Below are 45,370 nucleotides of genomic sequence, written 5' to 3'. Positions count from 1 at the left end.
GGCGTCTGGTGCGTGCGATCGCAAGGCGGAGGGTCGCCCCGATACTGGATGTATCGGGGTGATCCCGACAACGCGGCGAGCGTGCGTGCCAGACGCCGCCAGGCAGGCGGGACTTTCGAAACGCGCCTTAGGTGTTCCGTCCACGGAGGTCGGGGGCCCGCCGCCCGGGACGCCGGGCGGCGGGCTCTTCCGTGTCAGCGGCTGAACAGTGGCTCGCCCGGGGCCTCGGCGCCGGCCGGGAGCAGCGCCAGGTCGATGCCGCGCACCAGCCGGGCACGCAGCACCTCGCTGGCGGACAGCGCGTCGGCGACCCGGCGGGCGGCGTCGGCGACCACCGTGTCCTGGGCGAGGACGAGGGCGAGAGTGCCGTCGGCCGGGCCCGGTCCGAGGTGGGCGCGCAGCACCGCCGGCTCCGCGGCGACCGCCTCCCGCACGGCGTCGACGACCGCGGGGTCGTCGAGCGGATCCGCGCTGGTGCGGTTCTCGGCCAGGGCCAGCAGCGCCGGGCCGGTCAGCTCGAAGGCGACGGGGCCCGCGAGGTCGAGCACCACCGTGTCCGCCTTCTCGTGCGCGGCGGCCTGCAACGCCTGGTGCAGGGGCACGGCGACGGGACGCGCCTGCGGGTCCCACAGGGCCAACGAGGCGGTGGAGGTGAAGGCGGGCAGCGCGCGCCGGTCGCCGGCCTGCAGCGTGGGCACGGCCATGTCACTGGTCTTCTCGCGGCGCAAGCCGTTCTCGTCCTCCTCGACCTCGCCGAGGACGGCGACGACCGGGACGAGCAGCCGGGCGTCGCGGAGCGCCGTGAGGACCGGGCCCACGGCCGTGCGGTCCGCGGCCCATGCCGCGAGGGCGGCCGTGAGTTCGGGCGCGGCGGTGCCGTCGTCGTCGGAGAAACCGGGGTCCGGGATGTTCTTGAGCTCCACACGACGAGCGTAGTGGACCGGTTCTCCCACCTGGGCGACAGGTCGGGCACAGGCTGCTGCCAGGTGTGCTGCCCAGCGTCCGTGCCATGCCCCGTCACAGAACGCGCAGACCTGCGCTGTCCGGCCTCGTGACCGCCGCCGTCGTACTGCTGGCCGGCTCCGCCGCGTGAGGCACGTACCTGGCCGGTCGTTTCCCGGATGCCGCGCCCGCGGCGGTGGCCGCCGTATCGTCGTCGGGCCCGTCGGCCGCGGCGGGCTGGAGCGAGGAGCCCGAGGTGGATCTCGACGCGGAGCTGGCCGATGCGCTGGCGACCCTGGCGGACGGCGCCGACGTGTCGGTGTCGGTGCTGGACACGGCAACCGGAGCGCAGGCGACGTACGGCGACGGGGCGTACGACACCGCCAGCATCGTCAAGGTCGACATCCTGGCGGCGCTGCTGCTCCGGGCGCAGGACGAGGGCCGGGAGCTGAGCGGCGCCGAGCACGCGTACGCGCAGGCCATGATCCGGCGCAGCGACAACACCTCGGCCACCGAGCTGCTCAAGGTGATCGGTGGCGAGGCGGGCCTCGACGCGGCCAACGGAAGGCTGGGGCTGACCGGGACGAAGGCCGCTCACGCGTGGGGGCTGACGCAGACCACTGCCACCGACCAGGTGCGCCTGCTGGAGGCGGTGTCCGGGACGGATTCGGAGCTGTCGGCGGCCTCGCGCGCCTACCTGACGGAGCTGATGGGCCAGGTCGAGGCGGACCAGCGGTGGGGGGTGTCCGCCGCGGGCACGGGCGCCGTGCTGAAGAACGGCTGGATGCCCCGCACGACGACGGGGCTCTGGGACGTCAACAGCATCGGGCGGGTGGAGAGCGGCGGGCACACCCTGCTGGTGGCGGTGCTGTCGCGCGGCCACGCGACGAAGGAGGCGGGCATCTCCCTGGTGGAGTCCGCCGCGAAGGCGGCGGTCGGTGTGACCGGTGCGGTGGCCGGAGCGGGCTGATCCGTCGCGTCAGCGGAGGGGGCCGGCGGGGTACGGGGTGTATCCGGGTGCGGCGGTGTTCCCCCCGCCGGGCCTGCCGCCGGGCCTCCCACCGCCCTTCCTGCCGGTGTTCCGGCCTCGCCACAGGACCACGGCCAGGGCGAGGAGTACGGCTCCGAGGCCGCCCGCCGAGGGAGCCAGCCAGCCCGCCGGGTCCTCGGCGTCCTTCTGCGGGGTGGGGCCCGAGCCGAAGTACTCGTCGCGGTGGCCGGACCGGGCGGTCCGCGCGCCCAGGTCGTCGGGGCGCCGCTCCGCCCCGGCCTCTATCGCGGCGGCGGGGTCGACCATGCCGTAGCCCCTGGCGTCGTCGCGGCCGCCCGAGGGGGCGTCGCCGGCGGTGTCCGCGAGCAGGGTCTTGATCTGTGCGGGCGAGAGGCCCGGGTGCGCGGCGCGTACGAGAGCCACGGCACCGGAGACGAACGCCGACGCGGCGGAGGTGCCCCACTCGATGTAGTAGTGCCGGTCGGGGTTGGCGACGACGATGTCGACGCCGGGCGCGCTGACGGTGGCGTACCAGCGGCGGGTGGAGAACGCGGCGTGCGTGCCGTACTTGTCGACGGCCGCGACGGCGATCACGCCGGGGTAGGCGGCGGGGTAGGAGATCCGGTCGCCCTTCTCCCCGCTGTTGCCCGCGGAGGCCACGACGGCGACGCCCTTGCTCAGGGCGTACTGCACGGCGGCGTCCTCACCGGGCTCCGGATGGGCCGACTCGCTGTCGTCACCGAGGGAGAGGTTGATGACGTCGGCGCCCTGGTCGGCCGCCCAGCGGATGCCGTCGGCGAGCGCGGTGCCGCGTGACTCACGGGCCTTGCCGCGCGACGGGTCCCCGGACTCGAGGATCACCCGCACGGGCAGGATCTTCGCTTCCGGGGCGACCCCGAGCACACCGTCGCCCCGGCCGGGGCCGCTCCCGCGGCCCGCGATGATGCCGGCCATCGCGGTGCCGTGCAGGGCCCAGGACCGGTCGCCGCTCTCGGCGCCGAAGCCGATGAGGTCCTTGCCGGGAAGCACCTGACCGGCGAGGTCGGGGTGGTCGTCGTCGACCCCGGTGTCCAGGACCGCGACCGTGATGCCCTTGCCCTTGGTGGTCTGCCAGGCCGCCTCGGTGTGGAGTGCGTCCAGGCCCCACTGCTGGTCGCGGATGGCGTCCGCGTGGGCGGGGACGGCGGGCAGCAGCGCGAAGGCGGTGGCCGTGGCCACGGCGGCGACCACCCGGGGCCGGTGGGGGCGGGTCATTCCGGCTTCTCCGTGAGGTCGGTGACGGTCCTGCGCAGGGTGCGCTCCACCCGGTCGGCGACACCCTTCGCCTCGTGGCCGAGCCCCGCCTGGGCGGGGGCCGTCGTGGCACCGGCCGCCATGGCCTCGGCCGCGGGCTGCGGCTCGGGGACCGTACGGCCGTCGGCGAAGCCGGAGACGGCGAACGTGACGACGGGCAGCTCGGTCAGGACGTGGACCGTCCAGCTGGCGCGCTGCCGGTCACCGAAGCCGGCGGCGGCGGTGCCCTCGACCGGGTAGGTGCGGGGCATCAGGTCGGAGCGGTCGGCGAGGTGCTGGGTGGTGAACCGGGTGCTCAGCGCGCTCATCGCCTCGGGCTCGGCCTCGGTGAAGACCATGCCGACGGTGGTGACGCTGCTGCGGGTGGCGTCGGTGTAGGTGGCGCGCACCAGACGTTCACAGCCGACCGGGCGGAGCGTCCTGAGCAACAGCGGGTCGAGGCCCGCCGCGCAGCCGCTGTCGTTCGCGACGGCGACCCTGGTCCAGACGCGGTCGGTGGCTCCCGGGCCCGCGCCGTCGCCCTTGAGGGTGCGCGGGAAGAGGGTGTCCACGGGCACGCTGTGCCAGGCGGAGCGGCCCACGCTGTACGCACCGGTGTCACCGGGCTCGGCAGCGGAGTCGCCGGTGAGCCAACTGCCGGTGACCGCGCCGCCGATGAGTCCGAGGCCGAGCACGGCGCAGACCGCGGCCGCCGCGGTCCTGACGGGTTGCCGGGCTCTGACGGGGCGCAGCCGCGTGGTGGTCTCGGCGGGCGTCTCGGCGTACGCGTAGGAGGCGCCGGGCGGGGCGGGGGTGGCACCGGGGCGCGGGGTGAGGTCCACGGCCCCGACCGGCCTGCGCCGGGTGGCGGCGGGCGGCGGGGGCGGGACGGGGTGGACGGGCGGCGCGGGCGGGACGGGGCGCAGCCGGGCCGTCGTCTCCACCGGCGGCGCGGCCTCGGTACGCGGGGGTGGTGGTGCGGCTTGCGTGCGCGGAGGCGGTGGCGCGGGGTCCGCGCGCGGGGCCGGAGTCGCGGGCGGCGGGTTCGTCGGGCGGGGTGGCACGGGAGCGCGCTGCGCCTCGGTACTCATCCGTCCCCCTGGTCCACGTCCCCTGCGGCCCACGGACCACCGCTGCGCACGGGCCCGTCGGTCGATCGTGTGACCGTCACTCTACGGGGTGGACGGCGCCCCGTGGGCACGGGACGGAGGCTGCTGGACGATCTGCACGGAACGTCCCCCTACCCAGTGGTACGGCCGTCTGGCAAGCTGCGGCCATGACTGTCCGCGCCGCTGACCGGACCCGTTACGACCGGGCCACCGCCCATCTCGACGCCCCGGTGGCCGTCGTCGACCTGGAGGCCTTCGACGCCAACGCCGACGACCTGGTCCGCCGGGCGGGCGGGAAGCCGATCCGGGTGGCGAGCAAATCGGTGCGCTGCCGCGCCCTGCTGGAGCGGGTGCTCGCCCGTCCGGGTTTCGCCGGGATCATGTCGTTCGCCCTCGCGGAGTCGCTGTGGCTGGCCCGCGCCGGATTCGACGACGTCCTGCTGGCCTATCCGTCGGCCGACCGTGCCGCGTACGCCGAACTGGCGGCCGATCCCAAGCTCTCCGCGGCCGTGACGGTCATGGTGGACGATCCGGCGCAGCTGGAGCTGATCGACGCGGCGCGGACCGGTGGCACCGAGGAGATCCGGGTCTGCCTGGAGCTGGACACCTCGCTGCGGCTGCTCGGCGGCCGGGTCAGGATCGGCGCGCTGCGCTCCCCGCTCCGCTCACCCGCCCAGCTGGCCGAGATGGCACGGTCGGTGGACCGCAGACCGGGTTTCCGGCTGGTGGGCCTGATGGCGTACGAGGGCCATGTCGCCGGTGTGGGCGACTCGGTGGCCGGCCGGCCACTGCGGTCGCGCGCGGTCCGGCTGATGCAGTCCGCGGCGCGCAGGGAACTCGCGGCCCGGCGCGCGGAGGTCGTGCGGGCGGTCCGCGCGGTGGCCCCCGGCCTGGAGTTCGTGAACGGGGGTGGCACCGGCAGCGTGCAGCACACGGCCGCGGAGTCAGCGGTGACCGAGATCGCTGCGGGGTCCGGGCTGTACGTGCCGCGGCTGTTCGACAACTACACCTCGTTCACGGGCCGTCCGGCGGCGCTGTTCGCCCAGCCCGTGGTGCGGCGGCCGGGCGTGGGCGTGGTGACGGTGCTCGGCGGCGGCTATCCGGCGTCCGGGGCGGCGGGCGCCGACCGGCTGCCGGTGCCGTATCTGCCCGAAGGGCTGCGCTACGACCCGCAGGAGGGCCCGGGAGAGGTCCAGACACCCCTGCTCGGAGCACCGGCGGACGATCTGCTGATCGGCGACAAGGTGTGGTTCCGGCACGCGAAGGCCGGGGAATTGTGCGAACGCTTCGACGAGCTGCGGCTGATCGAGGGCGAGCGGATCACCGCCACGGTGCCGACGTACCGCGGTGAGGGCCGTACGTTCCTGTAGCGGCCTCAGGGCGCCACCGTTCTGCCCGCACACCCGTCGTCACCCGGCACCAGGAATCCGGTGACGGCGGCGGCCAGGCCCGCCACGGTGAGCGTGACGACGCGGGTAGCCGGGTTCCCGGGCCGACGGAGCGCGGACATGAGCGTCAGTCGAGCGGGGTCACGTACGCTCCCGAGATCCCGCCGTCGACGAGGAAGTCGGTGGCGTTGACGAACGAGGAGTCGTCGCTCGCCAGGAAGGCGACGGCGGCGGCGATCTCCGTCGCCTCGGCGAACCGGCCGGGCGGGATGTGCACGAGCCTGCGGGCGGCGCGTTCCGGGTCCGTGGCGAACAGCTCCTGGAGCAGCGGTGTGTTGACCGGGCCGGGGCACAGGGCGTTGACCCTGATCCCCTCGCGGGCGAACTGCACCCCGAGTTCCCGGGACAGGGCGAGGACGCCGCCCTTGGAGGCGGTGTACGAGATCTGGGAGGTCGCCGCGCCCATTCTGGCGACGAAGGAGGCGGTGTTGATGATCGAGCCGCGGCCCTGGCGCCGCATGTAGGGCAGGACTGCCTTGCAGCAGAGGTAGACGGAGGTGAGGTTGACGTCCTGGACGCGCTTCCAGGCCTCCAGCCCGGTGGTCAGGATGGAGTCGTCGTCGGGGGGTGAGATGCCCGCGTTGTTGAAGGCGATGTCGACGGAGCCGTACGTCTCGTCCGCCGCCGCGAAGAGCGCGTCGACCTGGCCGGGGTCGGTGACGTCGACCCGTACGAAGGTGCCGCCCACCTCCTGCGCGGCGGCGCTGCCCGCGGTCTCGTCGATGTCGCCGCAGACGACGTGCGCGCCTTCGGATGCCAGTCTGCGGGCGGTGGCGAGGCCGATGCCGCTGCCCGCCCCGGTGATGACGGCGGTGCGGCCGGTGAGGCGGCGGCAGATGTTCCCGGAGTCGGTGGTCATGTGCGTTCAGGCCTCCGTGCCGATGAAGACGTTCTTGGTTTCGGTGAAGGCCGCGAGGGCGTCGGGCCCCAGTTCACGGCCGAGCCCGGACTGTTTGTACCCGCCGAACGGGGTCCAGTAGCGGACGGCGGAGTGGGAGTTGACGGACAGGTTGCCGGCCCGGACCGCCTGGGAGACGCGCAGGGCGCGGCCCACGTCGCGGGTCCAGATCGAACCGGCCAGGCCGTGGTCGGTGGCGTTGGCGAGCCGGACGGCGTCCGCCTCGTCCTCGAAGGGCAGGACCACGGCGACGGGGCCGAAGACCTCTTCGGTGGCGACGGGGGCGTCGGGAGCGACCCCGGTGAGGACGGTCGGCGGGAACCAGAAGCCCGGGCCGGTGGGGGCGCTGCCCCGGATGCCGTTCGCGTCGCGGGGGACGTAGCCACGGACGCGCTCCAGCTGGGTCCGGGAGATCAGCGGGCCCATCTGGGTCCTGGCGTCCGACGGGTCCCCCACGACTACGGACGCGACGGCCGGGACGAGGAGTTCCAGGAAACGGTCGTACACGGACCGCTGGACCAGGACGCGGGTACGGGCGCAGCAGTCCTGGCCGGCGTTGTCCAGGAAGGACATGGGCGCGGAGGCGGCGGCGGCCTCGATGTCGGCGTCGGCGAAGACGATGTTGGGGCTCTTGCCACCGAGTTCGAGGGTCAGCCGCTTCACCCGGCCCGCGCATCCGGCCATGATCCGCTTGCCGACCCGGGTCGATCCGGTGAAGACGATCTTGGCCACGCCGGGGTGTTCGACCAGGGCGTCGCCCGCCACGTCCCCCGCGCCGGGCAGCACCTGGAAGAGGTGCTCGGGGAGACCCGCGTCGAGAGCGAGCCGGGCCAGGTGGAGGGCGGTGAGCGGGGTGGTCTCGGCCGGTTTGAGGACGACGGCGTTGCCTGCGGCGAGGGCGGGGGCCGCCCCCCAGGCGGCGACGGGCATGGGGAAGTTCCACGGGGCGATCACGCCGACGACGCCCAGCGGTTCGAGGAGCGTGAGGTCGATCCCGCCCGGTACGGGGATCTGGCGCCCGGTCAGGCGTTCCACCCCCCCGGCCGCGTAGTCCAGCAGATCGCGGACGTTGGCGGCCTCCCAGCGCGCGTTGCCCAGGGTGTGCCCGGCCTCGGTGACCTCCAGCAGGGCCAGGTGTTCGGCCTGTTCGTCGACGAGGACGGCGAAGCGGCGCAGCAGCCGGGCGCGGTCGGCCGGAGCCAGGGCGGCCCAGGTCCGCTGGGCGGCCGCGGCACGGACGACGGCATCGGCGACTTCGGTGGCGGTGGTGGCGGGGACGGTGGCGACGAGCTCTTCGGTCGCCGGATTCAGGACGCGGTGTTCGTGGATCACGGGGTGCCTCACAGACGTTCGAAGGAGCGGCGGAGCTCCCAGTCGGTCACCGCTGCGTCGAAGGCATCCAGTTCGACGCGCGCCATGTTGCGGTAGTGGGCGACGACGTCGTCGCCGAAGGCATCCCGGGCCACCTCGCTGTTTCCCCAGAGGCCGGCGGCTTCGCGGAGGGTGGCGGGGACCCGGTCGTATCCGGCGGTGTAGGCGTTGCCCTCGCAGGCGTCGGGGAGTTCGAGTTCGTTCTCGATGCCATGGAGCCCGGCGGCCACGAGTCCGGCGACCGCGAGGTACGGGTTGACGTCGCCGCCGGGCAGCCGGTTCTCGAAGCGCGTCGAGCGGCCGTGCCCGACGACGCGCAGGGCGCAGGTGCGGTTGTCGTGGCCCCAGGCGACGGCCGTCGGGGCGAAGGAGCCGGGCTGGAACCGCTTGTAGGAGTTGATGTTCGGCGCGTACAGCAGGGAGAAGTCCCGCAGGGTGGCGAGTTGACCGGCGAGGAACTGTCGCATCACGCGGGACATCGTGCCGCCCTCGCCCGCCATGACGTTGTGTCCTGCGGAGTCCTGGAGCGAGAGGTGGATGTGGCAGGAGTTGCCCTCGCGCTCGTTGTACTTGGCCATGAAGGTGAGGGAGACGCCCTCCTGGGCGGCGATCTCCTTGGAACCGGTCTTGTAGACGGCGTGCTGGTCGCAGGTGACGAGGGCCTCGTCGTAGCGGAAGACGATCTCGTGCTGGCCGGGGTTGCACTCGCCCTTGGCGGACTCGACGGTGAGCCCGGCGGCCGCCATCTCGTTACGGATGCGGCGCAGCAGCGGCTCGATGCGGCCGGTGCCGAGGACGGAGTAGTCGATGTTGTACTGGTTGGCAGGGGTGAGCCCGCGGTAGTCGCGGTCCCAGGCCTGCTCGTAGGTGTCCTTGAAGACGATGAATTCGAGCTCGGTGCCCACCTGGGCGGTCAGTCCGTGGGCGGCGAGCCGCTCCAGCTGCCTGCGGAGGATCTGGCGGGGCGCGGCGACGACCGGCGCGTCGTCCTCCCAGGCGAGATCGGCCATGACGAGAGCGGTCCCCTCGTGCCAGGGGATGAGGCGCAGGGTGGTGAGGTCGGGGCGCATGGCGAAGTCGCCGTAGCCGTTGGACCAGGAGGACATCGCGAACCCGTCGACGGTGTTCATGTCGGTGTCGACGGCGAGCAGGTAGTTGCAGCCCTCCGTGCCGTGTTCCAGCACCTCGTCGAGGAAGAAGGACGCCGCGAACCGTTTGCCCTGGAGCCTGCCCTGCATGTCGGGGAAGGCGAGGACGACGGTGTCGACCTCACCGCGTTCCACGCGTACGCGCAGCTCGTCGACCGCTAGCGGGGGTGTTCGGTCTGCCACGGGGTACTCCTCGGTCGGTCAGCCGGAAGGTCGATCGGTCAGCCGAAGACTTAAGGTATGGGAGAAAACCATTGGGGGGAAGGGAATCAGGACGTGGCGGAAGAGATCGGGGGGCCCGGGTCCTCCGGCCGGCTGCTGGCCGCGCTGCGGCCGGTCCGCGCGGGCAACGGTTTCGAGGAGGCGCTGGAGCAGATCCTCCAGGTGGTCCGGCTCGGACTGGTGCCCGGCGACGGGCGACTGCCGGCCGAGCGTGAGCTGGCCGGGCTCCTCGGCATCAGTCGCGTCACCTTGCGTGAGGTGCTCAAGGTGCTCCACGACCAGGGTCTGATCGAGGCCAGACGCGGCCGGTACGGCGGTACGTTCGTACTCCCCCGCTCCGGCCCGGCCGACGAGGACGAGCTGCGCCGCCGGGTGACGGCCGTCGACCTCGAGGACGTGCTGCTCTTCCGCGAGGTCCTGGAGTCGGGGGCGGCAGGGCTCTGTGCGTCGCGCGACCTCGACGACGAGGGAACGCACCGGCTGCGTACGGCTCTGGCGGCGACACACGAGGCACCTCTGCCCGACTACCGCAGGATCGACACCCTCTTCCATCTGACACTCGCCGAACTGTCCGGCTCGCCCTCCCTCGCGGCCCGGTACGCGGCCGTTCGGGCGAGCGTCAACGACCTGCTGGACTGCATCCCCCTGTTGGTGCGCAACCTCGAACATTCGCAGCATCAGCACGTTGCCCTCGTCGAAGCGGTACTCGACGGCGACGAGGAGGGGGCGCGAGCGGTGATGCGCGAGCACTGCGCGGGGACGGCCGCTCTGCTCCGGGGCTTCCTGGCTTGATCCAGCCCTTCCGGATCACCGCTCTTGCGCGGCGGCCCGGCACGAACAAAGGTATGACGCAACACCATTGCACCGGGCCGGCCCGCAGACCGGCCGCCGGAGGGACCGCACCATGCACGAACCGCTCATCGGCGTCACGACCTATATGGAGCCGGCGGCTCGCTGGGGCGTCTGGGAACTCCCGGCGGCGGTGCTCCCCTCCGCCTACCCCCGCCTGGTCCAGCGGTCCGGCGGACTGGCCGCGCTGCTGCCGCCGGACGATCCGGCGCGGGCGGAGGCGGCCCTGGCCAGGGTGGACGGTCTCGTGATCGCGGGCGGCGCCGACGTCGATCCCGGGCTGTACGGCGCGGAGCGTGACTTCAGGACGGGCCCGCCGGCGTACGAGCGCGACACCTGGGAGGTGGCACTGCTCCGCGCCGCGAGGGAGTCCGGCACCCCGGTGCTCGGGATCTGCCGCGGCATGCAGCTGCTCAACGTGGCGCTGGGCGGCACGCTGACCCAGCACGTGGACGGCCACACGGGCCCGTTCGGCAAGGCCGGGGTCCTCGGCGAACACGTGGTGACGCCGGTCCCGGGGACGCTGTACGCCTCGCTCGTGCCCGAGGAGACGTCCGTACCCACCTACCACCACCAGGCCGTCGACCGGCTCGCGCCGGGCCTGGTGGCGTCCGCGCACGCGGCGGACGGCACGGTGGAGGCGGTCGAACTGCCGGGCGCGCAGTGGGTGCTGGGTGTGCAGTGGCACCCGGAGATGGGTGAGGACCTCCGGGTCATGCGGGCGTTGGTGGCGGCGGCCCGGGCCGGGGCGGCCGTGCCCGCGGTCTGAGGCCGCCCCACCGGAGGCCGGTCAGGTCCCGCCCGCCTCACCGGCGGTCAGCGAGAGCAGATCGCGCGCCGGCCCCGTGGGGCGGTGGCCGGCGGGCCAGACCGCGCGCAGCTGACGGCGCAGCCGGACGCCCGCCACGGGGACCTTGACCAGCCGCCGTGCGGAGAGCTCCTCGTTCAGCGCCAGCTCGCTCAGCACGCAGGGACCGGCACCGCTCTCGGCTGCCCCCTTCACCGCGGTGGTCGAGGACAGTTCGAGCAGGGGGCGCGCCAGTCCGCCGTGCACGGCGAGTGCGGCGTCCAGGACCTGGCGGGTGCCCGAGCCGTGTTCGCGCAGGATCAGGGGCGTCCCGGCGAGTTCCGCGGGGGTCAGCCGGTCCCGGCGCGCCCATGGATGGGACGGAGCGACCACGACGACGAGCCGGTCGTGGGCGATGACGGTGCCGTCGAGCCCCTCCGGTGTCGAGAGGCCCTCGACGAAGCCCAGATCCGCCTCACCGGCCAGCAGGCGCAGGGCGACCGCCGCGGAGTTGCCCGCGAGCAGGGACACGGCGGTGTCGGGGCGGCCGGCCCGCAGGGCGATGAGCCAGCCCGGCAGCAGGTACTCCGCGATGGTCATGCTCGCGGCGACACGCAGCCGGGAGTCACGCCGGTCGCGCAGCGCCTGGGCTCCGGCGTCGAACGCCTCGGCTGCCTCGACGACCCTGCGCGCCCAGTCGGTGACGAGGGCCCCGGCGTCGGTCAGGCGGGATCCACGCGGCGAGCGGTCCAGGAGTGCGACGCCGAGCTGTCGCTCCATCGACCGGATACGGCCGGAGGCGGCGGGCTGGCTGATGCCGACGTCCCGCGCCGCCCTGCCCAGGCTCCCGTGCCGCGCCACGGCGAGCAGCAGCACCATGGCGCCGAGATCGGGGACCCGGTGGGGCAGGGAGGTGGGCGCCGGCACGGGACTGGTCATAGGACCAGCCTATGACCTCATAGCCCCGCGCTCCCTGGTGGGCGGCGGACCGCCCACCGAGAATCGTGGCATGGCCGTCTTTTCGCAGAACCGGACCGGGGCTCCCGCCCCCCGCACCGTCGCTCTCCGGCTCCCGTCCCTGCGGCACCTCGGCCCCAACTGGTACGCGACGGTCATGGGCACCGCCGTCGTCGCGACCGCGGGCGCCGCGCTGCCCGTGGACGTGCCGGGTCTGCGGGCCGGCTGCGTCGCGGTGTGGGCCCTGTCGGCCGTGCTGCTGGCCGTCGTGCTGACGGCCCGGGCCGGGCACTGGCTGCTGCACCGGGACCAGGCTCGCGCCCACCTGCTGGATCCTGCCGTCGCCCCGTTCCACGGCTGTCTGTCCATGGCACTCCTCGCCGTCGGCGCCGGCACCCTGGTGGCCGGACGGGACGTCATCGGGCATCCGGCCGCCGTCGCCGTGGACACGGTGCTGTTCACCGCCGGTACGGTCGTCGGCATGGTCGCCGCCGTGGCGATCCCGTACCTCATGGTGGTACGCCATCGTCCTGCTCCGGATACCGCGTCGCCGGTCTGGCTGCTGCCGCTGGTGGCCCCGATGGTCTCGGCCGCGGTCGGACCGCTGCTGGTGCCCGAGCTGCCTCCCGGCCAGGGGCGTGAAGCGCTGCTGTTCGCCTGTTACGCGATGTTCGGGCTGTCCCTGCTGGCGACCCTGGTGGTCCTGCCGCTGGTCTTCGCGCGGCTGGTCCACCAGGGCCCGCTGCCGCTCGCGCTGACCCCGACGATGTTCCTGGTGCTCGGCCCGCTCGGCCAGTCCACGACCGCCGTCAACCAGCTGGCGGACGTGGCACCGGGCGCGATCGCCGCGCCGTACGCCTCGGCCTTCGGCGTCTTCGCCGTCCTGTACGGCGTACCGGTGATGGGCTTCGCCCTGCTGTGGCTGGCCCTGTCCGCCGCGCTGGTGGTGCGCGCGATGCGGCGCGGCATGGGCTTCACGATGACGTGGTGGGGGTTCACCTTCCCGGTCGGTACGTGTGTCACCGGTGCGGCGGGGCTGGCGCGGCACACCGGGCTGGGCGTGTTCACCTGGCTGGCGGTGGGGCTCTACGCGCTGCTGGTGACCGCCTGGGCGGTCGCCGGCGTGCGGACGCTGGGCGGGCTGTTCAGCGGGGCGCTGCTCGCGGGGCCCCGGCCGCTGCGTGTCCCGGCCGCGTGAGGCCGCACCGGGTCAGCGACGCGAGTCGTACGTCGCGTCGATGTGCTCGGCGACCGAGACGACCAGCAGCCGCGTGCCCGGTACGGTCGCCCGCCACCGGTGCCGGACCCCGCCGGAGAGGAAGAGGGTGTCGCCCCTGCCCAGCCGGTGGGCCTGTCCTTCGGCCTCCACCTCGACGGCGCCCTCCACCACGTACATCACCTCGTCGTTGCGGTGCTGGAACTCGCGCCCGAGGTCCTGCTCGCCGACGAACTCCAGCGCGCTGAGCTGGTGCCGTCCGCGCACCAGCCGGCGTACGCCGTCCTCGTCGTCGGCCCGTACGACGTCCACGGCGCGTGCCGAGTCCGCCGCGGCCCGCAGCCGCTCGGTCGTGGTCTCGAGCGCCTCCGCCACCCGGTGCAGGGAGCGGGGGCTGGGTCTGGCCCGTTCGTTCTCGATCTGGCTGAGGAACGGTACGGACAGCCCGCTGCGCCCGGCCACGGCGGCCAGGGTGAGTCCGAGGGTCCTGCGGCGTCGGCGAACCGCCGCACCCACTCGAAGGGCTTCCTTGTCGTCCATGTCCGGCTTCCTCCCCGGATCGCCATCCTCCCGGTTGCCAGCACCCTACGCATGTCGTTCGCTCCGCGGAGGGGAAGCCGACGGACGGGAACGGCCGGGGAACTCCCTCCGACCAGCCTGAAGGGGACGGCTCCGGTTCGCTACCGGGGCCGTCCCCTTCGTCATGGCGGGGTCGCGTGGATCGGCGGGTCAGCCCGCGACGGGCGCCATCTTCGCCACCACGTCCGGGTTGGCGTCCATCCAGCGGCGGGCCGACTCCTTCTCCTTGCCGGCGCCACCCTTCTGCATCTCCACCTCGAGCGAGGCCAGCTGCGCCTCGCTGAGCTCGAAGTCCTTCAGCCAGCCGGTCAGCTCCGGGAAGTCCTTGGCGAAGTCCTTCTTGGCGACCGTGTGGATCTGCTCGCCCTTGCCCCAGGCACCCTTCGGGTCCTTGAGCTTCTTCAGGTCGTGCTTCCCGTAGGCCCAGTGCGGCGACCACAGGGTCACCACGACCGGCTCCTTCTTCTTGATCGACCGGTTCAGCTCGGCCAGCATCGAGGAGGTGCTGGAGGAGACCACCTCGTACTCACCTTCGAGACCGTATTCCTTGAGCACCTTCTTGTTGAGCGTGCCCATCATCCCGGCGCTCGACTCGATGCCGATGATCTTGCCGTTGAACTTCTCGCCCTGGCCCTTGAGGTCCTCGAGCGAGTCGATGCCCTTGACGTACGAGGGAACCGACAACTCCAGCGAGGTCGGCCCGTACCAGGAGCCGAGATCGACGAGGTCGTCCTTGTACCGGTCCCAGTAGTCCTTGTGCGTGGTCGGCAGCCAGGAGTCGAACTGGACGTCCAGCTGTCCCTGCGCGAGGCCGGTGTACAGCGGGCCCGGGTCGAGCTGCTTGACCGTCGTCCTGTAGCCCCGGTCCTCCAGCACGTTCTGCCAGAGGTAGGTGCTGGCGATGGCCTCGTCCCAGGGGAAGTACCCCATGTCGACGGTCTTGCCCGCGTCCTTGCCCTGCTGCTTCGAGCCGCCGGGCAGCGGGGCCAGCTGGTCGACGAGACCCGGGTTCTTCTTGAGCCAGGTGCGGACGCCGTCCTGCTCCTCGCCCTGGCCGGCGTTCTGGATCTCGTTCTCGAGGCTGGTGAGCTGCTTCTCGGTGAGCTCGAAGTCCTTGAGCCAGTCCGCGACGGCGGGCGCCTTCTCCGCGAAGCCCTTGTGAGCGACGGTGTGCACCTCTTCGCCCTTGCCCCAGGCGCCCTTCGGGTCCTTGAGCTTCTTCAGGTCGTGCTTGCCATAGGCCCAGTGCGGCGACCACAGGGTCACCACGACCGGCTCCTTCTTCTTGATGGAGGCGTTCAGCTCGGCGAGCATCGAGGAGGTGCTGGAGGAGACGACTTCGTACTCGCCCTCCAGGCCGTACTCCTTGAGGACCTTCTTGTTGAGCGTGCCCATCATCCCGGCGCTGGCCTCGATGCCGATGATCTTGCCGTCGAACTTCTTGCCCTGGCCCTTGAGGTCCTCGAGGGAGTCGATGCCCTTGACGTACGAAGGAACCGTCAGCTCCAGCGACGTGGGACCGTACCAGGCACCCATGTCCTCCAGGTCGTCGCTGTACTTGTCCCAGTAGTCCTTGTGCGTGGTCGGCAGCCAGGAGTCCGTCTGGAAGTCGATGTCGCCGCGGGCGACGCCGGAGTAGAGCGGCCCGGCGTCGAGCTGGGTGATCCCGGTCTCGTAACCGCGCTGCTCCAGGATCTCCTTCCACAGGTACGTGGAGGCGATGCCCTCGTCCCAGGGGATGTATCCCATGTTGATCTTCTGGCCCTTGCCGACGTCCGTACTGCCGGCCTGCGCGGCCTTCGAGTCGCCGGAGCCGGCGATGTTGAGGCCGCCCGCGACGAGCGCGAGGACGACGACACCGGTCATGGCGACGGCGGTACCCGGCTTGTAGTGCGCGAACTTGAGCCGCCGGGCACCGGCGGCGGCCTTGGCCGCGGCACGGCGGCCGAGCGGGGAGACCCGCTCGTTGAGCGCGCCGGTCATCCGGTCCAGGTACATCGCGAGGATGACGACGGCGATCCCGCTCTCGGCGGCGAGGCCGACCTGGAGCTGGGTGATCGCCGCGTAGACCTTCTCGCCGAGGCCACCGGCGCCGGCCATACCGCCGATGACGACCATCGACAGTGCCAGCATGATGACCTGGTTGATCCCGGCCATGATCGTCGGCAGTGCGAGCGGCAGCTGCACCCGGGTGAGGGTGTGCTTGGGCGTGGTACCGAAGGCCTGGGCCGCCTCGACCAGCTCGCCGTCGACCTGGCGGATGCCCAGCTCGGTCATCCGGACACCGGGCGGCATGGCGAACACGATGGTGGCGATGACGCCGGGAGTGACGCCGACGCCGAAGAACATGACGCCCGGGATCAGGTAGACGAAGGCAGGCATCGTCTGCATGACGTCGAGCACCGGCCGCAGCGCGGCGCTGACCCTGTTGTTGCGTGCCGCCCAGATACCGGTGGGCACCGCGATCACGATCGTGATGACCGCTGCCACGACGACCAGCGACAGGGTGGCCATCGCCTCGCCCCAGAGGGCGAGGGAGTCGATGAGCGCGAAGCCGGCGAAGGTGAGCACGGCGGGGAACACACCGCGCAGCCAGAAGGCGATGACGGCGAAGATCCCGGCCATCAGCAGGGGCTCACCGCCGCCCAGTACGGCGTTCACACCGTCGTACATGCCGCCGAGCACGGTCTTGATGGCGTCGAAGATCCAGGTGAGGTTCGACTGGAGCCAGTCGACCGCGTCCTCGACCCACGCGCCGAAGGAGAGCCTAGGCACCGGCAGTCACCTTCTTGGTGTCGCGCTGGGCCGGGACCGCGGCCTCGACCTGCGGTTCCTCGCCGAGTGCGGCGAGCAGCCGGTTGCGCGGCACGACGCCGATCACGCCGCCGTCCGCGTCGGTGACGGCCACGGCGACCCCACTGGTGGAGCAGGGGGTGAACAGCTCGGCTACGGGGGTGTCGGCGGACACCGTGGCGGGAGCGTCGGCCTTCAGGTCCTTGTCGGAGCGACCCGCTTCGGGCGCCTCCATGATCGAACCCGCGGTCAGCACCCGGGAACGGTCGACGTCCTGGATGAAGGACGCGACGTAGTCGTTGGACGGCCTGACGAGGATGTCCTCGGCGGTGCCCTGCTGGACGATCTCGCCGTCCCGCATCACGGCGATACGGTCGCCGAGACGCATGGCCTCGTTGAGGTCGTGGGTGATGAAGACGATGGTCTTCTTCAGCCGCTTCTGCAGTTCGAGGAGCTGGTCCTGCATGTCCCTGCGGATCAACGGGTCGAGCGCGCTGAAGGACTCGTCCATCAGCAGGAGGTCGGCGTCGGTGGCGAGCGCGCGGGCCAGGCCCACGCGCTGCTGCATGCCGCCGGACAGCTCGTCGGGCCAGGACTTCTCCCAGCCGGCGAGTCCGGTCATCTGCAGCGCCTCGGCGGCGCGCGCCTCCCGCGCGGCACGCGCGACACCCTGCACCTCGAGACCGTACGCGGCGTTCTCGAGCACGCTCCTGTGGGGGAACAGCGCGAAGTGCTGGAAGACCATGCTGATCTTGGTGGAGCGGACGGTGCGCAGGTCACGGGGGCTGAGGGCGGTCAGGTCCTGACCGTCGAACAGCACCCGGCCGGCAGTCGGCTCCAGCAGGCCGTTGAGCATCCGCAGCAAGGTGGACTTCCCCGAGCCGGAGAGCCCCATGACGACGAAGATCTGACCCGGCTCCACGACGAACGAGGCGTCGATCACCGCTGCGGTCGTTCCGTCGGCGCGCAGCTCGTCGCGGTGGGTACCGCTCTCGAGTTTCCGCACGGCTTGATCGGGTCGTCTGCCGAACACCTTGTACAGGTGCTCCGCTTGCAGCCTTGACACATACACCTCACGCGTTGAACCGAAAACGGTCTGCCACCCCCGCCGGCAGACCGTGGAGCGGCGCGGATTCGGCCCGCAGAGCACGCGCATCAGTTGAAAATGGACGTGGTCCGCTCCGTTGGCGCGCCTGCCCCCGCTTACGCATACCAAACACATGTGTGATCCAGCTCACCTGGAGGACCCGGTGGATGCGGGAACCGCGGGCTTGTCGGCCCGGGCGTGTCGGTGGGGTGCGGCATGATCGGGGGTGTGACGCGACGCCTGATGCTCCTCGACACCGCTTCCCTGTACTTCCGCGCCTATTTCGGCGTCCCCGACTCGGTGCGCGCACCGGACGGCACCCCGGTGAACGCCGTGCGCGGCCTGCTCGACTTCATCGCCAGACTGGTGCAGGACCACCGGCCGGACGACCTGGTCGCCTGCATGGACGCGGACTGGCGCCCGCAGTGGCGGGTCGACCTGATCCCGACCTACAAGGCGCACCGGGTGGCCGCCGAGACCGCCGAGGGACTGCCTGACGAGGAGGAGGTCCCCGACGCCCTCTCCCCCCAGGTCCCCGTGATCGAGGACGTACTGGACGCCCTCGGCATCGCCCGGGTGGGCGTCGCCCCGTACGAGGCGGACGACGTGATCGGCACGCTGACCGGGCGGGCGACCGGCCCCGTGGACATCGTGACCGGGGACCGTGATCTGTACCAGCTGGTGGACGACGCCCGCGGGGTCCGTGTGCTCTACCCGCTGAAGGGCGTGGGAACGCTGCAGGTGACGGACGAGGCCTGGCTGCGCGGGAAGTACGGCGTGGCCGGCGGGGGTTACGTCGATCTGGCCCTGCTGCGCGGAGATCCGAGCGACGGCCTGCCGGGGGTGCCCGGCATCGGCGAGAAGACCGCGGCGAAGCTGCTGGACGCTTACGGCGACCTGGCCGGGATCATGGCCGCGGTGGACGATCCCGCCGCCCGGCTGACCCCGTCCCAGCGCAAGCGGCTGGACGAGGCCAGGGACTACGTGGCGGTCGCCCCGAAGGTCGTCCGGGTCGCCGACGACGTCCCCCTGCCCGTGTTCGACCCGGCCCTCCCCCGCGAACCGCGCGACCCGGCGGCTTTGGAGGCTCTCGCGACGCGGTGGGGTCTGGGCAACGCGCTGCAGCGCCTGCTGCTGACGCTCCAGGCGTGAAAGTGCTAGCTTAGGTAAGCCTAACTACGCAGTAGTCATCCACGCCGACCTCAGGGAGACCCTCGTGGCAGAGCGGCCGCAACGCCGGACACCGAAGGCACAGGGGGCGCGGGTTCTGCGCACCGAACAGATCACCCCCCACATGGTGCGTGTGATCCTCGGTGGCGACGGACTGGCCGACTTCTCCCTCGAGGGGTACACGGACCACTACATCAAGCTGTGCTTCGCGCCGGAGGGTGCGGACTACGGCCACCCCTTCGACATGGCGGGGATCCGCGAGAACTACCCGCGCGAGCTGTGGCCGACCACCCGCACGTACACGGTGCGCTCCTGGGACCCCCGCACCCGGGAGCTCGCGGTCGATTTCGTGGTGCACGGCGACGAGGGCCTGGCAGGCCCCTGGGCCGCGCGGGCCCGGCCCGGCGACCAGGTGACGTTCCTGGGACCCGGCGGCGGTTACGTGCCGGAGGCCTCGGCCGACTGGCATCTGCTCGTGGGCGACGAGAGCGCCCTGCCGGCGATCGCCGCGGCGCTGGAGCATATGCCGGAGGGTGCGGTGGTCCACGCCTTCGTGGAAGTGCCGGACGCCTCGGAGGAGCAGAAGCTCGTGGCCCCGGACGGCGTGTCGGTCACCTGGCTGCATCGCGGCGACCACCCGGTCGGCGAGGCCCTCGTCGCGGCAGTGACCGGGCTGGACTTCCCGGAGGGCGAGGTGCAGGCGTTCGTCCACGGCGAGGCCGGCTTCGTGAAGGAGATCCGGCGTCACCTCCGCCTGGAGCGCGGCATCCCGCTCCCGCAGCTGTCGATCTCGGGGTACTGGCGCCTCGGCCAGAACGACGACGCGTGGCGCGCGGTGAAGCGCGAGTGGAACGAACAGGTGGAGCGCGAGCAGGAGAGCGCCGCGTAGCCCTCACGCGGAACCCGGTCGCCGTCGTGGACGGCGACCGGGTTCCGCACATGCCCTACTCTCGGGGCCCCTGCCCCGTCTCCCGCCCTCCCTCGTAGGCGCGTGCCGCAGCGTACGCATGGGCGAGCCGCCGCAGGGCACCGAGCATGGCCTCCCCGAGCACCGTGCCGACGACAACGCTCTCCACGAGCTCCTCGCGCGCCACCCGCCGCTTGACGTAGTCGAGGTCCGCGTGGGCGACGCGCTCAGCCGCGTCCGCGTAGACGTCGAGCAGTTCGATGACACCGCCGTGCCCTGCCCTGCGCAGTGCGTCCATCACCCCAGCGAGGGTCCGGCCCGCCGGGCTGTCCGCACCCGCCCGCCAGCCAGATGTCCTACACCGTGAACGACCACTCGAAGGTCGTCTGCGGCAACGTCCCAACCGCCAAGGCGACGGTCTACCTCGTGCACACCGTTCTGATGCCGGCCGACTGAGCCGACGGCCTGTCAGCTCGCCGACGCGCCGTCGTTCAGGTTCGACGGAAGCGCAGAATTCAACCGGCCGGAAAGCTACACATAAGAGACATATAAGAGCACACTGGTCAGGAGAGCTGATGACCGTGACTCCTGTGCACGGTCGCCCCAGCAAGTGCGAAGGAGAACATCCTCATGAGCAATATCTCGCACACCGGAAGGGACATCTCCGGACACCCCGACGCCGAAGAGATGCGGGCGCGTCACGACCGCGTGGTCGGCGGGGGCCGCACCACGGCCGGAGCGGACGCACCGGTGTTCCTGCTCGGTCTGTACTGCGCCGTCTCGCCCTGGGTGCTCCACTTCACCGCGAGCCAACCCTCCCTCGTGACACACAACCTGGTCATCGGGATCGCGATAGCGGTGCTGGCGCTCTGCTTCACCGCCATGCCCGAGCGGATGACCGGGATGAGCATGGCCATCGTCGCCCTGGGCGCATGGCTCATCGTGTCGACGTGGATCGTGGGCCAGAGCCCGGACACGGGCGTCATCCTCAACAACGTGATCGTCGGTGGTCTGGCGATTGTGCTGGGGGCAGCCTGCGCGGGACTCTCGATGAAGAACAAGAAGAAGACCTGACGGGAGGACACTCGGAAGTGGCCACAGGCACCGGCTCACCTGTGGCCACTCGTCGGCTCACGTCATCCGGTCACCAGGGAAACCCAGGTCACCGGGAAACCCGCTCTCACCCGACAGAGCTGTACGCCACCACACCCCGCAGCACCGCGTCGACGGCCTTGTGGGCGTTCTTCGCGACCGAGCTCCCGTCCCGGGGCGCGGCGGCCGCGATCTGGCCGAGTACGTCGATGACCTGCTTGCACCACCGTACGAAGTCGCCGGCCGGCATCTCCGCCTCGCGGAGCACCTCGTCCAGTGTCCGCCCGGAAGCCCACATGTAGACCGCCCAGGCGAACCCGAGGTCGGGTTCGCGCTGTCCGACCCCTTCCGTCTGGCTGATCTTGAAGTCCTCCTCCAGGGCGTCGAGACGGCCCCAGATGCGGACCATCTCGCCCATCGCGGTCTTCGCCGGTCCGGAGGGCAGCTTGGGTGCGACCGCGTCGTCGGCCTGGCGGGCCTCGTAGACCAGCGCGGATACGCAAGCGGCGAGTTCGGCGGGGTTGAGCCCCTCCCATACACCGTCCCGCAGGCATTCGCTGGCCAGCAGGTCGAGCTCTCCGTACAGCCGCGCCAGCCGTCGGCCGTTGTCGGTGACCTCGTTGCCCCGCAGGTAGTCGAGCTCGGTGAGGAGCGCCACGATGCGGTCGAAGGTCCGGGCGATGGTGTTCGTCCGGCCCTCGATACGGTGCTCCAACTGCCGGGTGTCGCGCTGCAGCCGGTGATACCGCTCGGCCCAGCGGGCATGGTCCTCTCGCTCGTCGCACCCGTGGCAGGGGTGGGCGCGCAGCTCCGAGCGGAGCCGGGCGATCTCCCGGTCATCGGCTGCGGCGGCCCGCTGTTTGCGGTGCCGTCCCGGGTCGATGTGCCCCGCCTTGCTCCGCAGGGCGGAGGCCAGGTCGCGACGGGACTGGGGTGAGCGCGGGTTGAACGACTTGGGCACCCGCATCCGCTCCAGCGCCTCGACCGGCACCGGGAAGTCGATGTGGGCCAGTCGCTTGACCTGCCGCTCGGCGGTCAGCACCAGCGGCCGCGGTCCGTCGTGGTACTCCAGCCCGCGATGGCCGTTGGTCCGGCCCGCGGGCAGTCCCGGGTCGAGGACCAGCGCGAGTCCGGCGAATTTGCCGGTGGGGACGTGGATGACGTCACCGGGCTTCAGCTTCTCCAAAGACGCAGCGGCGGCAGCCCGCCGCTGGGCCGCACCCTGCTTGGCCAGCTCGGTCTCACGGTCCTTGAGGTCGCGGCGCAGCCCCGCGTACTCCTCGAAGTCCCCGAGGTGACAGGTCATGCCCTCCTTGTAGCCCGCGAGGCCCTCCTCGTTGCGCTGGACCTGCCGGGAGATGCCGACCACGGACCGGTCCGCCTGGAACTGCGCGAACGAGGTCTCGAGCAGCTCACGCGAACGATGCCGCCCGAACTGCTGCACGAGATTGACGGCCATGTTGTACGAGGGCCGGAAGCTGGATCGCAGCGGATACGTACGCGTGCCCGCGAGGCCCGCGAGCGCCCCGGGGTCCATGCCCCGCTGCCACAGGACGACGGCGTGGCCCTCGACGTCGATGCCGCGGCGTCCGGCCCGCCCGGTCAGCTGGGTGTATTCACCGGGCGTGATGTCGGCGTGCTGCTCGCCGTTCCACTTGACGAGCTTCTCGAGCACCACGGAACGCGCGGGCATGTTGATGCCGAGCGCCAGCGTCTCGGTCGCGAAGACCGCCTTGACCAGGCCACGGACGAACAGCTCCTCCACGACCTCCTTGAAGGTCGGCAGCATCCCGGCGTGGTGCGCGGCGATGCCCCGCTCCAGTCCTTCGAGCCACTCGTAGTACCCGAGGACATGGAGGTCCTCAGGGGGGATGGACGCCGTCCGCTCCTCGACGATCTCCCGCACCAGTTGGCGTTTGTCCTCGTCGTTCAGCCGCAGTCCTGCCTGCAGGCACTGCTGGACGGCCGCCTGGCAGCCGGCCCGGCTGAAGATGAAGGTGATGGCGGGCAGGAGCCCCTCGGCGTCGAGCCGGTCGATGACCTCGGGGCGCGACGGGGTCCAGATCCGGCTGCGCTGACGCCGCTCGCGCTCCCGGTCCGCCTCGCGCACCATCTTCCCGCGCCGGCGCTCGCGCGGGTTGTATCCGCGCTGGTTCTCCATACGGGCGAGCCTGACCAGGTCGGGGTTGACCTCGCGCCGACCGGTGCCCCGGCCCCCGTGGTCCGTCTCCTCCTCGAAGAGGTCGTACATCCGCCGCCCGGCCATGACGTGCTGCCACAGCGGCACGGGCCGGTGCTCGGAGACGATCACCTGGGTGTCGCCGCGGACGGTGTCCAGCCAGTCGCCGAACTCCTCGGCGTTGGACACGGTCGCCGACAACGACACCAGGGTCACGGACTCCGGCAGGTGGATGATCACTTCCTCCCACACGGCGCCCCTGAAGCGGTCGGAGAGGTAGTGCACCTCGTCCATGACCACATAGCCGAGGCCGGTGAGGGACTGGGAGCCCGCGTACAGCATGTTGCGCAGGACCTCGGTCGTCATGACGACCACGGGTGCGTCCGCGTTGACGCTGTTGTCACCGGTCAGCAGACCGACCTTGTCCGCGCCGTAACGCCGGACGAGATCGGTGAACTTCTGGTTGGACAGGGCCTTGATGGGCGTGGTGTAGAAGCACTTGCGGCCCTGCTCGAGGGCCAGGTGGACGGCGAATTCGCCGACGATCGTCTTGCCCGACCCGGTGGGGGCCGCGACCAGCACCCCCTTGCCGGACTCCAGGGCCCGGCATGCCTCGATCTGGAACGGGTCCAGTTCGAATTCGTACATCTCGCGGAAGGGCCCGAAGGCCGTGGCCCGCTCGGCCGCACGGACCCGGGACGCCTGGTATCGCTCAGCTGGTGAGAGGTCCTCTGTCATCTTGATACGAGCCTACCCGCCCCGTATGACAGTCAGCCCGATCTTTATTTCAGGCTGCAAGCACCCGGACCGCGCCGGGTACGCAGGTGGCGCGGACCGGCAGCGCGCCGAAGGGCTCGCCGTCCGCGTAGGCCGTGGCACCGGCCGGGGCCAGCTCTATCGAGGAGACCCGGTGCACGGTGACCTTCGGGTGTTCGAGGTGGGTCCCCCGGTACACCTTCGGGAAGACCTTGAGCAGGGTGGCCCGGCTGCAGTCACCGACCACGGTCACGTCGAAGAGCCCGTCGTCCATGACCGCGTCCGCACAGATACGCATGCCGCCGCCGTACGTCGTCCCGTTGCCCACCGCGATCAGCGTCGCCTCGATCTCGGTCACCGGGCCGCCCTCCAGCCTGACTCGGTACGGAATCGGCCGGAAGGCGGCCAGCTCGGCGAGGATGGCCAGGTCGTACTTGAAGCGCCCGCCCACCCCTCGCATCCGGTTGCCCCGGTCGTTGACCCGCGAGTCGAAGCCCGAGGCCAGCACGGAGCCGAACCAGCGCTCCCCCACCCGTCCCAGGTCGATCGTGCGCACCGTCCCGGCCTTGAGCGCCTCGGCGGCCAGCCGCCCGGCGGCGGCCGGGTCGCGGACCGGGAGCCCGAGGGCGCGGGCGAAGTCGTTCCCGGTGCCCACGGCGACGGCGCCGAGCGGCGTCGCCGTACCGGCCACGGCCTGCAGGGCGAGGGACATCATGCCGTCCCCGCCCACGGCTATCAGTGCTCCGGTCCCGGCCGCCACGGCCTCGCGGGCCCGCCGCAGCGCGTCGTCGGCGTCCTCGCCGAGAACCGTCCGTACGCAGAAGCCCGCGTCCCGCAAAGCGGAAGCGGCCGGCTGCGCGGCACGCGCGCCCCGGCCGCTCCCCGCGGTGGGATTGACGAAGAGGGTGATCTCGCTGGTCACCCGCGGGACCTTACAAGGTCAGGTGATGTCGTCGTAACCGTTGAGCCGGTGCGTACGCCCACCGTCCGCGTCACCGCCGGCCTGCTCGGGCAGGGCTGCCCGGGAGGAAACCGGCTCGATCCCGCCGACGGCCTCGGGGGTGAGGTCCAGCTTCGACGCCTCGTCGTCGTCGAGCTCGGCATCGGGGTCGGCGCGCCGCCTGCGCTTGTCGTTGAGCAGCGAGAAGCCGACGGCGATGAAGTAGAGCACCGCGAGCGGGCCCGCGAGCAGCAGCATCGAGATGGGCTCGCCGCCCGGTGTGGCGATGGCCGCGAACCCGGTCAGCCCGACGAGCATCCCGCGCCACCAGCGCAGCATGCGGGCGCCGGACAGGACACCGGTCAGGTTGAGCAGGATGAGCAGCAGCGGCAGTTCGAAGGCGAGCCCGAAGACGATCACCATGCGGGTGATCAGGTCCAGGAAGTCGTCCAGCGGCAGCAGGTTCTTCACGTTGTCGGGTGTGAAACCGAGCATGATCTCGGCGGTCTGCGGCAGGATCGCGTACGCCAGGTAGGCACCGGCGACGAAGAGCGGGACCCCGGCCGCGACGAAGGCGACGGAGTAGCGCTTCTCCTGTTTGTGCAGGCCGGGGGCGACGAACCCCCACAACTGGTACAGCCACACCGGGGTGGCCACCAGCACACCTGCCATCAGGGACACCTTCAGCGCGATGGTGAACGGCGACAGTAGACCGTTGGTGGTCATCTCCGCGCAGGGGCGGCCGTTGACCATGGTCACGGCGCCGTTCTTGCAGCCGACCGAGTCCAGGATCGGCTTCATCAGGAACTCGAAGATGTCCTTCTGGAAGAACGCCGCCACGATCACGGCGATCACGATCGCCAGGACCGACTTCAGCAGCCGGTTGCGCAGCTCACGCAGGTGATCGAGGAGGGGCATGCGCCCCTCGTCGTCCTTCTCCTGCTTGCGGGCGGACTTGAGCAACCCACTTCCCTCGTTTCGTGCGGCAGCTTCCGACGGTGCGGGTCAGCTGTCAGCTCTGGGTGGTGGGCTTGGCCTCGCTGACCGGACGGGCGCTGGTGACGTCTCCCGGGGCGGCCTGGATCGTACGCGCGGTGGCCGCGGGCGGGGTGGTGTCCGCGACGGTCTCGGTGGTGGGCGCCGCAGGCTCCGCGTCGTCCTTCTTCATGGCCTTGGCCTCGCTCTTGAGGATGCGGGCCGACTTGCCGAGCGAACGCGCCATGTCGGGCAGCTTCTTGGCACCGAAGAGCAGCAGGATGACAGCGATGATCAGAACGATCTCGAGGGGCTTCAGATTGCCGATCATGTGCGACTTCCTTCTCACTGAGGCGTCTGGAGGGTGGGCTCGCTACCCGTTCGACCGGACAGTTGTCCGACCTTCGCGCTGGCAGCGATCGTAACCCGCAGGGGTAAACGCCAGGCAATGCCCGTGCGTACTCCCGTTTGCGGCCCACACCTCCCTGCCTGGGCCGCTCCAGCAGCGTACCCCCCGAACCAGTGAATCAGGAGGCCGCGCACTGCTATCGCAGGGCCTCGCCCGTATCGGCGAGCGTGGTGGCCGCTCGTTCGAGATCCTCGGCCGCCCGGTTGATCTGCCGCGTGGTCGCGGCGACCTGCCTGGCGAGCCGTTGTGCCTCGACGAAGACCTTGACGGCCAGCACCCCGAGCACGGCCAGGCCGGCGAATCCCAGAGCGATGGCGAGCATGGGCCAGAACATGGGCGGATCCTCGGTGTTTCTCGTTACCGCAGGGCGGTGTGCAGGCGCAGCGTCCGTACCCCGCCGCCGCTGAGGAGTTCGACGATGCGCTCCCCCGCCGGCTTGCGGACCGCGGACCCGCACGCGGGGCAGGTGAAGGAGTAGAAGGTCGTACGGCGGCTGGCCCCGATCGCCAGCCGCAGCGCTCCCGCCGCGAGCTCGAACCGCTCACGGCAGTCCGGGCAGGCGGCCCGGAAGCGTACGGCGTCGGGCACGGGCACCGTGACCGGTCCGGACCTCGTGGGCGATATCGCAGTCATATGACCTCTGTCTCCTCGCTGCACCGGTGGCCGCCTCTCAGAGCGCGCCGTCGTAGGCGGCCAGTGCCTCACGCGCCGCCAGCCGGGCGCTTTCGGCCAGGTCCGGGGGCGAGGCGATGCGTCCTTCGCCGCCCAGCCGCAGGGCGAGCCTGCGCAGGGAGGCCGGGTCGGGGGTGCGCAGGGTGATCCGCAGGCCGCCGTCGGGCAGTTCCTCCGCACTGTCGTGCGGGTAGTACTCGGCGACCCACCGGCCGCCGGGGCCGACCTCGATCACGACCTCCGGATCCTCGGCGGCGGGCTGCACCAGACTCTCGGAGAGGTCGCGCAGTTCCAGCTCCGGCGGGGCGGAAGGGGCGTCGAGGAGCCTGATCTCGGCGACCCGGTCGAGCCGGAACGTACGCCGCGCCTCGGTGAGCCGGCACCAGCCCTCCATATAGGTGTGGCCTACGGCGAAGAGCCGGATCGGGTCCACCTCGCGCTCGGTCAGCTCATCCCGTGCGGGTGAGTAGTAGCGCACCCAGAGCCGGCGCCGCTCGGAGATCGCCCGGTCCACGTCGGCGAAGACGCCGCCCTCGGACTCGAAGGTGACGGAGAGCCGCGAGCTGGCGGCCCCCACCTCACCGGCCGCCGTCTCCAGCTTCGCGGTCGCGCGCACCAGCGCCTGCCGGTCGCTCTCGCGCAGGCCGGGGAGCGTGGCGACGGCGCGGGCGGCGACGAGCAGGGCGGTCGCCTCGTCGGCGGCGAGCCGCAGCGGCTCGGCGACGTCGTCCGGGTTGTGCCACCAGATCCGGTCGCCGTCGGTGTCGATGTCCAGCAGGTCACCGCCGCGGAAGCTGGTCCCGCACATGGGGAGCACGTCGAGGTCGGAGATCAGCTCGTCCTCGGTGATCCCGAAGGCCCGGGCCACGTCCTGGACGTGGGCGCCGGGGCGCTCACGCAGATACGTGACGAGGGAGAGCATCCGCCGGGTCTGGTCGATCGCGTTCGTGGCCACGAGTACGGCTCCCCCTCAGTCCTTGGCCACGGCACGCAGCCGGTCCATCACGTCGGCCCGCAGATCGGCGGGCTCGCTCACGATCACGTCGGGCCCGAACTCCACGAGCCAGGCGTCCAGCCCGTGCCCGTACGGGATCTCCAACTCGTCCCAGCCGTCACCGAGTTCGGTGACGGCTGTCGCGCGGGAGCGCAGCGGGTAGCCGGAGCCGGCACGCAGCCTGATGCGGGCGGTCCTGGTGGCGGTCTCCCCCGCCCAGCTCTCCACGGTCTCGCGGACGGTCACGGCGTCGGGGACCCGGGCCGTGAAGGCTCCGGCACGGGAGCGGACCCGGCCCGAGATCCGCGACAGCCGGAAGACGCGCTCGGCACCCCGGTCGCGGTCCCAGCCGGCCAGATACCAGTGGCCGCGCCAGCATTCGAGCGTCCAGGGCTCGACCTGGCGCTGCTCGGGGCGGGCGGAGTTGCCCTTGCGGTAGTCGAAGGTGACCGGGCGGCGGTCACGGCAGGCGAGCATCAGCGGCTCGAAGGCGGCTTCGTGGACCGGGATGCGGGGTTCCAGGGCGCTGTGCACCTCGTAGGCGTCCTCGGCCTCCGGCATGCCGGCGGCCCGCAGCTTCTGCAGGGCGCCGCTGGCGGCGCCCGCGAGCCGGGCCTGCTGCCAGACCTTGGCGGCCAGGCCGAGGGCCGCGGCTTCCTCGGCGTCCAGGGTGATGGGGGGCAGCCGGTTGCTGTCGCGCCGTGCGAGGTACCCGGTGTCGCCGTCCAGGTTCTCCACGGTCTCGATGATCAGGCCGAGTTCGCGCAGATCGTCCTTGTCGCGCTCGAACATCCTGTTGAAGGACTCGTCGGAGCCCGCCTCCAGGTAGGCCTCGATGGAGCCCCGGAGCTCACGCTTGCTGAGCGGGCGCCTGGTACCCAGCAGACACAGTGCCAGGTTCATCAACCGTTCGGCTTTGGCAATCGCCATCGACGCCCTCTCTCGACATGCTCTCCGACCGTCGACCGTACCGCCCCGGGGTGTCCGGACCAAAGCGAGGGCCCGTGCCTTGCGGCACGGGCCCTGGCTGCTGCGGACGGACGGATCAGACGCCGACGAGGTCGCAGACGAAGATCAGCGTCTCGCCCGGGGCGATGCTGCCGCCGCCGGCACCGCGGTCGCCGTAGGCGAGGTGCGCGGGGATGGTCAGCTGGCGACGGCCGCCGACCTTCATGCCCTGGACGCCCTTGTCCCAGCCTGCGATGACCTGGCCGGCACCGAGCTGGAACCGCAGCGGGGTGCCGCGGTTCCACGAGGCGTCGAACTCCTCGCCGGTGGAGAAGGCCACACCGACGTAGTGCACGGAGACGGTCTGGCCCGCCTGGGCCACCGGTCCGTCGCCCTCCCAGATTTCCTTGATCTCCAGGTCGGCCGGCGGCTCGCCACCCGGGAAGTCGATCTCGGGCTTCTCGATGCTCACTGAACTGCTCCTCTTACTGATGAACTGGGCAACCGGGACAGTCTTACACCTTCGCCAGGATGTCCAAGGACCACACGAGCGTCGAGTTGGCGGGGACGGTCTGCTGGGCCTGGTCACCGAAGGCCTGGTCCGGCGGGATGACGAGCAGGACCCGGCTGCCGACCTTCTTGCCTGCCAAGCCGCTCTTGAGCCCCTGGACGTTGATCTGGGCCAGTGGGAAGCCCACGGCCTTGCCCGCCTTGTAGGTGCTGTCGAACTGCTTCGCCCCCTTCCACAGATACGCCTCGTACTTCACGACGAGGGTGTCGTTCTCCCCGACGGCCTCCCCGTCGGCCTCGATGACGTAGCTGGAGACCAGCTTCTTGGGCGGATCGCTCTTGGGGATCGTGACCTCGGGGGCCTTGCCGTCGGTGTTGACACCGATCTTCGGCAGGCCGATGTTGTCCTGGGCGACCGTGCTGCCCTTGGCGGACTGCGGGATCGCCTTCCCGCTCACCACGTCCACGACGAAGACGAGCGTGGCGTTCGGCTTGATGTCCCCCTGGCCCTGCGCGCCGTAGCCGAGCTCCGGCGGGATGACCAGCTGCACACGGCTGCCGACCTTCTGCCCGACGAGACCCTGCTCCCAGCCCGGGATGACCATGCCGGTACCGAGGGCGATACCGAAGAGCTCCTTACGGTCGAAACTGTTGTCGAACGGCTTCGTGGAGTCCCACGCCTGCCCGAGGTAGTTGACCTCGGCCGCATCACCGTCCTTGAGCTTCGCGCCGTCCCCCTCGCTGATGACCTCGGTCCTCAGCTTCGTGGGGGGCTTACCCTCGCCCTTCGCCAGAGTGGGCTTCTCGCCGAACTTCGCTCCCGCGGTGATCGCGGGAAACCCGTTCTTGGATGAGGTGGAGTCGGAGGCCTTGTCGTCGCCGCATGCCGCCGTGGACAGCAGCAGTAGGGGGACGACGAGAAGGCCGGCAAGTCGGCGCACTGGGTTCCTCGGATCTCAGACGGCACGTGATCGGTCCCCGACACTCTAGGCCGACGGAAGGGCCCCGTACGAGGAACGTACGGGGCCCATTCACCCACGGGGCGGGACATCGCTGTCCCGGATCACATGCCCGCGATCAGTTTCTCCACCCGGTCGTCGACGGAACGGAACGGGTCCTTGCACAACACGGTGCGCTGCGCCTGGTCGTTGAGCTTGAGATGGACCCAGTCGACGGTGAAATCCCGTCGCTGTTCCTGGGCCCGGCGGATGAAGTCGCCGCGCAGCCGCGCCCTGGTCGTCTGCGGGGGCACCGACTTCCCCTCGAAGATCTTCAGGTCGTTGCAGATACGGGCGGTCTGGCCCTTGCGCTCCAGGAGGTAGTAGAGCCCGCGCCGCCGGTGGATGTCGTGGTAGGCGAGGTCTATCTGAGCGACCCTCGGATTCGACATGGTCATGTTGTGCTTCGCCCGGTACCGCTCGATGAGCTTGTACTTCATCACCCAGTCGATCTCGGTGCCGATCCGGTCGAGGTCCTCGGCCTCGATGGCGTCCAGCGTGCGGCCCCACAGTTCGAGGACCTGGTCGACGGTGCCGGTGCGGATGCCACGGCGTTCGACGAAGTCGACGGCCTTCTCGTAGTACTCGCGCTGGACCTCGATGGCCGATGCCTCGCGGCCGCTGGCCAGGCGTACCTTGCGCTGTCCCGTGGTGTCGTGGCTGACCTCCCGGATGGCCCGGATCGGGTTCTCCAGGGTCAGGTCGCGCATCACCGTGCCCGCCTCGATCATGCGCAGCACGAGATCGGTGGCGCCGACCTTGAGGAGCATGGTCGTCTCGGACATGTTGGAGTCACCGACGATGACGTGGAGGCGGCGGTACCGCTCCGCGTCGGCGTGCGGTTCGTCCCGGGTGTTGATGATCGGGCGGGAGCGCGTCGTCGCGGAACTGACGCCCTCCCAGATGTGCTCGGCCCGCTGGCTCACGCAGTAGACGGCTCCACGCGGCGTCTGGAGCACCTTGCCGGCACCGCAGATCAGCTGACGGGTGACGAGGAACGGAATGAGGATGTCCGCGAGCCGGGAGAATTCTCCGTGCCGGGCCACGAGGTAGTTCTCATGACACCCGTAGGAGTTTCCAGCCGAGTCGGTGTTGTTCTTGAAGAGATAGACGTCGCCCGCGATTCCCTCCTCGTGCAGGCGGCGTTCGGCGTCGACGAGCAGGCCTTCGAGAATGCGCTCGCCCGCCTTGTCGTGCGTGACCAGTTCGGTCACGTTGTCGCATTCGGGTGTCGCGTATTCCGGATGCGATCCCACGTCGAGGTACAGACGGGCGCCGTTCCGCAGGAAGACATTGCTGCTGCGGCCCCATGACACAACACGGCGGAAGAGGTAGCGCGCCACTTCGTCAGGTGACAGTCGGCGCTGTCCCCTGAACGTGCACGTGACGCCGTACTCGTTCTCCAGCCCGAAAATGCGGCGGTCCATGACTGAACATTACGCCTTATGGCCTGAGCTGAAACCGGGTTCGGCAGCACCGTTTCGATCATTTTCCGAACCGGCCACAACTGTGGGCGTACGCCCGGGAACTGCGAGGACCCTACCGGTGGCCAGCAGAACCAGCAGCGCCGCCACTCCACCGGCCCCGGCGACGGCGAAACTCCATGCCGTCCCTCCGGTCTCCACGGCCGGGCCGGCCACCGCTGTTCCGGCCGCGGCACCCACTCCGAAGGTCGTCACGAGCCAGGAGAACGCCTCGGTCACCGTGCCCCGCGGCGCGTGCCGGTCCACGACGATGAACGAGCAGGCGATCGCCGGAGCCAGGAACACCCCGGCGAGCGCCGCCAGCGCGGTCATGGCGGGCACGCCGGGCGTCAGCATCAGCGGCAGGTAACCCAGGGCCAGCAGCGCGACGATGACCCGCAGCCTTCGCTCGGGCGCCCCTGCCCACTGGCGCGCCCCGTACACGGCTCCGCCGATCAGCGCGCCGAGACCGAGCGCGGCCATCAGCCAGCCGTACACCGATTCCCGGCCCTGGTCGTCGGCGTAGGCGACGCCGGCCACCGTGATCGAGCCGAGCGCGACCCCGACGAAGAAGAAGGCGCCCAGCAGGGCGAGCAGCCCCGGCGAGCGCAGGGCGCCGAGCCAGTGCGCCTCGCGGGGCGCCGAGCGCCATGCCCTGGAGGGTTCGGACAGGACGACGGACAGCGCTCCCAGCACCCCGATGGCGTTGATGACCAGCAGCGCGGCGGCCGGCGACCAGAGCGACACCAGGACCGTCACCAGGAGGGGCCCCACGGTGAACATGATCTCCTGGGCCACCGCGTCCATGGCGTACGCCCGGTGCACCCTGTCCTCGCGGCCGAGGACCGCCGGCCACAGGGCCCGCAGGCCGCCCTCCAGCGGAGGTGTGAACAGGCCGGCCACGACGACCGCCGCGTATGCGGCCGGGAGCGGGCCGAGGCCCGTCAGGGCGAGCGCGGCCATGCCGAGCGCCGAGACGACCGCCGCGGGGAGCTGGACGCGCGGCTGGCCGTACAGGTCCACCGCGCGGCCCAGCAGGGGCTGGCCCACCGCCGTGGCGAGGCCGTACGCCGCGGCCAGCGCGCCGGCCAGGGTGTAGCTGCCGCCCTCCGCGCGGGTGAACAGGACGATCGCGATGTGGGCGGTGCCGTTCGGCAACCGCCCCACCAGCGTTCCCGCCAGCAGCCTGACGGCGTGCCGCGCCCGGAGGATGTCCAGATAACCCGCGGCCATGTCCGCCCCTCTCCCCCGACGGTGTCACGACCTCGAGGTTGTACGTATAACGTGAGCGTTCATACGTACCATGTGGGCACGCGGGGAGTCCATCCCACCGCACCCGACCGGACCAGCACGGAGGCACGAGTGAGCAGCGCGCGGCCGCCCGCCCCACCCCGGCCCACCAGCCGCGACGTGGCACGGGCAGCGGGCGTGTCACAGGCCACGGTCTCGCTCGTACTCGGGGACAAGTGGCGGGGCCGGGTCTCGGCGACGACCGCCGAGCGGGTCCGCGACCACGCCCGGGGCCTCGGCTACCGGCCGAATCTCGCCGCCCGCAGTCTCCGGCTGGGCCGCACCCGCACCGCCCTGCTCGTCGTCCCCGCACTCACCAACGAGTTCTTCGCCCGGGTGTACACCGGCGCCGCGGCCGTCGCCGCCGCGCACGACTTCGGCGTGGTCCTCTACCCGTCCCCCGAGGGCACGGGACCCGCCAGGGATCCGTTCGCCTCGGCCCGCGCGGCGCTCGACGGGGTGATCGCCTCGTCGATGGCGGCGGACGCCCTGGGGGCGCTGCGGGGCGCGGATCTGCCGCTGGTGATGCTGGACAGCGATCCGGAGGGGCAGGGCGCGGCGGCGCGCGTGAACCTCGACATCGAGGACGGTATGCGCCAGGTGACCGGCCATCTGCTGGACCTCGGCCACCGCCGGATCGTGCACCTCGCGTCCGCCGTGGACACCTGGACCTTCACGGTGCGGGCCCGGGCGCTGCGGGAGGCCGTGGGGGACGTCCCCGGCGCCGTGCTGCGTACCGTGACCGCCCCTTTGGACGTACGGGCCGGGCGTGAGGCGGTCGAGACGGTCCTGGCCTCCCCCGGCCCCCTGCCCTCGGCCATCGTCTGCGACGACGACATCCTGGCCGCCGGCGCCTGCAAGGCGGTGCGCAGACGAGGCCTGCGTGTGCCCGACGACGTCTCCGTGACCGGCTTCGACGACCTGGCGCTCGCCACGGCGGTGGAACCGGAACTCACCACGGTCCGCCTCCCGGCCGAACAGGTGGGCGAGCGGGGTATGAGGGCGCTGCTGGACGTCCTGGAGGGACGTCCCACGGAGTACGGCGATCTCCCCGTCCGCCTGGTGGTGCGGGGCTCCACCGCGCCCCCGCCCACCGCGTGACAGAGCCCTCCGGCCGCCGCCTGCGGCGGCCGGAGGGCTCTGTCACGGACTTTCGCGGAACGGACTACTCCTTCGTGGACTCGTCCGAACCCTCGGCGGGTCCGTCCGTGCCCTTCGCGGGGGTGTCGGTGCTGCCGCCTTCGGGCTCCTCCGTGTCGGACGGAGCGTCCGTCGGGGTCGCCCCGGCACCGTCGGCGTCCAGCAGCCTCGTCAGCTGCCGGCCGACGATCCGCTTGAACTTGCGCTGCTGCGGCCTCGTGCGGTCCAGGACCGCGACCTCGAGCCGCTCGGCGGGGATCTCCCGCTCGTTGCCGTTGGCCTCGCGGGACAGTGCCTGCACGGCCAGTTTCAGCGCCTCGGCGAGCGACATCCCGTCGCGGTGGCGCTGGTCCAGGAAGGTGCTGATCTGCTCGGCGTTCCCGCCGACCGCGACCGAGCCGTGTTCGTCCACGATGGAGCCGTCGTGCGGCAGCCGGTAGATCTGGTCACCGTCGGGCCCGGCACCGACCTCCGCGACCACCAGCTCCACCTCGTACGGCTTCTCGGCCGCACTGGAGAAGATGGTGCCGAGCGTCTGCGCGTAGACGTTGGCCAGTCCACGGGCCGTCACATCGTCGCGATCGTAGGTGTACCCCCGCAGATCGGCGTAGCGGACTCCGCCGATGCGGAGGTTCTCGTACTCGTTGTACTTGCCGGCGGCGGCGAAGCCGATCCGGTCGTAGATCTCGCTGAACTTGTGCAGCGCGCGGGACGGGTTCTCGCCGACGAACACAATGCCGTCGGCGTACTGCAGCACAACCAGGCTGCGACCACGGGCGATGCCCTTCCGGGCGTATTCCGCCCGGTCGGCCATGGCCTGCTGAGGTGAGACATAGAACGGCGTCGACACCGGCTATCCGTCCCTTTCTGTCAGTGACGAGTGCATCGGAGAAGCATCGGGCCGGTCAGAGCAGCGCGGCGCGGGGGCCGTCGGGCTGCTCGAGCCGGCGCTCCAGGATCGCGCGCGCGATCTCCGCGGATTCCGTGTCGTTCAGCCTGCGGAAGCCCTCGTCGGTGATGACGGTGACGATCGGATAGATCCGGCGGGCCACGTCGGGGCCTCCGGTCGCCGAGTCGTCGTCGGCCGCGTCGTACAGCGCCTGCACGACCAGGGTCAGGGCCTGCTCCTCGGTCAGGTCGTCCCGGTACAGCTTCTTCATCGATCCGCGCGCGAAGACGGAGCCGGAGCCGGTGGCCGCGTAGCCGTGTTCCTCCGAACGCCCGCCGGTGACGTCGTAGGAGAAGATCCGGCCCTTCTCGCGGTCCACGTCGTACCCGGCGAAGAGCGGGACGACCGCCAGGCCCTGCATGGCCATCGCCAGATTGCTGCGGATCATCGTGGAGAGCCGGTTGGCCTTGCCCTCCAGGGAGAGCGTGGCGCCCTCGACCTTCTCGAAGTGCTCCAGCTCCAGCTGGAACAGTTTGACCATCTCCACGGCGAGACCCGCTGTGCCGGCGATCCCCACCGCCGAGTACTCGTCGGCCGGGAACACCTTCTCGATGTCGCGCTGCGCGATCATATTGCCCATGGTCGCCCGCCGGTCACCGGCGAGGACCACTCCACCGGGGAACGAGGCCGCGACGATGGTCGTGCCGTGCGGCGCCTCGATGGCACCCTGCAGCGGCGGCAGAGTGCGGTTGCCGGGAAGGATCTCGGGTGAGTGGTCGGACAGGAAGTCCATGAACGAGGACGAACCCGGCGTCAGGAAGGCAGCTGGTAGACGCCCGGTGCTACGAGTGTTGGCTTCCACGCGTTTCCCTCCAGGTATGCGATGGCCCTGCGCAAGGAGTCAGGAGCATCCCCCAACTTGCCACTGGCCGAATTGCGGTTGCAGCAGTACGCCACGGACCCTACCCGCCCTGTGACGGTGATCAACATGATCCCGGGTCCGGAGAAGCCGTTCCGTGGGATGCCCCGGTGCGAGCGAGGGCATCCCACGGAAGGGGCCGGCGACGGTGCGAGCTCGTCGGCGAGCCGGCCGGAGCGGACCTCCGGCTGTTACTCGCCGCCCTTTTGCACGAAGGAACGTACGAAGTCCTCGGCATTGGACTCGAGGACGTCATCGATCTCGTCGAGGACGTCGTCGACGTCGTCGCTGAGCTTCTCCTGCCGCTCCTTGAGGTCCTCGGACGCCTGCGCGTCCTGCGCCTGCTCCTCGGTCGTCTCGGTGGAACGTGTCGCCTTCTGCTGTCCGCCGCCGGTGTCCTTGGTCGCCATATAGCTCACCCCGCTCGGTTCGAAGCACTTGATCAGACCCTACCTACGGGGTCCGACATCGGCCCGGTACTTTCCTCAACGTCCGGAGGTCATCTGATTGATTCCCAGCCGGAGGGCCTTTCAGCCCCCCGTCAGCGTCCGGACCAGCTCGTCCGCCGTGCGGCAGCGGTCCAGGAGCTCCTTGACGTGCGCACGCGTACCCCGCAGCGGTTCCATGGTGGGAACCCGTTGCAGCGAGTCACGATCGGGCAGGTCGAAGATGACCGAGTCCCAGGAGGCGGCGGCCACGTCGTCCGCGTACTGCTCCAGGCAGCGGCCCCGGAAGTAGGCCCTGGTGTCCTCGGGAGGCTTCGTACGGGCCCGCTCGACGTCGCTCTCGTCCAGCAGCCGCTTGATCTTCCCGCGGGCGGCCAGTCGGTTGTACAGGCCCTTCTCGGCCCGCACGTCGGCGTACTGGAGGTCGACCAGGTGCAGGCGGGGGGCGTCCCAGTCCAGGCCGTCGCGGCGTCGGTAGCCCTCCATGAGCTCCCGCTTGGCGATCCAGTCCAGCTCGCCCGACAAACTCATCGGGTCGTTCTCCAGGCGGTTCAGGGTGTCCTCCCAGCGGGCCAGGACATCCTTGGTCTGCTCGTCGGCGTCGGCACCGTACCGCTCCTCGACGTATTTGCGGCCCAGCTCGAAGTACTCCATCTGGAGCTGCACCGCGGTGAGCGTCCGGCCGCTACGGAGGGTGACCAACTGCCGCAGGGTCGGATCGTGCGAGACCTGGTGGAGCGTGCGGACCGGCTGGTCGACCGCCAGGTCGACGTTGATGAAGCCGTCCTCGATCATGGCCAGGACCAGCGAGGTGGTACCGAGTTTGAGATAGGTCGAGATCTCGGAAAGGTTCGCGTCGCCGATGATCACATGCAGTCTGCGGTACTTCTCGGCATCGGAGTGCGGTTCGTCGCGGGTGTTGATGATGGGGCGCTTGAGCGTGGTCTCGAGGCCGACCTCGACCTCGAAGTAGTCGGCGCGCTGGCTGATCTGGAATCCGTGCTCGTGGCCGTCCTGGCCGATGCCGACCCGTCCGGCGCCGGTGACCACCTGGCGGGAGACGAAGAACGGCGTCAGATGGCGCACGATGTCCGAGAAGGGTGTCTCCCTCTTCATCAGGTAGTTCTCGTGCGTGCCGTAGGACGCGCCCTTGTTGTCGGTGTTGTTCTTGTAGAGGTGGATGGGCTGGGCGCCCGGGATCGAGGCGGCCCGCTCTGCGGCCTCCGCCATCACACGTTCGCCGGCCTTGTCCCAGAGCACCGCGTCCAGCGGATTGGTGATCTCCGGCGAGCTGTATTCGGGGTGCGCGTGGTCGACGTACAGCCGCGCACCGTTGGTGAGGATGACATTGGCCAGGCCGATGTCCTCGTCGGTGAGCTGGCTGGAGTCGGCGGTCTCACGGGCGAGGTCGAAGCCTCGCGCGTCGCGCAGCGGGTTCTCCTCCTCGAAGTCCCAGCGGGCGCGGCGCGCCCGGTGCATCGCCGCCGCGTAGGCATTGACGATCTGGGACGAGGTGAGCATGGCATTGGCGTTGGGTTGACCGGCGACGGAGATCCCGTACTCCGTCTCGATGCCCATCACTCGCCGTACGGTCATGCGGCCCTCCTTGCCCGGCGTCGCTCCCGTCCGGGAGCGGCGCTCAAGTACCGCTGCTGGTCCGCGGTGCCCGTCCCCGCACTGCGCGACTCGGCGGTACGTCAGAGCCTAGAGCGCCCCCGCGCCGGTGGGGAGATCAATTACGTCATTGGTCGGGTACGGCCGGAGCTGCCGGGAAAACGGCCGGCTGCGGATGCCCGTCCGGGCATCCGCAGCCGGTCTGCGTTTTACAGGTACTGTCCGGTATTCGCCACCGTGTCGATGGAACGACCGGTGTCTGCGCCCTGCTTTCCGGTGACGAGTGTGCGGATGAACACGATCCGCTCGCCCTTCTTTCCGGAGATCCTGGCCCAGTCGTCCGGGTTGGTGGTGTTCGGCAGGTCCTCGTTCTCCTTGAACTCGTCCACGCACGCCTGGAGGAGATGGGAGACGCGCAGGCCTTTCTGGCCCTGCTCGAGGAAAGCCTTGATGGCCATTTTCTTCGCCCGGTCCACGATGTTCTGGATCATCGCTCCGGAGTTGAAGTCCTTGAAGTACAGGACTTCCTTGTCGCCGTTCGCGTAGGTGACCTCGAGGAAGCGGTTCTCCTCGGATTCCGTGTACATCCGCTCCACGACGGACTGGATCATCGCGTGGGCGGCCGCCTCCTTCGAGCCGGTGTGCTCGGCCAGGTCGTCCGAGTGCAGCGGCAGCGAAGGCGTGAGGTACTTCGCGAAGATGTCCTTGGCGGCCTCCGCGTCCGGACGCTCGATCTTGATCTTCACATCGAGACGGCCGGGCCGCAGGATCGCGGGGTCGATCATGTCCTCACGGTTGGAGGCACCGATGACGATGACGTTCTCCAGGCCCTCCACCCCGTCGATCTCGGCGAGCAGCTGGGGGACGATGGTGTTCTCCACGTCCGAGCTGACACCGGAACCACGGGTGCGGAAGAGGGATTCCATCTCGTCGAAGAAGACGATGACGGGGGTACCCTCGCTCGCCTTCTCCCGGGCACGCTGGAAGACCAGACGGATGTGCCGCTCGGTCTCACCTACGTACTTGTTGAGGAGCTCGGGACCCTTGATGTTGAGGAAGTAGCTCTTCCCCGCGGGCTGTCCGGTGACCTCGGCAACCTTCTTGGCCAGCGAGTTGGCGACGGCCTTGGCGATGAGTGTCTTGCCGCAGCCCGGAGGGCCGTAGAGCAGGATGCCCTTCGGCGGACGCAGCTCGTGCTCCTTGAAGAGGTCCGGGTGGAGGTACGGGAGCTCGACCGCGTCACGGATCAGTTCGATCTGGTCGCCCAGACCGCCGATCTTGTCGTAGTCGATGTCCGGGACCTCTTCGAGAACGAGTTCCTCGACCTCGCTCTTGGGGACCACTTCGTAGACGTAGCCGGACCTGGGCTCGAGCAGGAGGGCGTCGCCGGGACGGATGGTGATGTCCAGGAGGGGCTCGGCGAGCCTCACCACCCGCTCCTCGTCGGTGTGCCCGACGACCAGGGCGCGTTCGCCGTCCTCGAGGATCTCCTTGAGGGTGACGATGTCCCCGGCCCGCTCGAATTCCATGGCCTCGACCACGTTGAGCGCTTCGTTGAGCATGACTTCCTGGCCTCGCCGGAGGCCGTCGAGCTCGACGCTGGGGCTGACGTTCACCCGGAGCTTGCGGCCCCCGGTGAAGATGTCGCAGGTGTCGTCCTCGTTGGCCTGCAGGAAGACACCGAAGCCGGCCGGCGGCTGGGCGAGCCGGTCGACCTCCTCCTTGAGGGCCACGATCTGGTCGCGGGCCTCCCGGAGCGTGCCGGCGAGCCGCTCGTTCTGCGCGGACACGCCTGACAGGCTGGTCTGCAACTCGACGATCCGCTCTTCGAGAATCCTCGCGTGCCGCGGAGAGTCGGCGAGCTTACGTCGCAGGACGGCGATTTCCTGCTCGAGATAGGCGACCTGGCCGGCTGGGTCTTCTGACCCCCGCCCGGGCCGGATGCCGCGGTTGATGTCGTCGTCGTGGGCTGCCACGGTCCTCACCTCCTCCAAGGGGAGCTGGACGCTTCCTGACCCTACCTGGGTGGGTGATGATTGAAACCCCTAGATCACAAAGACCCGGAAGTGTGTCCGATCTTCACCCTTGCGCCCTCCCTCACGCCAAGGGAATACCCACCCTTCGGCATCGGAAAGCCGCCGGTTGTATCGTCGAAGTGTTCAACACCCGTCAGGGCTGGCTTCAATTGGTGCAGATACGCAGGGAACGGCAGGACACATGACCGTGCAGCAGGACGCTCCGGGCGACCGTGACACGCAGGACCTCGAGGTCTGGATCGACCAGGACCTCTGTACGGGCGACGGCATCTGCGTGCAGTACGCACCCGAGGTGTTCGAGCTGGACATCGACGGTCTGGCCTATGTGAAGAGCGACGAGGACGAGCTCCTCCAGGACAAGGGCGCCACCACACCGGTGCCGCTGCCCCTCCTCCAGGACGTGGTGGATTCGGCCAAGGAGTGTCCGGGCGACTGCATCCACGTGCGTCGCGTCTCGGACAATGTGGAAGTCTTCGGGCCGGACGCGGAGTAGGTGCGGAACAACGGGGTTCAGACGCTCCGGGCGGTACTCCCGGCGGGGCCCGCGGACTTGACGAACGCGTTCCCCTCCCACTGCCAGGTGGCGCTTTCCAGCTCGTCGGGGCAGCAACGCGGTACGTCGGCCGAGGAATAGCCGAGCAGGGTCGCCGAGACCTGGCCGTCACGGACGGTGAAGTCGGTGACCGCGAGTTTCTCAGCGGGGTCCACCAGGGTCGCCACGACCCTGGGTGCGGCCCCGCTCCGCTGTGTCACGACGTAGATGCCGCTGGGCGGGGTGCCGGAGCCCGCGGCGCAGCGGACGACGGCCACGGTCTCGGGCCCGCCGTCCCCGTCGAGGTCTCCGGGGGCGCTGTCGGCCACGGTGTGTCCGGCGGCGCCGCAGTCGAGCGGGAAGGCGACGCCGGCCGGGTCGGGGGCGGTCGCCGCGGGGGCGCTGCCGTGCTGCGCGGTGACGCCGTGCTCGGACGCCGAGGCCGTGGCGGTGGCCGCGTCGGGCTGGAGCAGTCCCGCGAGTGCGACGACGGCTGCCATCGCCGTGGCCGTGGCGAGCCAGTGCACCGGCTTGGCGTCGGTGTGCGCGAGGTCCGGGAGCGCGGAGGTCTGCACGCGGTATGTCTCCTGTGGTTCCTGGAGGCCTGGGTGGGCGGTGCCGAAAGGACGACGGCGGGCGGGGTGGCCAGCATCGTGCCACACCTCACACCCGAGGGGAACGGCGGGGGCGTCCGGGGACGGAAAGGCGCCGCCGCCGGGCTCCCGGGTCGGTCCGGGAACTCGGCGGCGGCGCCTTCGCGTTGTACGGGGTCAGTCCTCGGTCTCGGCGGAGCCGCTCCGGCTGCCGGGGCCCTTGTAGTCCTCGCCGTAGGCGCCCTTGGACGGGCGGCGGCGGCGCACCGGTGGCTCGACACCGTCCGCGAGACGACGGGCGGTGACGAGGAACCCGGTGTGGCCGATCATCCGGTGGTCGGGCCGGACGGCCAGGCCTTCGACGTGCCAGTTGCGGATCATCGACTCCCACGGCTGCGGTTCGGCGAAGCAGCCGATCTCGCGGATGGACTCGACGGTCCGCGAGAGCTGGGTCGTGGTCGCGACGTACGCGCAGAGGATCCCGCCGGGCACCAGGGCCTTGGACACGGCCTCGAGGCACTCCCACGGGGCGAGCATGTCGAGGACGACCCGGTCGACGTCGGTGTCCGAGAGGTTGTCCTGGAGGTCGCCGACCGTGAGCTGCCAGGCCGGGTGCGGCGAGCCGAAGTAGCGCTCGACGTTCTGCTGGGCGATCTCGGCGAAGTCCTCGCGGCGCTCGTAGGAGTGCAGCATGCCCTGCTCGCCGATGGCGCGCAGCAGGAAGGTGCTGAGCGCACCGGAGCCGACGCCGGCTTCGACGACGCGCGCGCCGGGGAAGATGTCGCCGAAGGCGAGGATCTGGCCCGCGTCCTTCGGGTAGACCACGGCGGCACCGCGTGGCATGGACAGGACGTAGTCGGGGAGCAGGGGGCGCAGCGCGAGATAGGCGACGTTTCCCGTGGTACGGACAACACTGCCCTCGGGAGCACCGATCAGCTCGTCGTGCGGGAAAGAACCCTTGTGGGTGTGGAAGTTCTTTCCGGCCTCGAGCGTGAAGGTGTAGTGGCGTCCCTTGGGGTCGGTGAGCTGGACCTGGTCCCCGACTTTGAATGGGCCGCGACGGCGGGCGGCACCGGTCGGTTCGGACATGTGAACAGCCTACCGGTATTTCGGGGGCCGCTTCCCGGACGTCAGGCCGACGGTCGGGCCATGGCCTTGATGAAGGCGCGTTCGACGTCGGCGGTGGACAGGACGCCGTAGATCTCGCCGGTGTCCTCCACTACCAGGTACTCGGTGGCCGGGGTGGCCTTCAGCCGGTCCAGGAGGGCTTCGCCCGCCAGTTCGGCGGGGATCTTCATGCCGTCGGTGAGGTCCTGGGCGAGACCGCTGACGGCCACCCAGGGCCGGCGGTGTTCGGGGACCCCGACGATGGCCGCCTCCCGGACGACCGCCTTCGGGCTGCCCTGCCCGTCGACGACCACGAGGGCGCGGGCACCCGCCTCGTTGGCCCGGCGGAGCGCCTCGGAGAGCGGGGTGGCGGCCTCGACGGGCACGGCCCGCCGGGTGAGCGTGCGCGCGCGCAGCTCCGGGAGGTGTTCACGGAGCCGGGCCGTCCGCAGGCTGTTGCCCGCTCCGGTCCAGATGATCGCGGCGAGGATCGCCGCGAGGAGGGCGTCGGTGACGGTCTCGAACCCGCTGATCTCACCGGTGGCGTTGCCGAGGGCGCCCGTGTGGGTGAGCAGCGGGAGGCCGACGAAGACCGTGATGGCCAGGCCCCGGCCGACCCATGCGGCGGCGACGGTGCCGCTCATCGGCTTGCCGGTGATCTTCCACACGACGGCGCGGAGCATGCGCCCGCCGTCCAGGGGCAGGCCGGGCAGCAGGTTGAAGGCGGCGACGATGAGATTGGAGACCATCAGCCCGGCGAGGAGCACGCCGGGGACGGTACCCGCTTCGACGAACTGGAGCGGGATGTAGAAGACCCCGCCGAGGACCAGGGAGAGCAGGGGCCCCACGAAGGCGAGGACGAACTCGCGGCCGGGGGTCTCCGTCTCCTTCTCGATCTCGGAGACACCGCCGAAGAACTGGAGCTGGATGCGGCGCACCGGCAGTTTGTAGCGCAGGGCGGCGACGGTGTGGGCGAGCTCGTGCACGAGCACGGACGCGTAGAAGGCGATCGCGAAGAAGAGCGCGACCAGATAGCGGGCTCCGCCGAGTTCCGGCAGGACGCGGTCGAGTTGGCCGCCGAAGACCCAGGTGATCAGCGCCGCGACCACGAACCAGCTGGGGGCCACGTACACGGGCACGCCGAAGGGGCGGCCCATGAGGAGGCCGCCGCCCGGGTCCGCCGGGCGTCGCGGCTTGCCCTTGTCCGGCTCGGTGCCGGGGTCCGAGCCCCCTGCGCCGGGCTGCGGGCGCCCGCTGTCGCCGCTCTCGTCCACGGGGTCCCTTCGGTCGGTGGCGTCTGCCACGATCATGCTGTGTGCGAGCTCTGTCGTCGATGGTATGCCGCGGGGTGTCAGTGGCGGGCCGTAGGGTCTGCGACATGACGTCCGTACCGCGCCCGCCTCAGCCACCCTCGTCCCTGTCGCCGTCGCGCGCGAACGATTTCATGCAGTGTCCTCTGCTGTACCGCTTCCGGGTCATCGACAAGCTGCCCGAGAAGCCCAGTGAGGCTGCTACCCGGGGGACGCTGGTGCATGCGGTGCTTGAGCGTCTGTTCGACGCCCCGGCGGCGGACCGTACGGCTCCGAAGGCCAAGGCGCTGATCCCCGGCCAGTGGGACCGGCTGCTGGAGTCCAAGCCCGAGCTGACCGACCTGTTCGAGGGAGATCCTGAGGGGGAGCGGCTCGCGGGGTGGCTGGGCGAGGCGGAGCGGCTCGTGGAGCGGTGGTTCTCGCTGGAGGACCCGACCCGCCTGGAGCCGGCCGAGCGGGAGCTGTTCGTCGAGACGGAGCTGGATTCGGGACTGAAGCTGCGCGGCGTGATCGACCGCGTGGACGTGACCCCCACGGGCGACGTCCGCATCGTGGACTACAAGACGGGCAAGGCTCCGCGGCCTGAGTACGCGGAGGGGGCGCTGTTCCAGATGAAGTTCTACGCCCTGGTGGTGTGGCGTCTGAAGAACGTGGTTCCGCGCCGGCTCCAGCTGGTCTATCTCGGCAGTGGGGACGTGCTGACGTACGACCCCGTCCCGGCGGACCTCGAGCGGGTGGAGCGCAAGCTGCTGGCGCTGTGGGACGCGATCCGGCTGGCCACCGAGACCGGCGAGTGGCGGCCGAGGCCGACCAAGCTGTGCGGCTGGTGCGACCACCGGGCGGTCTGTCCGGAATTCGGCGGGACTCCCCCGGTCTATCCGCTGTCCGTACGCCCGGCCGAATCGGTGGAGGCTGTGCAGGGCAGAATGGAGCCGGTCCGGTCCGAGGCCGACCGACCGGTGGCCCTCGAAGGCCCTTGACCCGAAGGCCCGCCCGAGGCCCTTAAGGAGATTACGTGGCTATCCGCGTCCTGCTCGTCGACGATCAGCCCCTGCTGCGCACCGGTTTCCGGATGATCCTGGAGGCGGAAGGCGATCTCGCGGTGGTCGGTGAGGCGGGTGACGGCCTGCAGGCCATCGACCAGGTGCGGGCGTTGCAGCCCGATGTCGTGCTCATGGACATCCGGATGCCGCGGATGGACGGTGTCGAGGCCACCCGTCAGATCACGGGTCCTGGACGGGACGGTCCGGCGAAGGTCCTGGTGCTGACGACGTTCGATCTCGACGAGTACGTGGTGGAGGCGCTGCGCGCCGGCGCCAGTGGCTTCCTGCTGAAGGACGCGCCGGCCATCGAACTGGTGCAGGCCATCCGGGTCGTGGCCGCGGGCGAGGCGATGCTGGCGCCCAGCATCACGCGTCGGCTGCTCGACAAGTACGCCGACCATCTGCCCTCGGGCGAGGAGCCCGTCCCGGACGCCCTGCACACCCTCACCGAGCGTGAGGTCGAGGTGCTGAAGCTGGTGGCACGGGGCCTGTCCAACGCGGAGATCGCGGCGGACCTGTTCGTGAGCGAGACGACGGTCAAGACGCACGTGGGCCATGTGCTGACGAAGCTCGGCCTGCGCGACCGTGTGCAGGCCGCCGTCTACGCGTACGAGAGCGGGCTGGTGCGTCCCGGCGCCCAGTGAGACGGGGTGGCTGCGAAAGAACCGGCGTGGGGGGGGGGGGGGCCCGGCGGGGGCGGCCCGGGGGGGGGGGGGGGCCCCCCCCCCCCCCCCCCCCCCCCCCCCCCCCCCCCCCCCCCCCCCCCCCC

43 protein-coding genes and 2 pseudogenes are annotated in these 45,370 nt (G+C 70.8%); 12 read left to right on the top strand and 33 right to left on the bottom strand.

The features are described from left to right. Positions 1-194 precede the first annotated feature (194 nt). Positions 195-923 carry an SseB family protein gene (locus ACFYSH_RS32945; protein WP_359477192.1) on the bottom strand — a complete coding sequence of 243 codons (729 nt, stop codon included), beginning with the start codon at positions 921-923 and terminating at the stop codon, positions 195-197. A 179-nt stretch (positions 924-1,102) separates the two neighbouring features. Here ACFYSH_RS32945 and ACFYSH_RS32940 point away from each other — a divergent pair, with 179 nt between their 5' ends. Further along, the gene (locus tag ACFYSH_RS32940) at positions 1,103-1,912 is read left to right on the top strand and encodes a serine hydrolase (RefSeq protein ID WP_359477207.1); all 810 of its coding nucleotides are present in this window, start codon (positions 1,103-1,105) and stop codon (positions 1,910-1,912) included. Positions 1,913-1,921: 9 nt separating this feature from the next. On the opposite strand, the gene mycP is transcribed toward ACFYSH_RS32940, so the two are convergent. Both mycP and ACFYSH_RS32930 read right to left on the bottom strand, forming a co-directional pair. Next, entirely contained in the window at positions 1,922-3,187 is a 1,266-nt protein-coding gene (gene mycP / locus ACFYSH_RS32935) for a type VII secretion-associated serine protease mycosin (RefSeq protein WP_359477189.1), read from the bottom strand. Next, a complete protein-coding gene (locus ACFYSH_RS32930) occupies positions 3,184-4,047 on the bottom strand; it encodes a hypothetical protein (RefSeq protein WP_359477204.1) in 864 nt (287 codons plus the stop codon). The genes mycP and ACFYSH_RS32930 overlap by 4 nt, the downstream gene beginning before the upstream one ends. Positions 4,048-4,481: 434 nt before the next feature. Here ACFYSH_RS32930 and ACFYSH_RS32925 point away from each other — a divergent pair, with 434 nt between their 5' ends. Next, complete coding sequence (locus tag ACFYSH_RS32925) at positions 4,482-5,684, top strand: amino acid deaminase/aldolase (RefSeq protein WP_359477186.1); 1,203 nt, start codon at positions 4,482-4,484, stop codon at positions 5,682-5,684. Positions 5,685-5,689: 5 nt separating this feature from the next. Here ACFYSH_RS32925 and ACFYSH_RS32920 read toward each other — a convergent pair whose 3' ends face one another. Genes ACFYSH_RS32920 through ACFYSH_RS32905 form a run of 4 tightly spaced genes read right to left on the bottom strand, consistent with a single transcriptional unit; the run spans position 5,690 to position 9,362 of the window. Continuing rightward, a complete protein-coding gene (locus tag ACFYSH_RS32920; protein WP_359477183.1) occupies positions 5,690-5,824 on the bottom strand; it encodes a hypothetical protein in 135 nt (44 codons plus the stop codon). A gap of 5 nt (positions 5,825-5,829) precedes the next feature. Beyond that, a complete protein-coding gene (locus tag ACFYSH_RS32915) occupies positions 5,830-6,621 on the bottom strand; it encodes a 3-oxoacyl-ACP reductase (RefSeq protein ID WP_359477180.1) in 792 nt (263 codons plus the stop codon). 6 nt (positions 6,622-6,627) lie between these two features. Then, complete coding sequence (locus ACFYSH_RS32910; RefSeq protein ID WP_359477177.1) at positions 6,628-7,992, bottom strand: aldehyde dehydrogenase family protein; 1,365 nt, start codon at positions 7,990-7,992, stop codon at positions 6,628-6,630. An 8-nt stretch (positions 7,993-8,000) separates the two neighbouring features. Beyond that, positions 8,001-9,362, bottom strand: a complete 1,362-nt coding sequence (locus ACFYSH_RS32905; RefSeq protein ID WP_359477174.1) for a glutamine synthetase family protein — start codon at positions 9,360-9,362, stop codon at positions 8,001-8,003. Positions 9,363-9,455: 93 nt separating this feature from the next. On the opposite strand from ACFYSH_RS32905, the gene ACFYSH_RS32900 reads away from it, so the two are divergent. Together ACFYSH_RS32900 and ACFYSH_RS32895 are read left to right on the top strand one after the other, a co-directional pair. Next, positions 9,456-10,193 (top strand): FCD domain-containing protein, encoded by a 738-nt coding sequence (locus tag ACFYSH_RS32900; protein ID WP_359477171.1) that lies wholly within the window; start codon positions 9,456-9,458, stop codon positions 10,191-10,193. 112 nt (positions 10,194-10,305) lie between these two features. After that, on the top strand, positions 10,306-11,019 hold the full coding sequence (locus ACFYSH_RS32895; protein ID WP_359477168.1) for a gamma-glutamyl-gamma-aminobutyrate hydrolase family protein: 714 nt from the start codon (positions 10,306-10,308) through the stop codon (positions 11,017-11,019). Positions 11,020-11,040: 21 nt separating this feature from the next. Here ACFYSH_RS32895 and ACFYSH_RS32890 read toward each other — a convergent pair whose 3' ends face one another. Further along, positions 11,041-11,976 (bottom strand): LysR family transcriptional regulator, encoded by a 936-nt coding sequence (locus tag ACFYSH_RS32890; RefSeq protein WP_359477165.1) that lies wholly within the window; start codon positions 11,974-11,976, stop codon positions 11,041-11,043. Between the two features lie 70 nt (positions 11,977-12,046). Here ACFYSH_RS32890 and ACFYSH_RS32885 point away from each other — a divergent pair, with 70 nt between their 5' ends. Then, entirely contained in the window at positions 12,047-13,192 is a 1,146-nt protein-coding gene (locus ACFYSH_RS32885; protein ID WP_359477162.1) for a TDT family transporter, read from the top strand. Positions 13,193-13,204: 12 nt separating this feature from the next. Here the strand turns inward: ACFYSH_RS32885 and ACFYSH_RS32880 are convergent, their stop codons facing one another. From ACFYSH_RS32880 to ACFYSH_RS32870, 3 genes are all read right to left on the bottom strand, one after another. Beyond that, positions 13,205-13,750 carry a helix-turn-helix domain-containing protein gene (locus ACFYSH_RS32880; RefSeq protein WP_359477159.1) on the bottom strand — a complete coding sequence of 182 codons (546 nt, stop codon included), beginning with the start codon at positions 13,748-13,750 and terminating at the stop codon, positions 13,205-13,207. 189 nt (positions 13,751-13,939) lie between these two features. Further along, positions 13,940-16,564, bottom strand: a complete 2,625-nt coding sequence (locus tag ACFYSH_RS32875) for an ABC transporter permease/substrate binding protein (protein ID WP_359477156.1) — start codon at positions 16,562-16,564, stop codon at positions 13,940-13,942. Then, the gene (locus ACFYSH_RS32870) at positions 16,557-17,648 is read right to left on the bottom strand and encodes a betaine/proline/choline family ABC transporter ATP-binding protein (protein ID WP_359477153.1); all 1,092 of its coding nucleotides are present in this window, start codon (positions 17,646-17,648) and stop codon (positions 16,557-16,559) included. The genes ACFYSH_RS32875 and ACFYSH_RS32870 overlap by 8 nt, the downstream gene beginning before the upstream one ends. A gap of 264 nt (positions 17,649-17,912) precedes the next feature. Between ACFYSH_RS32870 and ACFYSH_RS32865 the strand changes: the two genes are divergently transcribed. Beyond that, complete coding sequence (locus ACFYSH_RS32865; RefSeq protein ID WP_359477201.1) at positions 17,913-18,821, top strand: 5'-3' exonuclease; 909 nt, start codon at positions 17,913-17,915, stop codon at positions 18,819-18,821. 64 nt (positions 18,822-18,885) lie between these two features. Further along, the gene (locus ACFYSH_RS32860; RefSeq protein ID WP_359477150.1) at positions 18,886-19,728 is read left to right on the top strand and encodes a siderophore-interacting protein; all 843 of its coding nucleotides are present in this window, start codon (positions 18,886-18,888) and stop codon (positions 19,726-19,728) included. Between the two features lie 55 nt (positions 19,729-19,783). On the opposite strand, the pseudogene ACFYSH_RS32855 reads toward ACFYSH_RS32860, so the two are convergent. Beyond that, positions 19,784-20,095, bottom strand: a pseudogene (locus ACFYSH_RS32855) (MerR family transcriptional regulator); the annotation flags it as partial. Positions 20,096-20,376: 281 nt separating this feature from the next. Here ACFYSH_RS32855 and ACFYSH_RS32850 point away from each other — a divergent pair. After that, positions 20,377-20,820 carry an SPW repeat protein gene (locus tag ACFYSH_RS32850; RefSeq protein WP_359477147.1) on the top strand — a complete coding sequence of 148 codons (444 nt, stop codon included), beginning with the start codon at positions 20,377-20,379 and terminating at the stop codon, positions 20,818-20,820. Positions 20,821-20,926: 106 nt separating this feature from the next. On the opposite strand, the gene ACFYSH_RS32845 is transcribed toward ACFYSH_RS32850, so the two are convergent. From ACFYSH_RS32845 to ACFYSH_RS32790, 12 genes are all read right to left on the bottom strand, one after another. Further along, on the bottom strand, positions 20,927-23,755 hold the full coding sequence (locus tag ACFYSH_RS32845) for a DEAD/DEAH box helicase (RefSeq protein ID WP_359477144.1): 2,829 nt from the start codon (positions 23,753-23,755) through the stop codon (positions 20,927-20,929). Positions 23,756-23,804: 49 nt separating this feature from the next. Next, positions 23,805-24,695 (bottom strand): YegS/Rv2252/BmrU family lipid kinase, encoded by an 891-nt coding sequence (locus ACFYSH_RS32840; protein ID WP_388757385.1) that lies wholly within the window; start codon positions 24,693-24,695, stop codon positions 23,805-23,807. A gap of 18 nt (positions 24,696-24,713) precedes the next feature. Further along, positions 24,714-25,676: a twin-arginine translocase subunit TatC gene (gene tatC / locus ACFYSH_RS32835; RefSeq protein ID WP_359477138.1), complete on the bottom strand. Its 963-nt coding sequence runs from the start codon at positions 25,674-25,676 to the stop codon at positions 24,714-24,716. A 49-nt stretch (positions 25,677-25,725) separates the two neighbouring features. Further along, positions 25,726-26,019, bottom strand: coding sequence for a Sec-independent protein translocase subunit TatA (gene tatA, locus ACFYSH_RS32830; protein ID WP_359477135.1), 294 nt, complete (start codon positions 26,017-26,019; stop codon positions 25,726-25,728). A 214-nt stretch (positions 26,020-26,233) separates the two neighbouring features. After that, complete coding sequence (locus tag ACFYSH_RS32825; protein WP_359477132.1) at positions 26,234-26,431, bottom strand: hypothetical protein; 198 nt, start codon at positions 26,429-26,431, stop codon at positions 26,234-26,236. 23 nt (positions 26,432-26,454) lie between these two features. Continuing rightward, positions 26,455-26,730: a hypothetical protein gene (locus tag ACFYSH_RS32820; RefSeq protein ID WP_359477130.1), complete on the bottom strand. Its 276-nt coding sequence runs from the start codon at positions 26,728-26,730 to the stop codon at positions 26,455-26,457. Between the two features lie 37 nt (positions 26,731-26,767). Beyond that, a complete protein-coding gene (locus tag ACFYSH_RS32815; RefSeq protein ID WP_388757381.1) occupies positions 26,768-27,724 on the bottom strand; it encodes a helix-turn-helix transcriptional regulator in 957 nt (318 codons plus the stop codon). 15 nt (positions 27,725-27,739) lie between these two features. Beyond that, entirely contained in the window at positions 27,740-28,693 is a 954-nt protein-coding gene (locus ACFYSH_RS32810) for a WYL domain-containing protein (RefSeq protein WP_359477124.1), read from the bottom strand. Positions 28,694-28,808: 115 nt separating this feature from the next. Next, positions 28,809-29,183, bottom strand: coding sequence for an FKBP-type peptidyl-prolyl cis-trans isomerase (locus ACFYSH_RS32805; RefSeq protein ID WP_359477121.1), 375 nt, complete (start codon positions 29,181-29,183; stop codon positions 28,809-28,811). 43 nt (positions 29,184-29,226) lie between these two features. Next, positions 29,227-30,162, bottom strand: a complete 936-nt coding sequence (locus ACFYSH_RS32800; RefSeq protein ID WP_388757376.1) for an FKBP-type peptidyl-prolyl cis-trans isomerase — start codon at positions 30,160-30,162, stop codon at positions 29,227-29,229. A 122-nt stretch (positions 30,163-30,284) separates the two neighbouring features. After that, the gene (pafA, locus tag ACFYSH_RS32795) at positions 30,285-31,646 is read right to left on the bottom strand and encodes a Pup--protein ligase (RefSeq protein ID WP_359477118.1); all 1,362 of its coding nucleotides are present in this window, start codon (positions 31,644-31,646) and stop codon (positions 30,285-30,287) included. 9 nt (positions 31,647-31,655) lie between these two features. Beyond that, a complete protein-coding gene (locus ACFYSH_RS32790) occupies positions 31,656-32,915 on the bottom strand; it encodes an MFS transporter (RefSeq protein WP_388757372.1) in 1,260 nt (419 codons plus the stop codon). Positions 32,916-33,044: 129 nt separating this feature from the next. Between ACFYSH_RS32790 and ACFYSH_RS32785 the strand changes: the two genes are divergently transcribed. Further along, the gene (locus tag ACFYSH_RS32785; protein ID WP_359477112.1) at positions 33,045-34,073 is read left to right on the top strand and encodes a LacI family DNA-binding transcriptional regulator; all 1,029 of its coding nucleotides are present in this window, start codon (positions 33,045-33,047) and stop codon (positions 34,071-34,073) included. A 64-nt stretch (positions 34,074-34,137) separates the two neighbouring features. On the opposite strand, the gene prcA is transcribed toward ACFYSH_RS32785, so the two are convergent. The 6 genes and pseudogenes from prcA to arc form a co-directional block, all read right to left on the bottom strand. Next, positions 34,138-34,962: a proteasome subunit alpha gene (gene prcA / locus ACFYSH_RS32780; RefSeq protein WP_359477108.1), complete on the bottom strand. Its 825-nt coding sequence runs from the start codon at positions 34,960-34,962 to the stop codon at positions 34,138-34,140. 55 nt (positions 34,963-35,017) lie between these two features. Further along, entirely contained in the window at positions 35,018-35,863 is an 846-nt protein-coding gene (gene prcB / locus ACFYSH_RS32775; RefSeq protein ID WP_359477105.1) for a proteasome subunit beta, read from the bottom strand. Further along, positions 35,815-35,992, bottom strand: a pseudogene (locus ACFYSH_RS32770) (endonuclease domain-containing protein); the annotation flags it as partial. The gene prcB and the pseudogene ACFYSH_RS32770, both read right to left, overlap by 49 nt. A gap of 119 nt (positions 35,993-36,111) precedes the next feature. Beyond that, the gene (locus ACFYSH_RS32765) at positions 36,112-36,330 is read right to left on the bottom strand and encodes a ubiquitin-like protein Pup (RefSeq protein ID WP_359477102.1); all 219 of its coding nucleotides are present in this window, start codon (positions 36,328-36,330) and stop codon (positions 36,112-36,114) included. A 120-nt stretch (positions 36,331-36,450) separates the two neighbouring features. Next, entirely contained in the window at positions 36,451-37,962 is a 1,512-nt protein-coding gene (gene dop / locus ACFYSH_RS32760) for a depupylase/deamidase Dop (RefSeq protein WP_359477099.1), read from the bottom strand. A gap of 227 nt (positions 37,963-38,189) precedes the next feature. Next, positions 38,190-39,956 carry a proteasome ATPase gene (arc, locus tag ACFYSH_RS32755; RefSeq protein WP_359477096.1) on the bottom strand — a complete coding sequence of 589 codons (1,767 nt, stop codon included), beginning with the start codon at positions 39,954-39,956 and terminating at the stop codon, positions 38,190-38,192. A gap of 241 nt (positions 39,957-40,197) precedes the next feature. On the opposite strand from arc, the gene ACFYSH_RS32750 reads away from it, so the two are divergent. Then, on the top strand, positions 40,198-40,509 hold the full coding sequence (locus tag ACFYSH_RS32750; protein ID WP_205021794.1) for a ferredoxin: 312 nt from the start codon (positions 40,198-40,200) through the stop codon (positions 40,507-40,509). Between the two features lie 17 nt (positions 40,510-40,526). Here the strand turns inward: ACFYSH_RS32750 and ACFYSH_RS32745 are convergent, their stop codons facing one another. From ACFYSH_RS32745 to ACFYSH_RS32735, 3 genes are all read right to left on the bottom strand, one after another. After that, on the bottom strand, positions 40,527-41,123 hold the full coding sequence (locus ACFYSH_RS32745; protein ID WP_359477093.1) for a hypothetical protein: 597 nt from the start codon (positions 41,121-41,123) through the stop codon (positions 40,527-40,529). Between the two features lie 195 nt (positions 41,124-41,318). Continuing rightward, on the bottom strand, positions 41,319-42,230 hold the full coding sequence (locus tag ACFYSH_RS32740; RefSeq protein WP_359477090.1) for a tRNA (adenine-N1)-methyltransferase: 912 nt from the start codon (positions 42,228-42,230) through the stop codon (positions 41,319-41,321). Between the two features lie 41 nt (positions 42,231-42,271). After that, positions 42,272-43,522, bottom strand: a complete 1,251-nt coding sequence (locus ACFYSH_RS32735; protein ID WP_359477198.1) for a site-2 protease family protein — start codon at positions 43,520-43,522, stop codon at positions 42,272-42,274. Between the two features lie 170 nt (positions 43,523-43,692). Between ACFYSH_RS32735 and ACFYSH_RS32730 the strand changes: the two genes are divergently transcribed. Both ACFYSH_RS32730 and ACFYSH_RS32725 read left to right on the top strand, forming a co-directional pair. Continuing rightward, positions 43,693-44,538 carry a PD-(D/E)XK nuclease family protein gene (locus ACFYSH_RS32730; RefSeq protein ID WP_359477195.1) on the top strand — a complete coding sequence of 282 codons (846 nt, stop codon included), beginning with the start codon at positions 43,693-43,695 and terminating at the stop codon, positions 44,536-44,538. A gap of 35 nt (positions 44,539-44,573) precedes the next feature. Then, complete coding sequence (locus tag ACFYSH_RS32725) at positions 44,574-45,245, top strand: response regulator transcription factor (RefSeq protein ID WP_359477087.1); 672 nt, start codon at positions 44,574-44,576, stop codon at positions 45,243-45,245. Positions 45,246-45,370 lie beyond the last annotated feature (125 nt).

The sequence above is a fragment of the Streptomyces sp. NPDC005791 genome, from assembly GCF_042871485.1.
Taxonomy (GTDB): Bacteria; Actinomycetota; Actinomycetes; order Streptomycetales; family Streptomycetaceae; genus Streptomyces.
The sequence above is the reverse complement of the archived record's forward strand: the minus strand, read 5'-3'. Positions and strand labels throughout refer to the sequence as shown.

Excerpts from the sequence above, each read along its gene's own strand:
- ACFYSH_RS32825 (WP_359477132.1), bottom strand. The coding sequence starts at position 26,431 with ATGTTCTGGCCCATGCTCGCCATCGCTCTGGGATTCGCCGGCCTGGCC.
- ACFYSH_RS32890 (WP_359477165.1), bottom strand. The coding sequence starts at position 11,976 with ATGACCAGTCCCGTGCCGGCGCCCACCTCCCTGCCCCACCGGGTCCCC.
- ACFYSH_RS32820 (WP_359477130.1), bottom strand. The coding sequence starts at position 26,730 with ATGACTGCGATATCGCCCACGAGGTCCGGACCGGTCACGGTGCCCGTG.
- ACFYSH_RS32790 (WP_388757372.1), bottom strand. The coding sequence starts at position 32,915 with ATGGCCGCGGGTTATCTGGACATCCTCCGGGCGCGGCACGCCGTCAGG.
- ACFYSH_RS32810 (WP_359477124.1), bottom strand. The coding sequence starts at position 28,693 with ATGGCGATTGCCAAAGCCGAACGGTTGATGAACCTGGCACTGTGTCTG.
- tatA (WP_359477135.1), bottom strand. The coding sequence starts at position 26,019 with ATGATCGGCAATCTGAAGCCCCTCGAGATCGTTCTGATCATCGCTGTC.
- ACFYSH_RS32925 (WP_359477186.1), top strand. The coding sequence starts at position 4,482 with ATGACTGTCCGCGCCGCTGACCGGACCCGTTACGACCGGGCCACCGCC.
- dop (WP_359477099.1), bottom strand. The coding sequence starts at position 37,962 with ATGACCGTACGGCGAGTGATGGGCATCGAGACGGAGTACGGGATCTCC.
- ACFYSH_RS32730 (WP_359477195.1), top strand. The coding sequence starts at position 43,693 with ATGCAGTGTCCTCTGCTGTACCGCTTCCGGGTCATCGACAAGCTGCCC.
- ACFYSH_RS32845 (WP_359477144.1), bottom strand. The coding sequence starts at position 23,755 with ATGACAGAGGACCTCTCACCAGCTGAGCGATACCAGGCGTCCCGGGTC.
- ACFYSH_RS32885 (WP_359477162.1), top strand. The coding sequence starts at position 12,047 with ATGGCCGTCTTTTCGCAGAACCGGACCGGGGCTCCCGCCCCCCGCACC.
- ACFYSH_RS32750 (WP_205021794.1), top strand. The coding sequence starts at position 40,198 with ATGACCGTGCAGCAGGACGCTCCGGGCGACCGTGACACGCAGGACCTC.
- ACFYSH_RS32880 (WP_359477159.1), bottom strand. The coding sequence starts at position 13,750 with ATGGACGACAAGGAAGCCCTTCGAGTGGGTGCGGCGGTTCGCCGACGC.
- ACFYSH_RS32850 (WP_359477147.1), top strand. The coding sequence starts at position 20,377 with ATGAGCAATATCTCGCACACCGGAAGGGACATCTCCGGACACCCCGAC.
- mycP (WP_359477189.1), bottom strand. The coding sequence starts at position 3,187 with ATGACCCGCCCCCACCGGCCCCGGGTGGTCGCCGCCGTGGCCACGGCC.
- ACFYSH_RS32865 (WP_359477201.1), top strand. The coding sequence starts at position 17,913 with ATGCTCCTCGACACCGCTTCCCTGTACTTCCGCGCCTATTTCGGCGTC.
- pafA (WP_359477118.1), bottom strand. The coding sequence starts at position 31,646 with ATGGACCGCCGCATTTTCGGGCTGGAGAACGAGTACGGCGTCACGTGC.
- ACFYSH_RS32915 (WP_359477180.1), bottom strand. The coding sequence starts at position 6,621 with ATGACCACCGACTCCGGGAACATCTGCCGCCGCCTCACCGGCCGCACC.
- ACFYSH_RS32895 (WP_359477168.1), top strand. The coding sequence starts at position 10,306 with ATGCACGAACCGCTCATCGGCGTCACGACCTATATGGAGCCGGCGGCT.
- ACFYSH_RS32920 (WP_359477183.1), bottom strand. The coding sequence starts at position 5,824 with ATGTCCGCGCTCCGTCGGCCCGGGAACCCGGCTACCCGCGTCGTCACG.
- ACFYSH_RS32765 (WP_359477102.1), bottom strand. The coding sequence starts at position 36,330 with ATGGCGACCAAGGACACCGGCGGCGGACAGCAGAAGGCGACACGTTCC.
- ACFYSH_RS32740 (WP_359477090.1), bottom strand. The coding sequence starts at position 42,230 with ATGTCCGAACCGACCGGTGCCGCCCGCCGTCGCGGCCCATTCAAAGTC.